Annotated in this window: 58 protein-coding genes and 3 pseudogenes (1 of these 61 running past the window's edge); 32 read left to right on the top strand and 29 right to left on the bottom strand. The window is 70.2% G+C overall.

Going from position 1 to position 54,293, the window contains the following annotated elements:
• The 4 genes in view from ABEA10_RS21055 to ABEA10_RS21040 are tightly spaced (at most 51 nt apart) and all read left to right on the top strand, a layout consistent with a single transcriptional unit that may run on beyond the window.
• On the top strand, positions 1-681 hold the 3' portion of the coding sequence (locus tag ABEA10_RS21055) for a hypothetical protein (protein WP_345466323.1). 324 nt of this gene lie to the left of the window's left edge; 681 of the gene's 1,005 nt are visible here — the last part of the coding sequence; the start codon falls outside the window, past its left edge; the stop codon is at positions 679-681.
• A 32-nt stretch (positions 682-713) separates the two neighbouring features.
• On the top strand, positions 714-1,646 hold the full coding sequence (locus tag ABEA10_RS21050; protein WP_345466321.1) for an ABC transporter ATP-binding protein: 933 nt from the start codon (positions 714-716) through the stop codon (positions 1,644-1,646).
• Positions 1,633-2,430 carry an ABC transporter permease gene (locus ABEA10_RS21045; RefSeq protein WP_345466319.1) on the top strand — a complete coding sequence of 266 codons (798 nt, stop codon included), beginning with the start codon at positions 1,633-1,635 and terminating at the stop codon, positions 2,428-2,430. The genes ABEA10_RS21050 and ABEA10_RS21045 overlap by 14 nt, the downstream gene beginning before the upstream one ends.
• A 51-nt stretch (positions 2,431-2,481) precedes the next feature.
• A complete protein-coding gene (locus ABEA10_RS21040; RefSeq protein WP_345466317.1) occupies positions 2,482-3,348 on the top strand; it encodes an ABC transporter permease in 867 nt (288 codons plus the stop codon).
• A 13-nt stretch (positions 3,349-3,361) separates the two neighbouring features.
• On the opposite strand, the gene ABEA10_RS21035 is transcribed toward ABEA10_RS21040, so the two are convergent.
• Positions 3,362-4,849, bottom strand: coding sequence for a sensor histidine kinase (locus tag ABEA10_RS21035; RefSeq protein WP_345466315.1), 1,488 nt, complete (start codon positions 4,847-4,849; stop codon positions 3,362-3,364).
• 386 nt (positions 4,850-5,235) lie between these two features.
• Between ABEA10_RS21035 and ABEA10_RS21030 the strand changes: the two genes are divergently transcribed.
• Complete coding sequence (locus ABEA10_RS21030) at positions 5,236-5,685, top strand: hemerythrin domain-containing protein (RefSeq protein WP_345466313.1); 450 nt, start codon at positions 5,236-5,238, stop codon at positions 5,683-5,685.
• Positions 5,686-5,706: 21 nt separating this feature from the next.
• On the opposite strand, the gene ABEA10_RS21025 is transcribed toward ABEA10_RS21030, so the two are convergent.
• The 7 genes from ABEA10_RS21025 to ABEA10_RS20995 form a co-directional block, all read right to left on the bottom strand.
• Positions 5,707-6,666: an anti-sigma factor RsbA family regulatory protein gene (locus tag ABEA10_RS21025; protein ID WP_345466310.1), complete on the bottom strand. Its 960-nt coding sequence runs from the start codon at positions 6,664-6,666 to the stop codon at positions 5,707-5,709.
• Between the two features lie 79 nt (positions 6,667-6,745).
• On the bottom strand, positions 6,746-7,441 hold the full coding sequence (locus tag ABEA10_RS21020) for a GNAT family N-acetyltransferase (protein WP_345466308.1): 696 nt from the start codon (positions 7,439-7,441) through the stop codon (positions 6,746-6,748).
• 111 nt (positions 7,442-7,552) lie between these two features.
• Positions 7,553-7,834 carry a hypothetical protein gene (locus ABEA10_RS21015; RefSeq protein WP_345466306.1) on the bottom strand — a complete coding sequence of 94 codons (282 nt, stop codon included), beginning with the start codon at positions 7,832-7,834 and terminating at the stop codon, positions 7,553-7,555.
• A gap of 122 nt (positions 7,835-7,956) precedes the next feature.
• On the bottom strand, positions 7,957-8,502 hold the full coding sequence (locus ABEA10_RS21010) for a hypothetical protein (RefSeq protein ID WP_345466304.1): 546 nt from the start codon (positions 8,500-8,502) through the stop codon (positions 7,957-7,959).
• Between the two features lie 66 nt (positions 8,503-8,568).
• The gene (locus ABEA10_RS21005) at positions 8,569-9,231 is read right to left on the bottom strand and encodes a response regulator (RefSeq protein ID WP_345466302.1); all 663 of its coding nucleotides are present in this window, start codon (positions 9,229-9,231) and stop codon (positions 8,569-8,571) included.
• On the bottom strand, positions 9,228-10,460 hold the full coding sequence (locus ABEA10_RS21000) for a sensor histidine kinase (RefSeq protein WP_345466300.1): 1,233 nt from the start codon (positions 10,458-10,460) through the stop codon (positions 9,228-9,230). The genes ABEA10_RS21005 and ABEA10_RS21000 overlap by 4 nt, the downstream gene beginning before the upstream one ends.
• Positions 10,461-10,667: 207 nt before the next feature.
• Positions 10,668-10,862, bottom strand: coding sequence for a hypothetical protein (locus tag ABEA10_RS20995; RefSeq protein WP_345466298.1), 195 nt, complete (start codon positions 10,860-10,862; stop codon positions 10,668-10,670).
• A gap of 124 nt (positions 10,863-10,986) precedes the next feature.
• Here ABEA10_RS20995 and ABEA10_RS20990 point away from each other — a divergent pair, with 124 nt between their 5' ends.
• On the top strand, positions 10,987-11,331 hold the full coding sequence (locus ABEA10_RS20990) for an RICIN domain-containing protein (protein WP_345466296.1): 345 nt from the start codon (positions 10,987-10,989) through the stop codon (positions 11,329-11,331).
• A 24-nt stretch (positions 11,332-11,355) separates the two neighbouring features.
• On the opposite strand, the gene ABEA10_RS20985 is transcribed toward ABEA10_RS20990, so the two are convergent.
• From ABEA10_RS20985 to ABEA10_RS51215, 3 genes and pseudogenes are all read right to left on the bottom strand, one after another.
• On the bottom strand, positions 11,356-12,669 hold the full coding sequence (locus tag ABEA10_RS20985; RefSeq protein WP_345466294.1) for a LamG domain-containing protein: 1,314 nt from the start codon (positions 12,667-12,669) through the stop codon (positions 11,356-11,358).
• 248 nt (positions 12,670-12,917) lie between these two features.
• Positions 12,918-13,184 (bottom strand): annotated as a pseudogene (gene ccsA / locus ABEA10_RS20980) (cytochrome c biogenesis protein CcsA); the annotation flags it as partial.
• A gap of 169 nt (positions 13,185-13,353) precedes the next feature.
• Positions 13,354-13,407 (bottom strand): annotated as a pseudogene (locus tag ABEA10_RS51215) (hypothetical protein); the annotation flags it as partial.
• A gap of 111 nt (positions 13,408-13,518) precedes the next feature.
• Between ABEA10_RS51215 and ABEA10_RS20975 the strand changes: the two are divergent.
• The 5 genes from ABEA10_RS20975 (at position 13,519) to ABEA10_RS20955 (ending at position 18,617) form a co-directional block, all read left to right on the top strand.
• The gene (locus ABEA10_RS20975) at positions 13,519-14,043 is read left to right on the top strand and encodes a TetR/AcrR family transcriptional regulator (protein WP_425550934.1); all 525 of its coding nucleotides are present in this window, start codon (positions 13,519-13,521) and stop codon (positions 14,041-14,043) included.
• Positions 14,044-14,286: 243 nt separating this feature from the next.
• Positions 14,287-14,949: a TetR/AcrR family transcriptional regulator gene (locus ABEA10_RS20970; RefSeq protein WP_345466290.1), complete on the top strand. Its 663-nt coding sequence runs from the start codon at positions 14,287-14,289 to the stop codon at positions 14,947-14,949.
• Positions 14,950-15,051: 102 nt separating this feature from the next.
• Positions 15,052-17,424 (top strand): MFS transporter, encoded by a 2,373-nt coding sequence (locus tag ABEA10_RS20965; protein WP_345466288.1) that lies wholly within the window; start codon positions 15,052-15,054, stop codon positions 17,422-17,424.
• A gap of 126 nt (positions 17,425-17,550) precedes the next feature.
• The gene (locus ABEA10_RS20960) at positions 17,551-18,168 is read left to right on the top strand and encodes an NAD(P)-dependent oxidoreductase (protein ID WP_345466286.1); all 618 of its coding nucleotides are present in this window, start codon (positions 17,551-17,553) and stop codon (positions 18,166-18,168) included.
• A gap of 11 nt (positions 18,169-18,179) precedes the next feature.
• Positions 18,180-18,617 carry a hypothetical protein gene (locus ABEA10_RS20955; protein WP_345466284.1) on the top strand — a complete coding sequence of 146 codons (438 nt, stop codon included), beginning with the start codon at positions 18,180-18,182 and terminating at the stop codon, positions 18,615-18,617.
• On the opposite strand, the gene ABEA10_RS20950 is transcribed toward ABEA10_RS20955, so the two are convergent.
• Positions 18,614-19,666, bottom strand: a complete 1,053-nt coding sequence (locus ABEA10_RS20950) for a TetR/AcrR family transcriptional regulator C-terminal ligand-binding domain-containing protein (protein WP_345466282.1) — start codon at positions 19,664-19,666, stop codon at positions 18,614-18,616. The genes ABEA10_RS20955 and ABEA10_RS20950 overlap by 4 nt on opposite strands.
• A 101-nt stretch (positions 19,667-19,767) precedes the next feature.
• Here ABEA10_RS20950 and ABEA10_RS20945 point away from each other — a divergent pair, with 101 nt between their 5' ends.
• The gene (locus ABEA10_RS20945; protein ID WP_345466280.1) at positions 19,768-20,538 is read left to right on the top strand and encodes an SDR family NAD(P)-dependent oxidoreductase; all 771 of its coding nucleotides are present in this window, start codon (positions 19,768-19,770) and stop codon (positions 20,536-20,538) included.
• 321 nt (positions 20,539-20,859) lie between these two features.
• Here the strand turns inward: ABEA10_RS20945 and ABEA10_RS20940 are convergent.
• Positions 20,860-21,096, bottom strand: a pseudogene (locus ABEA10_RS20940) (MmyB family transcriptional regulator); the annotation flags it as partial.
• Positions 21,097-21,904: 808 nt separating this feature from the next.
• Between ABEA10_RS20940 and ABEA10_RS20935 the strand changes: the two are divergent.
• Genes ABEA10_RS20935 through ABEA10_RS20925 form a run of 3 tightly spaced genes read left to right on the top strand, consistent with a single transcriptional unit; the run spans position 21,905 to position 23,991 of the window.
• Positions 21,905-22,711 carry an alpha/beta fold hydrolase gene (locus ABEA10_RS20935; protein WP_345466277.1) on the top strand — a complete coding sequence of 269 codons (807 nt, stop codon included), beginning with the start codon at positions 21,905-21,907 and terminating at the stop codon, positions 22,709-22,711.
• Positions 22,712-22,739: 28 nt separating this feature from the next.
• Positions 22,740-23,495 (top strand): MBL fold metallo-hydrolase, encoded by a 756-nt coding sequence (locus tag ABEA10_RS20930; protein ID WP_345466275.1) that lies wholly within the window; start codon positions 22,740-22,742, stop codon positions 23,493-23,495.
• Between the two features lie 43 nt (positions 23,496-23,538).
• Complete coding sequence (locus ABEA10_RS20925; RefSeq protein WP_345466273.1) at positions 23,539-23,991, top strand: LysR family transcriptional regulator; 453 nt, start codon at positions 23,539-23,541, stop codon at positions 23,989-23,991.
• A gap of 93 nt (positions 23,992-24,084) precedes the next feature.
• On the opposite strand, the gene ABEA10_RS20920 is transcribed toward ABEA10_RS20925, so the two are convergent.
• From ABEA10_RS20920 to ABEA10_RS20910, 3 genes are all read right to left on the bottom strand, one after another.
• Positions 24,085-24,378 carry a hypothetical protein gene (locus ABEA10_RS20920; RefSeq protein WP_345466271.1) on the bottom strand — a complete coding sequence of 98 codons (294 nt, stop codon included), beginning with the start codon at positions 24,376-24,378 and terminating at the stop codon, positions 24,085-24,087.
• Between the two features lie 130 nt (positions 24,379-24,508).
• Positions 24,509-25,597, bottom strand: coding sequence for a hypothetical protein (locus tag ABEA10_RS20915; protein ID WP_345466269.1), 1,089 nt, complete (start codon positions 25,595-25,597; stop codon positions 24,509-24,511).
• Positions 25,594-26,208 carry an RNA polymerase sigma factor gene (locus tag ABEA10_RS20910; RefSeq protein ID WP_345466267.1) on the bottom strand — a complete coding sequence of 205 codons (615 nt, stop codon included), beginning with the start codon at positions 26,206-26,208 and terminating at the stop codon, positions 25,594-25,596. The genes ABEA10_RS20915 and ABEA10_RS20910 overlap by 4 nt, the downstream gene beginning before the upstream one ends.
• Positions 26,209-26,427: 219 nt before the next feature.
• On the opposite strand from ABEA10_RS20910, the gene ABEA10_RS20905 reads away from it, so the two are divergent.
• On the top strand, positions 26,428-27,000 hold the full coding sequence (locus tag ABEA10_RS20905) for a hypothetical protein (RefSeq protein WP_345466265.1): 573 nt from the start codon (positions 26,428-26,430) through the stop codon (positions 26,998-27,000).
• Here the strand turns inward: ABEA10_RS20905 and ABEA10_RS20900 are convergent.
• Positions 26,970-30,938 (bottom strand): nSTAND1 domain-containing NTPase, encoded by a 3,969-nt coding sequence (locus ABEA10_RS20900; RefSeq protein ID WP_345466262.1) that lies wholly within the window; start codon positions 30,936-30,938, stop codon positions 26,970-26,972. The two genes, ABEA10_RS20905 and ABEA10_RS20900, sit on opposite strands and share 31 nt — an antisense overlap.
• Before the next feature lie 136 nt (positions 30,939-31,074).
• Here ABEA10_RS20900 and ABEA10_RS20895 point away from each other — a divergent pair, with 136 nt between their 5' ends.
• The 8 genes from ABEA10_RS20895 to ABEA10_RS20860 all read left to right on the top strand — a co-directional run bounded on the left by ABEA10_RS20895 (position 31,075) and on the right by ABEA10_RS20860 (position 39,297).
• On the top strand, positions 31,075-31,770 hold the full coding sequence (locus tag ABEA10_RS20895; protein ID WP_345466260.1) for a response regulator transcription factor: 696 nt from the start codon (positions 31,075-31,077) through the stop codon (positions 31,768-31,770).
• Positions 31,763-32,893, top strand: coding sequence for a sensor histidine kinase (locus ABEA10_RS20890; RefSeq protein WP_345466258.1), 1,131 nt, complete (start codon positions 31,763-31,765; stop codon positions 32,891-32,893). The genes ABEA10_RS20895 and ABEA10_RS20890 overlap by 8 nt, the downstream gene beginning before the upstream one ends.
• Before the next feature lie 185 nt (positions 32,894-33,078).
• Complete coding sequence (locus ABEA10_RS20885) at positions 33,079-34,389, top strand: tetratricopeptide repeat protein (RefSeq protein WP_345466256.1); 1,311 nt, start codon at positions 33,079-33,081, stop codon at positions 34,387-34,389.
• Positions 34,390-34,424: 35 nt separating this feature from the next.
• A complete protein-coding gene (locus tag ABEA10_RS20880) occupies positions 34,425-34,919 on the top strand; it encodes a hypothetical protein (RefSeq protein ID WP_345466254.1) in 495 nt (164 codons plus the stop codon).
• Positions 34,906-36,078 (top strand): efflux RND transporter periplasmic adaptor subunit, encoded by a 1,173-nt coding sequence (locus ABEA10_RS20875; protein ID WP_345466252.1) that lies wholly within the window; start codon positions 34,906-34,908, stop codon positions 36,076-36,078. Before ABEA10_RS20880 ends, ABEA10_RS20875 begins: the two co-directional genes overlap by 14 nt.
• Positions 36,075-36,776, top strand: a complete 702-nt coding sequence (locus tag ABEA10_RS20870; RefSeq protein WP_345466250.1) for an ABC transporter ATP-binding protein — start codon at positions 36,075-36,077, stop codon at positions 36,774-36,776. The genes ABEA10_RS20875 and ABEA10_RS20870 overlap by 4 nt, the downstream gene beginning before the upstream one ends.
• Positions 36,773-37,975, top strand: a complete 1,203-nt coding sequence (locus ABEA10_RS20865) for an ABC transporter permease (RefSeq protein ID WP_345466248.1) — start codon at positions 36,773-36,775, stop codon at positions 37,973-37,975. The genes ABEA10_RS20870 and ABEA10_RS20865 overlap by 4 nt, the downstream gene beginning before the upstream one ends.
• A gap of 197 nt (positions 37,976-38,172) precedes the next feature.
• A complete protein-coding gene (locus tag ABEA10_RS20860; RefSeq protein ID WP_345466246.1) occupies positions 38,173-39,297 on the top strand; it encodes a chitinase in 1,125 nt (374 codons plus the stop codon).
• 118 nt (positions 39,298-39,415) lie between these two features.
• On the opposite strand, the gene ABEA10_RS20855 is transcribed toward ABEA10_RS20860, so the two are convergent.
• A complete protein-coding gene (locus ABEA10_RS20855) occupies positions 39,416-39,946 on the bottom strand; it encodes a hypothetical protein (RefSeq protein WP_345466244.1) in 531 nt (176 codons plus the stop codon).
• 476 nt (positions 39,947-40,422) lie between these two features.
• A complete protein-coding gene (locus tag ABEA10_RS20850; RefSeq protein WP_345466242.1) occupies positions 40,423-41,163 on the bottom strand; it encodes an SDR family oxidoreductase in 741 nt (246 codons plus the stop codon).
• A gap of 26 nt (positions 41,164-41,189) precedes the next feature.
• On the opposite strand from ABEA10_RS20850, the gene ABEA10_RS20845 reads away from it, so the two are divergent.
• The 4 genes from ABEA10_RS20845 (at position 41,190) to ABEA10_RS20830 (ending at position 44,047) form a co-directional block, all read left to right on the top strand.
• The gene (locus ABEA10_RS20845; protein WP_345466240.1) at positions 41,190-41,792 is read left to right on the top strand and encodes a TetR/AcrR family transcriptional regulator; all 603 of its coding nucleotides are present in this window, start codon (positions 41,190-41,192) and stop codon (positions 41,790-41,792) included.
• A gap of 40 nt (positions 41,793-41,832) precedes the next feature.
• Positions 41,833-42,633, top strand: a complete 801-nt coding sequence (locus tag ABEA10_RS20840) for a hypothetical protein (RefSeq protein WP_345466238.1) — start codon at positions 41,833-41,835, stop codon at positions 42,631-42,633.
• Between the two features lie 9 nt (positions 42,634-42,642).
• Positions 42,643-43,353, top strand: a complete 711-nt coding sequence (locus ABEA10_RS20835; RefSeq protein ID WP_345466235.1) for a class I SAM-dependent methyltransferase — start codon at positions 42,643-42,645, stop codon at positions 43,351-43,353.
• Positions 43,354-43,465: 112 nt separating this feature from the next.
• Positions 43,466-44,047: a hypothetical protein gene (locus ABEA10_RS20830; protein WP_345466233.1), complete on the top strand. Its 582-nt coding sequence runs from the start codon at positions 43,466-43,468 to the stop codon at positions 44,045-44,047.
• Positions 44,048-44,105: 58 nt separating this feature from the next.
• Here ABEA10_RS20830 and ABEA10_RS20825 read toward each other — a convergent pair whose 3' ends face one another.
• Positions 44,106-44,354, bottom strand: coding sequence for a hypothetical protein (locus ABEA10_RS20825; RefSeq protein WP_345466230.1), 249 nt, complete (start codon positions 44,352-44,354; stop codon positions 44,106-44,108).
• A gap of 170 nt (positions 44,355-44,524) precedes the next feature.
• On the opposite strand from ABEA10_RS20825, the gene ABEA10_RS20820 reads away from it, so the two are divergent.
• Positions 44,525-45,796 carry an MFS transporter gene (locus ABEA10_RS20820; RefSeq protein WP_345466228.1) on the top strand — a complete coding sequence of 424 codons (1,272 nt, stop codon included), beginning with the start codon at positions 44,525-44,527 and terminating at the stop codon, positions 45,794-45,796.
• A gap of 58 nt (positions 45,797-45,854) precedes the next feature.
• Here ABEA10_RS20820 and ABEA10_RS20815 read toward each other — a convergent pair whose 3' ends face one another.
• The 3 genes from ABEA10_RS20815 to ABEA10_RS20805 form a co-directional block, all read right to left on the bottom strand.
• Positions 45,855-46,277, bottom strand: a complete 423-nt coding sequence (locus ABEA10_RS20815) for a MerR family transcriptional regulator (RefSeq protein WP_345466226.1) — start codon at positions 46,275-46,277, stop codon at positions 45,855-45,857.
• A 107-nt stretch (positions 46,278-46,384) separates the two neighbouring features.
• Positions 46,385-46,852 (bottom strand): hypothetical protein, encoded by a 468-nt coding sequence (locus ABEA10_RS51210; protein ID WP_425550933.1) that lies wholly within the window; start codon positions 46,850-46,852, stop codon positions 46,385-46,387.
• Complete coding sequence (locus tag ABEA10_RS20805) at positions 46,786-47,358, bottom strand: CGNR zinc finger domain-containing protein (protein WP_345466224.1); 573 nt, start codon at positions 47,356-47,358, stop codon at positions 46,786-46,788. Before ABEA10_RS20805 ends, ABEA10_RS51210 begins: the two co-directional genes overlap by 67 nt.
• Before the next feature lie 192 nt (positions 47,359-47,550).
• Here ABEA10_RS20805 and ABEA10_RS20800 point away from each other — a divergent pair, with 192 nt between their 5' ends.
• Entirely contained in the window at positions 47,551-48,720 is a 1,170-nt protein-coding gene (locus ABEA10_RS20800) for an epoxide hydrolase family protein (protein ID WP_345466222.1), read from the top strand.
• 37 nt (positions 48,721-48,757) lie between these two features.
• Here the strand turns inward: ABEA10_RS20800 and ABEA10_RS20795 are convergent, their stop codons facing one another.
• Together ABEA10_RS20795 and ABEA10_RS20790 are read right to left on the bottom strand one after the other, a co-directional pair.
• Complete coding sequence (locus tag ABEA10_RS20795; protein ID WP_345466219.1) at positions 48,758-48,934, bottom strand: hypothetical protein; 177 nt, start codon at positions 48,932-48,934, stop codon at positions 48,758-48,760.
• Positions 48,921-50,276 carry a DHA2 family efflux MFS transporter permease subunit gene (locus ABEA10_RS20790; RefSeq protein ID WP_345466217.1) on the bottom strand — a complete coding sequence of 452 codons (1,356 nt, stop codon included), beginning with the start codon at positions 50,274-50,276 and terminating at the stop codon, positions 48,921-48,923. The genes ABEA10_RS20795 and ABEA10_RS20790 overlap by 14 nt, the downstream gene beginning before the upstream one ends.
• A gap of 3 nt (positions 50,277-50,279) precedes the next feature.
• On the opposite strand from ABEA10_RS20790, the gene ABEA10_RS20785 reads away from it, so the two are divergent.
• Positions 50,280-50,720, top strand: coding sequence for an ArsR/SmtB family transcription factor (locus ABEA10_RS20785; RefSeq protein ID WP_345466215.1), 441 nt, complete (start codon positions 50,280-50,282; stop codon positions 50,718-50,720).
• Positions 50,721-50,883: 163 nt separating this feature from the next.
• Here ABEA10_RS20785 and ABEA10_RS20780 read toward each other — a convergent pair whose 3' ends face one another.
• The gene (locus tag ABEA10_RS20780) at positions 50,884-51,750 is read right to left on the bottom strand and encodes an alpha/beta fold hydrolase (RefSeq protein WP_345466212.1); all 867 of its coding nucleotides are present in this window, start codon (positions 51,748-51,750) and stop codon (positions 50,884-50,886) included.
• A 105-nt stretch (positions 51,751-51,855) separates the two neighbouring features.
• Between ABEA10_RS20780 and ABEA10_RS20775 the strand changes: the two genes are divergently transcribed.
• Positions 51,856-52,476: a TetR family transcriptional regulator gene (locus tag ABEA10_RS20775; RefSeq protein ID WP_345466209.1), complete on the top strand. Its 621-nt coding sequence runs from the start codon at positions 51,856-51,858 to the stop codon at positions 52,474-52,476.
• A gap of 191 nt (positions 52,477-52,667) precedes the next feature.
• Here ABEA10_RS20775 and ABEA10_RS20770 read toward each other — a convergent pair whose 3' ends face one another.
• Genes ABEA10_RS20770 through ABEA10_RS20760 form a run of 3 tightly spaced genes read right to left on the bottom strand, consistent with a single transcriptional unit; the run spans position 52,668 to position 54,149 of the window.
• Positions 52,668-53,195 carry a PaaI family thioesterase gene (locus tag ABEA10_RS20770; protein WP_345466207.1) on the bottom strand — a complete coding sequence of 176 codons (528 nt, stop codon included), beginning with the start codon at positions 53,193-53,195 and terminating at the stop codon, positions 52,668-52,670.
• A gap of 58 nt (positions 53,196-53,253) precedes the next feature.
• On the bottom strand, positions 53,254-53,922 hold the full coding sequence (gene merB / locus ABEA10_RS20765) for an organomercurial lyase (protein ID WP_345466205.1): 669 nt from the start codon (positions 53,920-53,922) through the stop codon (positions 53,254-53,256).
• Positions 53,923-53,969: 47 nt separating this feature from the next.
• Positions 53,970-54,149 carry a LysE family transporter gene (locus ABEA10_RS20760; RefSeq protein ID WP_345466203.1) on the bottom strand — a complete coding sequence of 60 codons (180 nt, stop codon included), beginning with the start codon at positions 54,147-54,149 and terminating at the stop codon, positions 53,970-53,972.
• Positions 54,150-54,293 lie beyond the last annotated feature (144 nt).

Here is a 54,293-nt window from a genome sequence, read left to right as displayed (position 1 = left end):
GTCGCCCGGGCACACGCCCCGTCCTGGGACACGTGGACGTCGGTGCTGATCGGCGGGCTGGTCGCGGCCTCCCTCCTCACCGTCACCGTGACGGCGATGCTGGCGCGGGGCCGCCGGCCGCGCGGCTCGTCCCGCCGATGGCGGCACGACTGGCTCGGCGACGTCGTCCTGCTCTGCGCGCGGGTCCCCGTGCTGCGGCGCTGGGCCGGACCGGACGCCGCGGCCTGGGTGCGGCGGCGCGCGATGACCGTGTTCGTCACGCTGAGCGTGCTGGCCGCAGCGGCGGTCACCGGCTCGCAGGCCATCGGTGAACGATGGACCGATCCGCTGCTCATCGCCTGGATGCTGGTGGTCCAGACGGCCTCCGACCTCGCGTTCTGTGTGATCAGCAACGCGGTCGCCGGATTCGTCGCCCGCCCGCCCCGCACCCGTACCCGCCGCGTCGTCGAGACCGCGGTGGTCGCCGGATGCGTCGCGATCCACCTCGCGACCGCGTTCCGTGACGCGCTGTGGCCAGGGGCGCGTCCGCTGACGTCCGTACCGGATCTGGTCGCCCTCACGCTCGGGACCGGGCTGCTCACGTCCCTGGTCGTCGCCGGGACGCGGCTCGCGCCGGCCCGTCACCCGGACCCGCCGGCGGGCCCGGGTGACGGGCCGGCGCATCCGCTCACCCAGCACTGACGACCCCGGCACGCACCTGTGAAAGGCACCCGATGGAACCCTCCACCGACCCGATGGTCCGCGCCCGTGAGCTGTCCAAACGGTACGGACGCACGCAGGCCGTCAGCGAGCTCGGCTTCGCCGTCGAGTCCGGCCAGATCTGCGGCCTGCTCGGCCCCAACGGGGCGGGCAAGACCTCCACGATGCGGATGCTGGTCGGCCTGTCCGCCCCGGACACCGGAAGCGCGGAGATCCTCGGCTCGCCGGTCGCCCTCGGCGCCGGCGTCCTCCGCCGCGTCGGCGTCCTCATCGACGGTCCCGCGTTCGTCCCCCACCTGTCCGGCCTCGGCAACCTCAGGCTCCTGTGGTCGGCGACACGACGCGCCTGGCCACCGCCCGCGCTGGCCGACGCGCTCGACCTCGCCGGGCTCGGCCCGGCGATCGACCGGAAGGTCAAGGGCTACTCGATGGGCATGAAACAACGGCTGATGCTGGCCCAGGCCCTCATGCGCGCACCCGACGTGCTGATCCTCGACGAGCCGGCCAACGGGCTGGACCCCGCCGAGGTGCGGGCCCTGCGCGAGCACCTCGCGGCGCTCGCCCGGCACGGCGCGGCGGTGCTCGTGTCCAGCCACCAGCTGGCCGAGGTACAGCAGCTCGCGACCCACATCGTCGTGATGAACCACGGCCGCCTGGTCACCGCCGGGCCGCTCGCCGGTCTGCTCGACGACACCAGCACCTACCGCGTCCAGGTGGACGACGGCGAGCGAGCGGCCACCGTGCTGCGCCGTACGGCGGGCGCCGCGACGATCACCGTCCGAGGCGGGGAGGTCACCGTCACCGCCCCCGGCGTTCCCGCACGCGAGCTCGTCCACTCGCTGGTCACGGCCGGCGTCGGCGTCACCGCCGTGCACCAGGCGAGCCGGTCCCTGGAAGAGGTGTTCCTCACCATGACCCGAGGAGACGACGACCATGCTGCGCGTTGAACTGACCACCCAGCTGCTCCGCGTCCGCAGCCTCATCGCGCTCGCCTGCCTGGCCGCCGTGCCGGTGGCGGCCGGGTTCGCGACCGCCTCCCACGCCGGACACCGCAACGGCACCCAGGGCGGCCTGTTCGGCGCGTCCACCTACTCCGCGCTCAACCACACCATGGCGAGCCTGGCGTTCATCGCGCCCCTGCTGCTCCCCATCGCGGTCGCGCTGCCGGCCACGGCGATCGCGTCCGCCGACCGGGACTGGGGGACCCTGCGCTATCTCTACGTCGCCCCGGTCACCCGGTCGCGGCTGCTGGCCGGCAAGCTCGCCGCCGTCGCCGTCACCACCCTCGCCGCCACCGCGTGCGTGCTCGTGGCCGGGCTGCTCAGCGGCCTGGCACTGTTCGGCTGGCATCGTTTCCACGTCATCGGCGCCCCCACGCTGACCACCGGCGCCGCCCTCGGCCGCGTCCTGGCCGCCGGCGGGTACACCTTCCTGTGCATGCTGAGCATCGCGGCGATCGCCTTCGCCCTCGGAGTGCTGCTGCCCCGCGGCACCGAAGCCCTCGGCGCCGCCATCGCCTTCGTCGTCGTGGCCGGCATCCTCAACGGCCAGTCCGCGCTCCACGCCGTGACCGTGGTCCTCCCCGTGCACTACTGGCAGAACTGGACGCACCTGTTCGACCCGGCCGGCGCCGCCCACCTCGGCGCCGGAACCGCGGCGCAGATCGCCACGATCGTCCTGGCCACCGGCCTCGCCGTTCTCGTGCTCAGCCGACGGGACCCGGCGGCATGACACTCGCCTCCCCGATTGCCCGGACGATTCGGCCGGTACCAGGATCGGGGCATGACTGTGCACGATGGGCTCTGGTCGGCCATGGAGGTCGCGGGGTCGTCCACGTTGCTGCCGGTCGGCCCGGCCCTCGGTGTCGTGATGGCGGTGCTGGCCCTCGTCGGGACGGCCGTGGCGGCCGTCGGCCGGCTGGGGTACGGCCCGGCCGTGCTGCGTTCCGGCGTGCGCGCGGCGGTGCAGCTCGCGCTCGTGTCCGTGGTCATCGCCGCGATCACCCGGTCGATCCCGCTGACCGTGGCCTTCGTCGTGCTCATGTACGGGGTGGCCGCCCGGGTCGCCGGACGGCGTATCACGACCGGCCGGGCGGCGTGGTGGGCGGCGGTACCGATCGGCGTCGCCACCGCGCCCGTCATCCTCATGCTGGTCGCGACCGGCCTGGTGCCGCCGCGCGGCCTCACGATGATCCCGATCGCCGGCATCCTCATCGGCGGGGCGCTCACCGCCACGACGCTGGCGGGCCGCCGCGCCGTCGACGAACTGGCACACCGGCGCGGGGAGGTCGAGGCCGCCCTGTCCATCGGCCTGACCGACCGTGACGCCGCACTGGAGATCTGCCGGCCGCACGCGGCCACCGCGCTCATCCCGGCCCTGGACCAGACCCGGACCGTCGGCCTGGTCACCCTGCCCGGCGCGTTCGTGGGCATGCTGCTGGGCGGCGCGTCACCGGTCGCCGCCGGCGCCGTCCAGCTGTTCGTCCTCATCGCGCTGCTGGCGGTCGAGGCCGTCGCCATCGTGCTCACCATCGAACTGGCGGCACGCGGACGATTCGGCCACCCGGTCACGATCGCCGTCGCCGGAACGGCGCGTCCACCCCGAGCGGAGCGCCGGCGATGGCAGAGAAAAGACCAGCCGGCACGGTGACGGGGTCCGATCGTCAGGACGGCCCAGCGGGTCCGCTCTGCGGTGGGTTTACCGGAATGTCCACGAACAGGGAGGTGCCGGCCCCGGGAGGGCTGACGATCCGGAGGTTCCCGCTGAGTGCCTCGATGCGGTCCTTCAGGCCGATGAGGCCGGAGCCCTTCCTGAGGTCGGCTCCGCCTCGTCCGTCGTCTCGGACCGACAGCCGTACGGTCTGGTCGTCCACCGCGAGGTCGACCCGCGCCTCGGAGGCCGTCGCGTGCTTGACGACGTTCGTCAGCGCCTCACAGACCGTGTAGTAGACGCCGACCTCGACGGGCTCGGGCAGGCGTCCCTGGTGACACGCGTGGAGTGTCACCGGTACGGATGAGCGGCGGGCGAGGGAGCGGAGCGCGGGGCCGAGCCCGCTGCGGGTGAGGATCGGAGGCACGATTCCGCGTGAGACGTCCTGCAGGTGGTCCAGGATGCCGGACAGGTCATCGATGACCTTGGCCAGGTCCCCTTTGAGGCGGGCCTGTCCCGGTCCGGCGGTCGACTGGATCGTCCGCAGCCTGAGCGCGAGGGTGACGAGTTGCTGCTGGGCTCCGTCGTGCAGGTCCCGTTCGATGCGTCGGCGGCTCTCGTCGGCCGCCGCGACGACGCGGGCACGCGAGGCGAGGAGGTCGTAACGGCTCTGGGCGTTCGCGATCGCGGTGCCGACCAGCTCGATGAACTGCTGCATGCGCGCCTCGGTGACCCTCGGCAGCGGCTCGGCCTCCAGCGAGTTGATCACCAGCGCTCCCCAGACACGGCCCTCCACCTTGACCGGGCAGCCCACCGCGGACTGGACTCCGGCGGCATGGGCCCAGACGCCGATCGCGCTGGTGGCGTGTTCGTAGTCATCCATCCGCGCCGGCCGTTCGGTGGTGCGCACCGCGGACGTGACACTGTCGTCCTCGATCGGCCAGTGCCCGCCCAGCGGCGGCATGACCTTGGGAGCCTCGGGGTTGTTCCAGTAACCCAGCGTGCGCGCCGTGTTGTCGGACTCGAAACGGATGATCTGCGTGTGGTCCCCGTGCAGGACGTGCCCGACCTCTTCGGCGACCGCGTCGAACACCTCGGCCGGCGACACCCCTCGGGCCACGAGCGTCGCGACGCGCCGGAGCGCGCTCTGCTCGTCGGCCACCTCGCGAAGCATCTCCCGGCTCGTCTCCAGGGACCCGACGATGGTGTTGAACCGGCGCTCGAGCCGGCCGAGCTCGCCGGGCGAGGTCTCCGGCATCCGCACGGTGAGATTCCCCGTGGCGAGCCGGTCGGCCACGTCGACGGCGTTCCGGAGCGGGCGGACGATCACTCTCGTCAGGTGGGCGACGAAAAAGAAGATCACCAAGAGGGCTCCGACGACGGGCACCGCCGCGAAGATCAGGAGCGTACGGGTCGCGTCGTGCAGGCGAACGATCGCCAGGAAGAGCGGTACGAAGGCGCCGGCCACCAGCAGCGCCATCACTCCGCCTGTGATGATCATGTGACGGGTCAGACTCCGGCGGGGCGCGAGCCTCTGCCTCCTGCCCGGTAGGGGGATTCTCACCCGGCATTCCCTGACCAGAACCGTTCCGGGCGTCGACGTACCGTCCTTCGCCACGGTGGCGCGGTGCCGCGTCGTGCATGCTGATTCATGGCAGGGAGCTCGGGCCTTCTCCGGGGGAGGCGATCGTCGTTTTCATGCCGCGTGCGGTTCACCGGCGCACGAGCGGCACTGCACATCGTCCTGGAAGAGCCCGGGGCGCCGTATCAGCCAGCCGGGCAGGTCGTCACTTCACGCGTCGCGGTATCCAGGTCCCCGGTCAAGAGTCTCGTAAGAGGCGTTCGGGACGGGTAGGGGTTCCTTAGTGGACCATCCGGGGGGCTTTCGTGGACTCGGGTGAACGTTCGGTGATCGGAGTGCTCAACCGTGATCACCGACGGATCGCGGGCCTGCTGCAGAAGCTGTGCGCGGTCCGCGACGCGGGTGAGCGCCGCAGGCTCGCCGAGGAGATGACCGGCGAGCTGATCCGGCATGCCGACGCCGAAGATCTGTTCCTGTACCCGGTGGTCCGCGCCATCGTGCTGGACAGAGGCGCCGACGGCAGGCTGGAGACCAACGCTCATGAGCAGATCAACCGGCTCCTGGCCGAACTGGCGCAGATCGAGGCGGGCAGCTGCCGGTTCGACGTCCTGATCACCAAGCTGATCTGCGCCGTGCGCAACGAGGTCCGGCACGAAGAGGTCGAGGTCTTTCCCTGGCTGGCCTGCTGCGCGGGCGAACAGACCCTGATCGCGCTCGGCGACCAGGTCCGGGCGTTCCAGGGCACGCGGTCTTGACCTCGCCGCGGTGTGGTGCGGTCAGCGCAGGAAGTAGGTCCGGACGGTGGTCCCGCCGGGCCGCGTGTGGATTCGTACGAGGTCGGCGAGATGGTTGACCAGCAGCAGACCTCGCCCGCCGGGACGGGTGAGCTCCACGGGACGGCGACCGGCCAGCGGGTCGTGGATGTGGCCGCGGTCGCGCACTTCGCACACCAGATGAAAGGGCTCGACCCAGATCCGCAGCGTTCCGGCGCCGCCTCCGTGCACCAGGCTGTTGGCGGCCAGTTCGCTGATCGCCAGCTCGGCGTCCAGTGCCCGGTCGGCGACGAGGCCGGCGTGGCGGGCGTGCCGGACGACCAGGGCACGGACCGCCTCCAGCCCGGAGTGGTCGAACGGGAGTTCGGCGATCCGCGGTGGGCCGTCAGGTCCGGCCGGTGGGGGCAGCGGCCGGTTGCAGGCCTGGACGACGTGGTCGGCGGCGTAGTGGCCGCTGGGGCGTTCGCCCTCGGCGTCGGCCAGAACGGGGTGGGTGGCGGCGGCGTCGGCCAGCACCTGAGCGCCGAGCCGGTCGGCGTCGTACGGGCACAAGATCGTGGCGTGTCGTCCGGCGAACGCGTGGTTGATCAGCGCTTCGTGTTGCAGGCAGGCGGGGTATTCGGCGTCGCTGCGGCCGGGCCAGATCGGCTCGCCGATGATCCGCACCCGCTTGCCGGGGTGGGCGTCGGCGAACGCTCGCAGCACAGCGGGGATGATCCGGCCGGGGTTACGGCCCGCCTGCCCCATGTCCAGCAGCGTCACCCACGCCGCGTCACCGGTGAGTTCCTTGCGCAGCAGCGTCAGGTTCGGCTCGGGAACCGCCGCGGCGACCGGTTCGCCGGCGGCCAGCCCCGCGTGGACGAACGGCACCGTCGCGGCCAGGTACTGGTCCTGGCCTCGGTAGAACAGCGCCGGGTGATGAAACGGCCCTGCGGCCTCCGGTGCCGGGAGTGGCGTGTTCACCACCCGGTCACCTCGATTCCCGCCGCTTTTGGCCACATTAAGACCAGTATGCGGCATAGTGTCCCGCCGCTCGTGGCCGTCACGGGGTGCGGAACCCGCGGAAGGTCACGCGCTTGCGGGTCTGGAAGCCGAGCCGTTCGTAGAGCGCGATCGCAGCGGTGTTCGCCTCGGCCACGTGCAGGAAGGGGCGTTCGCCGCGAGAGGCGATGCGTGCCACGAGCGCGCGTATCAGGCGGGCGGCGTGGCCGCGCCCGCGTGCGTCGGGGGCGGTACAGACGGTGCTGATCTCGGTCCATCCCGGAGGCCGGAGGCGCTCGCCCGCCATCGCGACCAACGTGCCGTTGTCGCGGACGCCGACGTAGGTGCCGAGTTCGCGGGTGCGCGGCCAGAACGGTCCCGGCCGGGTCCGCGCTACGAGGTCGAGCATCTCTGGGACGCTGTCCGCGCGGAGCTCGACCACGCCGGTGTCGTTCTCGGCGCAAGGGTGAACGCCGCCGTGCCAGACCATCTGGAGGCCTTCGAGGACGAACATCGGCTCCCAGCCCGGCGGCGGGGTCGCCGGGCAGCTGAACATGTCGGCGAGTTCGCCCCGGCCGAGCAGCCGGGCGAGGTCGGCCCAGTCCGCCGGACCGGGGTCGATGGACACCGCGGAGAAGGTCGAGACTCCCGGTGGATAGGTGGCGGCCCGGCCGAGCCGGCGGGCGAGGTGCGTGTGGTGACCGCGGAGTGACTCGCCCACCGGGTCGTCGAGCACGACGGCGTCGCGGTCCTCCATCGTGGCGTACCTCTCCGGTCGTGCGGATGAATCCGACGACCAGGATGCCATCGGGCGTCGTCTTCGACCCGCACGGATCGTACGGCAGGGCGGCACGGCCCGTGCCGGCGGTCACCCGGAAGGACAGCGGGCTCGGCTGTCGGTCCGTCGTCGGCTCAGGTGCTGTTCGAGCTCCGTGACGGTGCCCTTGCGCAGTTCGTTCACGACGGGGATGGAGGTGGAGATGTGGCCGTGGGGCTGGAGGCCGATGAGCGCGCGCAGTGGCTGCTCGCCGGTCAGCACCGCCGCGTACTCCTCGCCGACCTGGAAGGCGCTCCGGACCTCGGCCGGGCTGCCGGCCGGGATCCCGGGGCCCCAGCCGCCCGTCACCTGACGCTGGAAGTACGTCTCCACGAGGAGCAGTAAGCCGGCCGCGACGGGGATCGGTACCTTAAGCGGACGGCGATCGTTTGTTGAAGACGCGTGCTTTCCCGACCGCCGCGGAGTATGGCGCTGCGTACGAGCGTATGGCTCCGCTACGAAACGACCTTCCACATTCCGCCGGAGCGGTGAAGCCGGAATTTCGGCTGCAGCGTATAAACCGTCATATTCCCCTTGGTCCAGCTGAGGCCCGAAAAGGGAATCGTCGCGTCGCCGTGCTCATTGAGGCCGCCGCCCGACACGGTGACGCTTCGTAGTGCGCGTCGCTCGTCGGGCTTGAGCAGATGCGGCATTTTCCGCATCTCTGCGCGGCAGTCGCCGTGCATCGCCTTCCGCGCGAACACGCTGTTCTCCGCGACGTAACGGCAGGCCGCCGCGTCGGCTGCGGCGCTTCCGCGCAGGAACGCCTGGAGCGTCAGCCGCGCTCCTTTGATCCCCGCCTGTCCGGACGGGTCGGACGCGGACGGTGCCGGTGTGGGCGTCGACGGGGTCGGACTCGGCGCCGATGCCTCTGACGTGGTGCTGACCGGTTCGGGGGACGGTGCGAACCTGTGCTCCCCATCCGACCTTCCGGAACAGCCGGCCAAAAGGGCGCCCACGGTCAGCGTGCCGCCCAGGTAAACGGCTGATCGGTACGACATCGCACACGCTCCTCGGTCCATGGTTTCGAGGGGATCTCATGATCAAACAACTACGGGGGCCGCGTACTAACCGCCCTCGGGCTCCGTGCCGAGCCACCGCGCGACCGCGGCGGTGCGGTGCTCCACCCCCAACTTGGCGAAGATGTGGTTGATGTGGTTCTTCACCGTCTTCTCGGTGAGGAAGAGCCGCCCGGCGATCTCGTGGTTGGCGTAGCCCTTGCTGATGAGGTCCATCACCTCGGTCTCGCGGGCGGACAGGTCGTACCGGGCCCGATGGGCGGTCACGCCGCTCGCGGACGTGGTCCGGGCCGACTCGACCAGAGCCGTGGCCGCTGCCGGAGAGAGCGGGTTCGCCCTGCTGCGGACCGTCTCGCGGACGGCGGCGCGTAGCTCCTCGTCGGTGAACATGCCGTGGACGAGGTACCCGGCCGCGCCGTTGCGGATCGCCGACATCACCACGCCGGGGTCGTCGGCGTGGGTCAGCATGACCACCCTGCTGGTCTCGCTCAGCGTCTTCGCGGCCGCGACCCCGTCGACCAGCGGCATGCGAACATCGAGCAGGACCACGTCGGGCCGTACCTGACGCACCACCTCGATCGCGTGCCGGCCGTTCCCGGCCTCGCCGACGACGTCGATGTCGTCCCCGGCCTCGAGCAGCGAGACGAGGGCGGACCGTACGAGGGGGCTGTCGTCCACGACCACGACCCGGAGGCGGCGGGCGTTCGTCATCGGCCTGCTCCGGGGCCGGCGCCACCGTCCGTCAACGGCAGGCTCATCGTGACGGTCGACCCCATGCCGGGGGAGGACGTCACCGTGAGCCGCCCGCCGGCCCGCTCGGCTCGCTCGTGCATGCCCACGATGCCGTAGTGCCCGGCGCGGGTGAGCGCGTCCAGCCAGCCGTCGTCCCCGGGAGGTGTGGGGAAGCCCCGGCCGTCGTCGTGGACGCCGATCTCCAGCCGTTCGCCGTAACGGGACACGCGGACGTCCACGGACGTGGCGACCGCGTGCCTGCCGACGTTCTCCAAGGCCTCCTTGACCATGGCCACGGCCTCGTGCCGTACCGGCAGCGGCAGGTCGGGTTCGGCGGTGATGACGGCGCGCGCCGGCACGCCGCTCGCCCGCGCCCAGTCGTCGACCGCGCGTCGGATCGCCGTGCCCAGCGGCTGCAGGACGGTGTCGTCCCGCAGCTCGGCGATGAGCGTACGGGCCTCGCGTGAGGCGAGCGAGGCGACGGACGCGATCCGGCGCGCCTCCTCGTCGACTCGTTCCGGTGCCTTCCGCGCCCAGGCGGGAAGGGCCATCGCCGACAGGGAGATCGCGGACAGCTTGCTCGCCAGCGAGTCGTGCATCTCGCGGGCGAGCCGGGATCGCTCCGCCGCGGCGGCGGCCATGGTCTCGACCCGCCACCGGGCCTCCTCCACGGCGGCGTGCTCGTCGAACAGACGGCGCAGCATGGCGCCGACGAGGGCGCCGATGGGATAGAAGGCCGGCAGCCCGACCAGCAGCAGGAATCCGCTGACCCGCATCCCCTCGGGCAGCCCGTTCTCGCTGACGACGACGTAGTACAGGACGATCTGCTGGACGCACAGCAGCGCCACGGCCTGCCACCGGTACAGCAGCCCGGCGATGGCCGCGGTGACGACCGTGAGCAGGAAGTACGGGCCGAGGATCTTGCCCACCGCGAGGACCGTGTACCCGATGAGCACGTCGAACCCGAGCAACGTCGGATGGTCCAGCAACCACGGCACGACGCGCTTCCATGCGACGGCCGCGGCCCCGGAGGCGACTCCCATGAAGGCGAGGACGGCCAGCGCCCGGAAGTCCCCACGGACGTTCGCGTCGAACAGGACCGTGACCCCGATCATCAGGATCCGTATCTGAACGAGAAGGACGAAGGTGGTGCCGACCGTGGGAAAGGAGGTCGCAAGCCCCGTGCTCCGGTCAGCCGCAGGAGACATCGCGGCGTCCTCGGTCGAACGGGAGTCGCGGGAAAGGGCGTTGTAAGGCGCTCCGGCGACGGACACTGACCATATCCCCTGACCCCCGTTACGATGGCCACCAAGTCAGGAAATCAGGCGGGCTGCTAGGAATGATAATGACCGGTACCCCTTATCGCCGCAACCCGATGACGTGAGCCCCTCCGCCCCCGGCGCGGGCCCTTCCCGTCACCGCAGGCCACGGCGTTCGCGCTTCGTCTCCGTGCTCGTCGCCGCGCCCGTGGTGGTCACCGCCGTGATCGTCGGCGTTTCCGTGCTGTCCGCGATGCGCCCCGGCCACCTCGCGAAGCCCGCCGCGTCCGAGCCCGCCGCCTCACGCTCGCGGAGCCCGGCGACACCGCTTCCCGCCGACGGCTGGTACATGGTGCATCCCGTGTACGCCGCATCCTCCGGGCCCGTCGGCCGATGCCTTTCCATCCTGCCCGACAACGGTTTTGTGCCGACGGTCGCACATGACCGGTGCGATCCCGAGGACCAATTACAGCGGATGCATTTTGAATCAGCCGGGAAAGGCGCCTACACCATCAGGGCGGAGGATCTGGACAACAAAATCAAATGCGCGGCCGTGGACTCTCCGGCCGACCAGGCGCGCATCCACCTGCGGCCGTGCGCCAAGGCCGAGCGGAGGCAGCTTTTCCTCCTGACGGTGGCCGGCGCGTCATCACCGGCCGTCTACCGCCTGGCCTCGGCGACCGCCGCCGGCTCGTGCGTGGGGATCGACGCCGCGGCGGCCGATGAGAACCCGCAGGCGATCCAGACGAACTGCGCGCACACCGGCGTCCAGGGATACTCCCTCACTCCCGCGTCCGCACCGGAGACCTCCGCCGGATGACGGGCTCGACGGCCCGCCCGCCTCTCAGCCCTGGTCGCGGCTCGTCCGTACGGCCTTCTGGATCTCCTCGCCGGACAGGGCACGGTCGAAGACGCTGACCTCGTCGACGGCTCCGTGCAGGGCATCGGTGGCCTGTCCTTCGTACGACGCCTGGCCGACGTCCATCGGACCGGACGCACGGCGGACTCGCGGGCCACCGGCCGTGCCCTCGAGCCGTCCGTCGACGTAGAGACGGAGTTGCCCGCCACCGTCGGAGACCGCGGCCAGATGGGTCCAGGAGCCGACTCGGGGAGGGGCGATCGACCGTACGGCGGTCACCGGCCGCCCGGTGGTGCCGTCGGGGGTCATGAACGCCCAGCGTCCGGCGTCCTCGTCGAAGTCCAGCAAGAAGGCGTCGTACCGTCCGTCGTGCTGGCTGATGACCGTTCCCCACTTCGCGGCCGAGTCCAGGCGCACCCAGGCGGTCACCGTGAACGCCCGATCGGTGCGGATGACGGGCCCGGCGGTCGTGGCGTGGCCGGCCCCGTCCACCGTCAGGGCGCTGCCCCCGGGCGCCTTCGTCAGAGTCGTACGGCCATGGAGCGTGACCGCGAAACGATGCCCGGAGGAGTCGGCCACGGTCTGACCGGTCGCCTCGTCGAAGTCCCACCGGGCGGCCGGATCGGATGAAGGCGCCCCGTCGGCCGGCGGCGCCTCGAAAGACGACACCGCGGGTTCGGACTCCTGGACGGTGGGGCCGGGCGCCGGCGTCTCGGTGCGCGGGGTTCCGCGGTGCGGGGGAGCGGTCGTCGGCGCCTTGGCAGCGTGTTCGCGCGACGCCGGACGGCCGTGCGAGGACCACAGCGGCGAGGCGACGACCACGGTGATCACGCTCGTCACCAGGAGAGCGGCGACCACCGGCGCCGGCCGTCGTGGCTTACGGTGCCGGGGCTTGTACCCGGCGGGACGCGACGCGACGGCCGGCGCCGGTTCGGGCGGCGTCGCGGAATCGGCGGCGGACCGGTGGCCCGGCGACCCGCCGGACACGGCCGATCCGCCGGGCACGGCCGATGCCCCTGACGCGATCCGGTCGCGAGCCCGCAGCCACTCCGACCGAACCTCCGGCACATACCCGCACGCCTCAAGGAAGGTCCCGAGCGTTTTCGCCGAGGGCAGCACGTTGAGGACGGAAGGGTCGATGAGAGCTTCGCCGGGAGACAAGGTCCCGCGAACTCTGGCGCGTTCCTCCAGATCGTCGAGCGTGAGCCCGGACCACTCCAGGAGCCGGCGCAGGAGCCGGAGGAACTCAGCAGGCGTGTTGACGTCATCGGGTCTCGGAGCCGACCTGGTCACGGGCATCGTCGGCCTCTCAACCTCGTACGAGGGCGGGCGGCCTGAACGCCATCCGGGGCGTGCTCACCGTTGCGGCCGGTCGACCTCCGTCGATATGCATGGCCTCCCCTTTCGCCTGCACGGATGGAGAACGTGCTCAGTAGCGAACGGTAGGAAAGGCGATCGACCGGCGGATGGGCCCCGGGACCCTGGACGAGCCCGTCGTGACGCGTTCGTCTCCGGACGAGCGAGTTCCCGTGGTCCACCTCACGTGGTCACACGCCTGCGTACGATTGCAGGCCGGAGAAGAAGATGTTGACGCCGATGAGGTTGAAGAGCAGGCAGCCGTAGCCGAGGACGGCGATGGCCGCGGCTTTGCGGCCCCGCCAGCCGAGGGCGGAGCGGGCGTGCAGGTGGGCGGCGTAGACGATCCAGGTGATGACGGCCCAGCTTTCCTTGGGGTCCCAGCCCCAGTAGCGGCCCCACGCCTGGTCGGCCCAGATGGCGCCGGCGATGATGGCGAAGGTCCAGATCGGGAACGCCGCGCAGCCGCGCGGTCGTCTCCACCGCCACTCGTACGCTCATGTCGGTCAGCACGTCTCGGTCTGCGGCAGGTACGCCACTCGCGTCGCGGCGCCTGCCAGATCGGTGCCGACATCGGCGCCCAGCAGGCGTACCGTGCCGTGCTTGCGGACGCAGCAGCCCGACCAGATGGCGGACCAGCGTCGACTTCCCGGCTCCGTTCCGGCCGAGCACCCCGAACATCTCCGCGGGCGCCGCCGTGAAGCCCACCTCGCACAGGGCGGGCCGGGCGCCGGGGGCGTACCGCCGGCTCAGAACGCTGACCTCGTACGCGGGCGCGGTGGCCTGGCCGGTATGCGGTCCGGCCGGGCCCGACCGCCGCTCACGATCGCCGAGGTCGCCACCCGTGCGGAGCTGGCCCGTAGCGTCGTCTACAACTACTTCGCCGACGTCCGGTCCCTGCTCGTCGCCCACGCGGAACACGAGACCCGGCGGTTCCTGGCCGAGCTTCAGGGCGCCCTGGGTTCGGCGGGTACCGCCACCGAGCGCGTCACCATCTACGTCCGCCGCCAGCTCGCCGACTTCGCCGCCAACCCGCAGCCGGCCGGACCCGAGCTCGCCCCGCTCCTCGGCCCGGACGGGTACCGGGAGATGCACGCCCACGTCCAGCCGCTGGCGCAGCTCCTCGTCGACATGATCGGCGACGGCATCGCCACCGGCGAGTTCGCCCCGAGTGATCCCGCCACCACCGCGACCCTCGTCCACGGCTGCCTCGGTGCCGAGCGCCATCTCCTCGGCCGCCACCCCGACCGTCTCGCCACGACCACCGACCGGGTCACCACCTTCATCCTGCGCAGCCTCGGCGCCAGAACCTCCTAGCCGGTCCCTCGGAGACGGCGAGCGCTCGGGCGGAGGCTCCGCAGGCCGTGCGTACGTGAACGGCCGATGATCCGGCGGGGGGGAACGCGCGAGCAGCGTTAGGCCTGGTCACCGAGGTCTCGAATGAGACGCGCATCACATTCTTCTCGGGATTCACACCGGCCTCTTCGCTGTTCAAGCGATGTATCCGCAGAAACGGGGACAAGCTCCCCGGTTCTGCGACACGGGGCTGAGGGGGCAGGCATGAGCAGCACAGATGCGGCGCGGTCGCAGGGTGCGCGCGGGTGTCTGGCTCCGTGCCGCAGAGCCGACGCGTCCCGTAACCATGAGCGGATTCTGACCGCCGCTCGTGCCGTCTTCGTCGAGGACGGGCTCGAGGCGTCGCTCGACGAAGTCGCCCGGCGCGCGGGTGTCGGCAACGCCACTCTCTACCGCCATTTCGGCGACCGTGAAGATCTCATTCGCCAGGTCGCCACGCATGTCATCGCGCAGGTCGCCGATGATGCCGAGAGCGCGCTGGCCGAGGAGGACGATCCCTTCCAGGCGCTTCGCCGCTGCGTCGAGGCCGCCGCCTCCCACGGCGTCGGCGCGGTGCTGCAGGTGGTGCGGGGACAGTTCGTCAAGGACGAGGCGTTCTTCGCGGTACGCGCCCGCGGTACGGCCGCATTCGAAGAGATCATGCGGCGGGCCCGGGAGAGCGGGCAGCTCCGTCCCGACGTGACGTTCGACGACGTGTGGGGCATGCTCGCCCAGCTCACGCGGCCACTGCCGTGCTGCGACCGGGCGGATTTCGACGTCCGTGCCGGCCGGTACATCGAGCTGTTCCTGGCCGGTCTGCGCGCCCCCGCGCCCAGCGAACTGCCCGGCTCGTCCCCCGCGTCAACCGATTCCATCTCTCAACGCTGACCGAAGCGGCGAAGCCGCCGCTGACCTCCATATCTCGCCTGAACGCTGGAGATACCTTCCGTAATGTCGACAACCGCACCGACCGTTCAGCGGAACGGCACCATGGCCGCACAGCCGGCCGTCTCCCGGCGATGGACGGCCCTGCTCTTCATCGCCCTCGCCCAGTTGATGGTCGTGCTCGACGCGACCATCGTGAACATCGCCCTACCGTCCGCGCAGCGGGCATTGCACATCTCCGACGGTGACCGCCAGTGGGTGATCACCGCCTACACCCTCGTCTTCGGCGGTCTGCTCCTGTTCGGCGGCCGGATCGCCGATCTCGTGGGCCGCAAGCGTACGTTTCTGATCGGCCTGGTCGGCTTCGCCGGTGCCTCGGCCATCGGCGGCGCGGCCGTCAACACCGGCATGCTGCTCGGCGCCCGTGCCCTCCAGGGCGCGTTCGGTGCCCTGCTCGCGCCGGCGGCGCTCTCGTTGCTCGCCACCATGTTCACCGAGCCGCGCGAGCGGGCCAAGGCGTTCGGCATCTACGGCGCGATCGCGGGTGGTGGCAGCGCCGTCGGCCTGATCCTCGGCGGTGTGCTGACCGAGTACCTGAACTGGCGCTGGGCGCTCTACGTGAACGTGCCCATCGCGGCCGTCGCGTTCGTCGGCGCGGTGGCGTTCGTCCACGTCGCGGCGTCCACGGGCGGGCAGCAGCGCGCCCGCCTGGACATTCCCGGCGTCATCCTGGTGACCGCGGGTCTGGTGTCGCTCGTGTACGGCTTCACCCGCGCCGAGTCGCAGGGGTGGAGCGAGGGCGGCGTGATCGGCCTGTTCGTCGCCGCGGGCGTACTGCTGGTCGCGTTCGTCGTCGTCGAGGCCCTGACTCGGGCGCCGTTGCTGCCCCTGCGCGTGGTCCTGGACCGGAACCGCGGCGGCGCCTACCTCGCGGTCGGCCTGGCCGTGATCGCCATGTTCGGGCTCTTCCTCTTCCTGACGTACTACCTGCAGATCGTCAAGGGCTACTCGCCGGTCCGCAGCGGCCTGGCCTTCCTGCCGTTCACGGCGGGCATGATCACCGGCTCGACGCAGATCGCGGCGCGGCTGATGCACCGTGTGCCGGCGCGGGCCCTGATGGTGCCCGGACTGCTCGTCGCCGCGGCCGGGATGGTCCTGCTCACCCAGCTCAAGGTGGACAGCTCGTACGTCGGCGTGGTCCTGCCCGCCGAACTCCTCATCAGCCTGGGGCTGGGCTCGACCATGATGCCCGCCATGAACCTGGCGACCAGCGGCGTCGCCCCGCAGGACGCGGGCGTGGCGTCGGCGATGGTCAACACCGCCCAGCAGGTCGGCGGCTCGATCGGCACGGCCCTGCTCAACACGATCGCCGCGACGGCCACGACCACCTACATCGCCTCGCACGCGCACGGCCGGCCGTCGGGCCTGCTCGTGGCGGTCGGCCAGGTGCACGGCTTCACGGTCGCCATCTGGTGGGGGGCGGGCATCATCCTGCTGGCCGCCCTGTTCGTGGCCGTACTGATCAACGGCAAGAGGGGCGGCCGGCGGCTCTCCGCATCGCCGGCCGACCGGTCGGAAAGCGTAGTGGAGGCGTCGGCACGGGCTCGCGTCTCGGCGGGCGCGCACGCGGGAACGAGGCCGGTCCGGGCCGCTCAGCCGAAGCCCGCACTGAGCGCCGAATCGCCGTCCGCCGGCGACGCCTCCGTACTCGGCGGCACGGCGGTCGGAGGCCGGATCCGCGGGGCGGGGGGCGCCCCACTGCCCGGCGCCACGATCACCCTGGTCGAACTCGGCGGGCGCCAACTCGGCCGGGCCACGACCGGAGACGACGGATCGTACGCGCTGGCTGTCCCGGCCGCCGGCTCGTACGTGCTCATCGTGGCGGCCGACGGGCACCAGCCGCAGGCGGCCACGGTCACGGTCGGCGACGAACCGCTCTTCTACGAGCTGGCGCTGTCCGGCACGTCCGGCCTGGCCGGCGTCGTCCGCAGTGCCACGACCGGAGGCGCGATCGCCGGGGCGACGGTCGTCGTGACCGACCTCCGCGGTGACATCGTCGCCTCTGCCGAGACGGACCAGAGCGGCAGGTTCTCCGTCAATGACCTGGTCTCCGGCACCGTCACCCTGGTCGCCGACGCGAACGGCTACCGGCCGAGCGCGGTACGGGTCGAGGTGGGTGACCAGGACACGACCCAGTGCGACGTGGAGCTCCGGGCCGGTGGCCGGCTCAAGGGCACCGTGCGCGCCGGGGCGGGGAACACGCCGCTGGGCGATGCCCGGGTCGCTCTGGTCAACAGCGCGGGCGACACGGTCGCCGTCACCACGACCAGCCCCGATGGCGAGTACGCCTTCACGGACCTGGACCACGGGGAGTACACCGTGACCGCCAGCGCCTACCGGCCGGCCACGGCCACGATGACCGTCGACGGCACGGACCCGGCCACGGCCGATCTCCGGCTCGGCCATCCCGACGAATGACGAGGTGAACGAGAGCGGCGGTCGGCGGCTCTGTGAGACAGATTGACTCACAGACGCCTTCGTGAGAGCGTGACCTCCTGTGAGACATTTCGTCTCGCAGGAGGTTTCGTCTTTCCAGGGAGAGTCGTGCGTATCGTCGTTCTGGGCGCCACCGGAGCCACTGGCCGCCACGTACTGACCGTCGCGCTCGACCGGGGGCACCAGGTCGTCGCGCTGGCTCGGCGGCCCGAGGCGCTGTCCGGCATGGCCCACGGCCGTCTGGAGGTCAGGCGGGCGGACGTGCGTGTTCGCGACACGGTCACCTCGGCCTGCCGCGACGCCGACGCGCTCATCAGCGCATTGGGAAACAGGAGAGAACCGGCCGACACCCTGTCGGCCGGTGCCCGCGCCGTCGCCGAGGCCACGCTGTCCCGGGTCGCCTGGATGGGCACGTTCGGCGCAGGGGATTCCCGCCACCGCGCGGGGCCGCTGTACGACTTCATCCTGCGCCGCGTGCTCGGCGACGGCTTCGCCGACAAGGCGGCCGCGGACGCCGTGGTCGCCGGTCCGCGAACCACGCTGTTCCATCCCGTCATGCTCACCGACCGGCCGGCGACGGGTGAGGCCACGGTCGTCCCGCTCGACGTCCTTGACCGGTCCTGGCGGCTCATGCCGCCGAAGGTCACCCGTGCCGATGTCGCCGTGGCGATGGTCACCGAGATCGAGAGTCCGGCGTACGCCGGCCGTACCGTCGCGGTGTACTGAGGAGATCCCCGATGTCCACTGCGACGTGGCTGCTGGTGTACGGCATGCTTTCCGCGTACTGCCTGGCCGGCTGCCTCATGGAGCACTTCGCCGTGTTCTCGGGCTGGACGGCCGTCGGCTCTGAGGAGTTCGAGGCCGTCCAGACCGCCCAGGGCCGTGGCAGCGGGGTGGTCTACGTGCTCCCGAAGCTGGCGCTCACCGCCCTGGTGATCGTGCTGCTCGTCGTCGCGCCGGACGGCATACCGTCATGGGCGCTCTGGGCCGGCCTGGCCGCGCTGACCGTGGCGTGGGCGGTGAGTGCCTTCGTGGACGTCCCGCTCCAGCGCCGCCTTCGGCGGACCGCCGACCGGCGTGGCATCGAACGGCTGGTGCGCACCGACTGGTTCCGCGTCGCGGCGATGGCCGTTCACTTCGGCTTCGCCATCGTCGTCGTCGGCACGTCAATCTAGCGGCGCCAGGTCCCCACGCTGTCGATGAGGCGGTCGATGAGGTCGTCGGAGACCGCGTCCTTCTGCATGGTCGTGAGGTAGACGATCGGCCCGACGAGCATCGCCGACAGATCCGCCGGGCCGACGTCGGTCTCGACCTCTCCGCCTGCGGCGGCCGCCCGGACGGCGGCGTGGATCCGTTCGGCGATCGTCTTGACGGACTCGTCGCGCTGGTGGGCGATCCGCGGGTCCCAGATCGCGGACTGGTGCAGCGTCAGCGCGACGGCGGCGACGGCCGGTACGGAAAGCTCGTCGGCCATCTGCCGCAGCTGCCGATGCAGCCACGGGCGGACCGGTGTCTCGGGATCCTTGAAGAGCGGCTGGTCGGCTCCGCCCATGACCTCGAGCAGCAGTTGCTCGGCCCGTGGCCAGTGCCGGTAGACGGTGGCCCGCCCCACGCCTGCCTGCTGAGCGACTCGCTGATGAGTGATCGCGCCGGGCCCCTCGTTCACCAGCAGTTCCCGGGCGGCGACGAGCATCGCCTCCCGGCTGCGCGCGGCCCGCGGATCCGTCGAGTAACTCACCGTCAGATCGTATGAGACGCCTTGGCTCACTGCCATGGACGGCGCCTGTGGATCACGGCGCCGTGCCGGCGGTCCCCTCGTGGCGCTGCAGGAGACGACGTCGAAGTACGGGTCGAGGATGTAGGCGATCTCGTCGCCGAAACGGCTCAGCGCACGCGCCAGCGCGGGGACCGGCCGGCCGGCGTCGGTCACGCCGGGTGGTTCGCCCACCGGCCAGACCAGCGAGTGCAGGTAGCGCACGGCCTCGCCGTCAAGGCGCAGGACCGCGGCCAGGGCGTCGAGGACCTGGCGCGACGGCGAGCGGTCCTTGCCCCGCTCCAGCCGCGTCAGGTATTCGACGCTGATGCCGGCGAGGGTGGCGACCTCTTCGCGGCGCAGCCCGGGAACGCGACGTCCCGGCACGCGGGCGACGAGGCCCGCCTCCTCCGGAGTCACCAGTTCACGGCGGGCCCGCAGGAACTCGCCGAGCCGGTTGTCATCACGCACGGCTCGAGGCTAGTGCGGTTCCGGCCACGCTGAGGGGCCCTGTCAGGTCCCCTCCAGGCAGGGCCTTCACGAGGCGGCGCGGTGGGCGCGAGGCTGCCGCCATGACCACCGACACCTCCCGCGCCCCCGACCGGTCGCTGCGGGGCAAGGTCGCGCTCGTCACCGGGGCCTCCTCCGGGATCGGGGCGGCCATCGCCCGCGCCCTCGCCTCCCGGGGCGCCGCCGTCGCCGTCGCCGCGCGCCGGCGCCCGCTGCTCGACCGGCTCGTCGCCGAGATCGAAGCCGGCGGCGAGACCGCGGTCGCGATCGAGCTGGACGTCACCGACGAGACGGCATGCCGGAACGCCGTCGAGCAGTGCGCGCAGCGGCTCGGAGCCCTGGACATCCTGGTCAACAACGCCGGAGTGATGTTGCTCGGGCCCATCGAGGACGCGAACACCGAAGACTGGCGCCGGATGATCGACACCGATGTCCTCGGCGTCATGTACATGACCCACACGGCCCTGCCCCACCTGCTCCGTGCCCGTGGCACCGTCGTCCAGCTGTCCTCGGTCGACGGACGGGCCGCGGGCGCGTTGACCGGCGTCTACAACGCCGCCAAGTGGGCCGTCAACGCCTTCTCCGAGTCGCTGCGCCAGGAGGTGACCACTCGGGGAGTCCGCGTCGTGGTGATCGAACCGGGAGCGACCGCCACGGACCTGGCCTCTCACATCACCCACGCCCCGACCCGCGAAGCCGTGGCCGAGTTCGCCGCCGCGCTGCGGCCCCTGACGCCGGATGACGTCGCCGCCGCGACGCTCTACGCGGTGACACAGCCTCCGCACGTGGCGGTCAACGAGGTTCTCCTGCGCTCGGTCGACCAGCAGCGCTGAGGTTCACATCGGCACGACCGGCCGTTCGAGCGCAGGTGAGCAGGTCGAGCGGCGGCGTCTGGACCGCAACCTTTCCGCCTGATGATCTGTTGCCTGCGGTCGTGCTGTGCTGAAACCAGTTCGTCGGGAGGTGTGCGACGGGCGGGGCGGAGCGATGGTCGTCTGCGGTGAGCCATCGTCGCGGCGGCCGAGGAGGAGCGTTTCAGCAGGCGCAAGCACGGTAAGCGGCCCGTGCCCTTCTCCGCCTGGGAACAGCCCGTCCTGTCGGCCCGCTGCCAGGCCGTCGAACATTCCGCTCTCGCTCCGCAGCTCGTCCACGAGAGCGGCGAGCGAGGTGTCGGCCGGGTAGCGCAGGGACGCGGTCCGAAGCCGGGCGGCGAGCATGGTCTCGAAGCCGGCCACGCGCTCGGCGGTCCGCCTGACCCGGCTGGGCGCACCGCCGAAGGTGCGCCACGCGATGTTCCCGTCCCAGCGGTGCGCGGTCGGTTCCCCGCACCGCAGCGCCGCCCACGCGCCGTTCCAGGCGACCACGTTCCACGCCGCGTCGCACAGGCACACCGGAGTGCCGTCGAGCCGTTCGAGCAGGCGTATCGCGCCCGCCCCGACCTCGCGTGGCACCTGCCCGTCGGCCGCGGCGTGCCCGGACAGCGCGCACAGCCGCTCGTACTCTGCCCGCCCCAGCCGCAACGCGCGCGCGAGGGCGGCCACCACGCCGGCGGACGGGTGGCGGCCCCTGATTAACGGCGTAGCGCGCCCACAAGAGCGGCCCCTACGCAATCACCCCGTGCCGATGTAGGCGATAAATACCTATTCGCGTCGGTGCGGGGTTATGTCCGTTGCGGACGCCGCCATGGTCGAGTCGCTCGAGTGCTCCGGCCATCACCAAGCTGAGGACCAGCGGTGTCCGGCGCCCGCTGGTCACCATTGCTGACCGACCAACACGGATATGCGATAGCGCACCATGATCCACCTAAGAATGTACAGTCTTCATCCCGACAGAATCGACCGGCTCAAAGTCGACTCTGCCGATCGATGCCGAACACAAGGCCGTCATGGCCGAGGTGATCGCGAAATACGAAGAGCCGCAACGTCTCCTTGACATTCGCGCGTAGCGGGCACTGTCCCTCGCATCCCTGGGTCGCCCTTGGATGGCGGCTCCACGCCGTGGCGGCACCGACCTTCCGGTCCGGGCCTGCCGGCTCCGCTGATCGAAAACCCCAGGTCACCGTCGGTAGTCGACTTCTGGGCATCACGCCGTACCTCGTGGGAGAAGTCCCACCACGGCAAGCCAGGTTGTTTACCTAAGGAACCTGATATAAGGTTCCTGATACACACCACGCCACGGACTCCATGAAGAGAAGGAACGATGGTTACTCCCACTGCGGCCGGCACTCTCCGGCCCACCCGCACCGAGACCCGTACGCTCCAGGTCGGCTCCGTCGGCCCCGTCGAGGTCACGGTTCAGGACCGCGATCGCACCCGGCCGTTCTTGCTCCTGCACGGCGGAGGCGGCGCGCGGACGATGGCCGGCTTCGCCGACCTGCTCGCCGAACGCACCCACTCCCGGGTGCTGCTGCCCACTCACCCCGGCTTCGGTGGCACGCCGAAGGCCGAGGGGCTGACCGGCGTCACCGAGCTGGCCCGGGCGTACGTCGCCCTGCTGGAGCAACTCGACCTCACCGACGTGACCGTGATCGGCAACTCCTTCGGGGGGTGGCTGGCCGCCGAGATCGCCCTACAGGAGAGTCCGCGGGTCAGCGGCGCGGTGATCGTCAACGGAATCGGCATCGAGGTCGAGGGCCACCCGATGACCGACGTCAGCGGCCTGTCGCCGGCCGAGCTCCTGTCGTACTCCTTCCACGACGCGAGGAAGGCGCCCGCCCCGCCGAGCGGCACGGGCACCGGGCCCAGCCCCGACGTACGGGCGCTGGTCGGTTACACGGGCCCGACCATGTCCGACCCGACGCTGGCGGAGCGGCTCGGCGGACTCGACCTCCCGGTCCACGTGCTGTGGGGCGAGAGCGACCGCATCGTCGATCCGGAGTACGGCAAGGTCTACGCCGCCGCGATCCCGTCGTCGACCTTCACACTGCTGCCCCGCACCGGTCACATGCCGCAGGTCGAGACGCCCGAGGAACTGCTGGGCGCGCTGCTCGACCTCGGTGACCGGTGACATCCCGACCTGGCAAGGAGAGAACATCATGAGCACCCCACTGAACGTGACCCGGATCGGGCACGCCTGCCAGCTGATCGAGATCGGCGGGACCCGCGTCCTCACCGACCCCTGGTTCACTCAGACCGCGACCTACTACCAGGGCGAGCCGGTCGCCTCGGGCGTCAAAGAGCTGGGGCGCGTCGACGCGGTCGTGGTCAGCCACGAGCACTACGACCACTGCGACCTCGACGCTCTCGTCGCCGCGAGCTTCGACCTCGACGTACCCCTGATCGGGCCCGGCACCGTCGCGACCATCGCGCGGGACAAAGGATTCCGCGACATCCGCGCCATCGAGGCGTGGGAGGCCACCGCCGTCGGCGACCTCACCGTGACCGCGACGCCCGGCCGGCACGGCGTCCACGAGGTCACGTTCATGATCGAGGCAGGGGGGCGCGCCGTCTTCTTCGGCGGCGACTCGCTGCGCGTGCCGGAGCTGGACACCATCCCGGACAGGTTCGGCCACGTCGACCTGGCCATCCTGCCGACCAACGGCCTGTGCATCCGGCCGATGAACCTGCGCCAGGTGGTCATGGACGCCGAGGAGGCGGCCGGGCTGACGGCCGTGCTCAAGCCGACGCTGGCCGTGCCCCACCACTACGCCTTCCACAGCGGCCGGCTGGGCGACCGGATGATCACCAAGGGCGACCGGGATCCGCGGCACTACGCCGACGCGGTCGCGAGAATCGCCCCGGAGATCGAGGTCCGGCTCGTCCTGCCCGGAACTCCGGTGACGGTCCCGTGAGCGCCACACCGGCCCACCTGACTGCCAGTCACGGATGGAAATCATGGACCTCAGGTCACTTCGATATGCGATCACGCTAGCGGAGGAGCTGCACTTCGGCCGTGCCGCGCAGCGGCACTACATCAGCGCGCAGCCGTTCGGCCGCCACATCCGGAATCTGGAGCGCGAACTGGGGGTCCGGCTGTTCGAGCGCACCAGCCGGCGGGTCACCGTGACCCCGGCGGGTGCGCGGTTCCTGGCCCAGGCCCGGGCGATCGTGAATGCGGTGGACGCGCTCACCGACCCGCGCCGCTGGGCCGAGCCCGACGAGGAAGACCCGGCCATCAGGGATGCCATCGACCGCCCGTCCCTGTTCGCCGCGGCCACCTCCCGCCGCGTCCCGCGCTTCGTGCCGCTGGACCGGGCGTGCGGCGGACGGCGGACGTCGCGTGCCGGCCGCCCTTTCGTCATGCCTTTCGTTATGTCCCCAGACCATCACCGGTGGAGACTCTCCTGACCGGCGGCCGTGCCCCGGACGCGCGCGAAAGCCGGCCCTTCGGTGATCGCGATCAGGCACCGAGCCGGCCGGCGGCCGACCCGGTGGCGGCGATCAGGCGGTGACCGTCCCTCCGGCTTCGGTCGTCTGGAGGCCGGCGAGGGTGGCTCGGGCCTGCTCGGACATGGCCGGGACGTGCGCGAGGGCGGCCTCCGGCAGGTACGCCATGACGACCTCCAGTTCGGCCGGGGTGCCCACCTGCTCGAAGAAACCGATGTTGAGGTGGAGGCCTACGGGCGGGGCCGAGGCGATCACCGCGCGGGAGAACTCCGCCCAGGCCTCATCGGTCATGTGCACCGCCAGCGCGGGGAACAGGACCGGTTCCTCGTGCTCAAGGTGCGTGTGCACCAGGTCGCGTACGGTGGCCGCGGCTTATCGCGAACCAGGCATCAAGGGCTGCGAAAGCTCTGTCGGCGATCACAACCTTTTCGGCCGTTGATCCCCGCCACGCGTTGTGCCGCAAGCGTGGCCTGACAGGTCACTCCGGCCGGTCGAAGGTCAGCTTGAGTTTGAACACGCCCGGTGGCCGGACCCACGGCCCGCCTTTGTCGTCGGCGTCGACCACCCGGGCGTTCCTGAGGTCGAATGCGACCGTTCCGCCGGTGGTCTTGTCCGGCACCGAGAAGACGACCGTCGCGGTGGTGGAGGTCGGCACCGAGGCGAAACCCACGTCTCGCTTCTCCCCTTCCGCTCGTACGGTCTCTCCGCCGCCATCCGGAGTGAAGGAGAACGCCGTGGAGTCGTTGAACTTCACCGAGTAGGTCATTCCCAGCATCGCGTCACACGAGATGCTCGGCAGCGGCAGCGTGAGGAAGGCACGGCCCGCCGGCGCCCACTTTCCGCCCTGGTAGTTGGTCAGCGTGGCGTGGTCGGCGAACGGCGCCTGTGTCGTGACATGGTTCGACAGGGAGAGCCTGCCGCTGCCGAGTGAGGGGACGCCGCTGTTCGGCAGCATGACCCGTGAGTCACCCCGCCACTTCACGTCACTGTCCCGCTGCGTGAACGCTCCCTGCCCGCTGACCGCTCCGGTGCGCAGGTCCAGGTCCAGCCGCCGGCCGGAGTCGGTGACCTCCAGCCTCACCGACGACCGCGGCTTGGCGCCGACCATGATCAGCACGGTGTCGGAGGCCGTCGTCTCGCTGTCGGCGAGCGGAAGACCCTGCACCGGCGTCGCGGCCCCGTCGACGAGCACGGAGGCCGTCGCCGGCTTCTTGGGCTTGAACGCCGCGCTGGTGGCCCTGGGGGAGATGACGGCGAGAACGAGTTCCTGGCCGGCGGCCGCCCGTACCGGCCGGACGCCCAGGTTCTGGGCGGACCTCGGGTTGAGCTCCCGGCCGGTGGCGATCCAGGACAAGCCCAGGCTGTAGTGCGGCCCGACCAGCAACGGGGTGTCACGCATCGTCTTGACGTGCATGTCGTACGGCACCTCGACCGTGCTGGTCGCCGACTCCACGTCGGCGGCGCGGACGCCGGTCAACACCTGTGCGGACGAGTGGGACGACGAGCAGGCCGTCGGCGCCGTCAGCGCCGCGGCCAGGGTGAGGGCCGTCGGGAGTGCCGCCCTCATGCCGTCCGCAACCAGTCGCTCAGCCGGTGCAGTCCGTCGGCGCAGTAGCGCTTCACCGCTCCGTCGCTCACTCCCATGCTCTCCGCGGCCTCCCGCACGCTGAGATCCCACACCATGCGCAACACCACCGCCTCGCGTTCTCGCCGGGGCAACCTGTCGAGGAACCGGCGCAGCGTGACCCGGTCCAGTACCTGGTCCGCCGCGCCGCCGTCGGGGCGGTCGCCGACGTCCGCGGGATCGCCGCCGTAGCGTTCACGGTCGGTACGCGCCCGTGCGAGCTCGCGCCAGGTCTCGTGGCGCACCGCCGTCTGTACGTACGCGTCGATGTTGTCGATCTCCGCCGGGCGCAGGCGCCGCTGCCACACCTTCTCGAATGCCTGCTGGACGACGTCCTCCGCGCTCGCCGCGCCGTGGCGGCGCGCGTAGGAGACGAACGACGGGTAGTGCCGCTCGTACGAGGCGGTGAGCCGCGCCTCGAAGTCGGCGTCCTGGACGCGGGACACCCGGAGGATTCCCGATCGCGGCCCTCGCGGCACGAGGCCCAGGATGAGCTCACGTCCGGTGGCGGCCAGGCCGGCGAGCGAGCCCGTCAGCACATCCTCAGTGACCAACCCGGTCTCCATGGTGATCGTCATATCTGGGGCGAGTGGGGACGGGTCCCCGCGGTTGTGTCCGTCGCGATGTGACGCTCATCACAGCGTGCCGGCCCAACCGTGTCCGGGCCCGCCGTGCTCGAGCCCGGTATGAACGCACCACTGGCCGGCTTCACGTCGGCGGAGAGATTCGCCTGCAGGTTCACGTTCGGTAAGTTCATCCGCCGCTTCCTTCCCATGATCATCGGGACCGGGCTGGCCACGCTGATACTCCTCGGGGCACTGCTCCCCGGTCTGGGCGCCGGGGTTCTCGCTCTACCGCTCGCTCTGCTCCTGAGCGCGGGCGCGGTGGTCGCGCTGACCGCGGTGAAGAAGTACCAGTTCGACCAGACGTGGGGGACGACCGAGCTGGTGCTCTCCCCGGACGGCGCCACCATGGCCGGACGCCATTCGCAGCTGCACATCAGGTGGGACCACATTCGCTTCCTCGGTAAGGCCGACCTGGTCCGTGCGGGGCGCTTCACCTTCGGCCCGGTCATGGCGCGACTGTTGGCCGAGCTCGCGAGCGCCGCGGCCCGGCGGCGCGGGCGCCCCGCTCTGATCGGCATCGCCACCATGAAGGTCGCGGCGGAAACGCCGTCCGTGGTCAAGTCACAGATCGGACAGAACATTGCCTTCCGCCGGATCGACCCGCAGACCGGCCACACGCTCACCGCGATCCCGCTGACGATCTTCGACGAGCACTGGGACAGGGGACGGATCGGCGAATGGATCATGGCCTACCGCCCCGACCTGGCGCCCGGCCGGTGACAGGGCCGGCGTGCGCTGCTCCCCGGGGGCAGCAGCGCGCGTTCGGCCGCGGTGAACGGCCGGTCGGCCGCCGCGCAGAGCCCGTCGAACCACCGCTCGGCGTCGACCGGAACCGCGACGGGAACGATCGAGTTGACGGTGCCGAGTTGCAGGCTCCCTCTCTTGACCGTCTGACCGCTGTCGAACGAGGGCAGGACCAGCGGGTCTCCCGCCTGACCGCTGTGGATGTCCACGAAGGTCGCGACCCCGTTCTCCGGCGACACGACCAGGTAGCCGTCGGAGGTGAAGCCGATGATTCCCGAGACCGGAACCGCCGGGCCCTCGGGCCGGCCGCTCTCCACCCGCCACACCCGGACGCCGTGCTGCGGGGTGAGCGCCGCGAACCGGTCGCCGGTGGCGTCGAACACCGGCCCGGACGCCGCGTCGGCGTGCACCGTGGTGACCACGCGCCGGCTCGACACGTCCCACAGACGCACCGAACCGCTGCCGTCGGCGACGGCGACCTGTTCTTCGTGGCCCGGCCGGAACTCCGACCTGGCCACCGGCGGGCCGAGGCGCGTCGGATCGCCGATCATCCGGTGCGTACGGGTGTCCCAGACGGCGAGGAGGCCGTCGGCGACGACCACGAACCGGCCGTTTCGCACGGCCGCGAGGACGTCCGGCTCCGCTGTCGTGTCACCGGGCAGCGGCAGGTCGTACGCCGCCTCCTGCCTGAGCGTCGGCAGCGAGTACAGCGTCAGCCGTACGCCCGCCTTCACCCGGACGACCAGCAGCAGCGAATGCTCCAGCTCCAGCCCGCGTTCACCGGGCACCGTCACCCGGCCCAGGCGTGCCCCTGACGTACGGTCGTGCACCTCGACCACGCCGGACTCGTCGACCGGGCGGACGATGACATACCTGCCGTCGACCGACGGCTCACTGGTCCAGTTGCCGGGCAGCGACGCGAACCAGTCCGGGTTCATCCGGCCGATCCGCAGCAACGAACCGTGCTGCGCGACCAGGAGCACCGGCCCGGTCGCGCCGTGGAACACCACCGTGGTGCCCTGCCGTGGCGGAGTGCTCGCGGTGTACGCGCGGCCGGTGCGCAGGTCGGTGACCTTGACCAGGACGGCGCCGCCTCCCGGCTGGTCGACGTCCTCGACCAGGAAGCCGTTGTTCAGGGTGGTCTGGTCGGCGTCGGTCGGGCAGGCGCTGGAGATCAGGCTGAACCCCGTGACCCGCCGCCCGGTGCCGGCCGCCGTGACGGTCAGCCGGGCACGGCCCAGCACGCCGTGGCCCTTGACGCAGCTGACGACCTCAGCCCCGTGCGCGGCCAGGAACGACCCGGAGGGCAACCGGCGACCGCCGGACACGGTCAGCGTGTGGCCGTGGCCGAGCACGACCCGGCCGGGGTCGCCGGTCAGCGCGAGGATGGTCGCCGGCGTGACCGTGTCTTCGGAGTCGGTGCCGCGATCGAGGTCCCGGACGGTCAGGTGCCGTCCGTCGAGCCACGCCAGCCGCCGGCCGTCGGGGGAGAAGGCGGCGAGTGCTCCGGGCGTGGGCATCGTCTCCGGGCCGGTGCGCCGCGCGATGTCCCACAGGAGGACGGACCGGCCCGGGGCGGTGGCGGCGAGCCTGCGGCCGTCGGGACTGAGGTGCACCTTGGCACCCTGCGGAATGCCGGGCGGCTCCCATCGCCGTACCGGCGCGCCCCCGGCCAGGCCGATGAGCACGATGATCCTGTCGCCGCCGGCGGTCACCGCGGTCCGCCCGTCGTCACTGACCGCCATGCCGTCGACCGTCGTCGGGGCGAGCCCGGGATAGACCGCGTCGACGGACCGCATGGCCAGGTACTCGCGGGCGAGCGCGGTGCGCGCGGTGAGGTTCCCGGGGACGGTGCCGTAGGCGGCCAGCGCGAGCTGGGCGGCGGTGACGGGGTCGGTCGAGGCTCGTTGCGCGGCCCGCTGCCCGAGCGCCTCGGCGCCCGCCGCGTCGCGCTGGTGGCGGATGTGCTCGCCCCGGTCGACGGCCACGGCGGCCAGCGTTCCCGCCGCGACGACCAGCACCGCGAGCATCGCGGTGACCAGGCGCCACCGGCGGACGTCGCGCCGCTGGCGCCGGTGACTGAGCCGTACGTACCCGTGCGCCTCGGGTGGGACGTCGCCGGCGCGCGTGCGCGTCCATTCCAGCGAGGCGGCGAGCGCCGTTCCCCGGAGTAACGCGCCCGGGTCCTGCGCGGCGGCCTTCCACTGCTGGTAGTGGGTCTCGAGCCGGTGCAGCCAGGACAGGAAGTCGCGGTCCTCGATGAGCCATTCGCGCAACCTCGGCCAGTGCTCGATCAGGGCCTGGTGCGCCAGTTCGACGGTGGCGGTGCCGTCCGGCGCGCTCCCGATCACGACCAGCCGGTCGGCGGCGAGCCGCTGCGCGGTCTGGAAGAGCTCCGGATCGAGCCGGCCGAGGGCGACGGGCCGCCGGACGAAGTCGTCGCCGGCCGGCCGCGCGAGCAACGTGAGCAGCCGGCGGACCGCCCCGTGGTCGACCACCGCCCTCTCCGCCAGTTGGATGAGCGCGCCGTTGACCCCGCCGAGCGCCTCGTAGTCACGCAGCGTCAGCGAACCGCCGCGGCGCCCCCTCCACAGCTCGGTCAGCAGCGACTCCACGAGCGGCAGCCGTCCCGGTTCGGAGCCCGCGTCGTCGAGGATGCGCTCCACGAGCCCGTCCTCGAAGTGCAGCCCCGGCGCGTACTCGGCCGGCCGGACGATCGCCTCGCGCAGCCCGCGACGGCTCATCGCCGTGACGAACACCGTGCTGTCCTCGAACATCGCCGCCAGCTCCGGCGTGAGCAGGCTGCCCAGCGACTCCCATCGCAGCGTCAGCACCACCCGCAGACCGGTGTCGCCGGCGAGCGACACGGCCAGCGACAGCAGCTCGCGCGCGCCCTCGGGGTCGGTGGTGATCGCCTCTTCGAACTGGTCCATGAAGAGGACGACCGGCCGCGGGGCGACCGGCGGCTCGTGGCCGGCGCGCAGCCGCTCCGCCAGGGACGCCGCGTCGAGGTTCAGCGGCCCGGCCAACGCCGCCGCGAGCGACGTGGCCGCATCGGGGCCCAGCCTGCACTCGGCGATCGCCGCGCCCTCCCGCCGCAGGACCGGCAGCAGACCCGCGCGTACGAGAGAGGACTTGCCCACCCCCGACCGGCCCGCGACGGCGACGACGGAGTGCCGGCGCGCGGCGGTGACCAGCCGGCCGACGTCCTCATCGCGGCCGTGGAAGAAGGCGGCGTACTCCTCGTCGAACGGGGCGAGTCCCTGGTACGGGCACGGCAGCAGGTCCGGATCGAGGCCGAGCACCTGGGCCATGGGTACGACGTACGCGGTGGTGGTCGCGCGATCCCGGTCCCTGGCCACGGTCATGCCGACGACCGCCCCGACCGTGGCGTCCCAGACCGGCGACCCGCTGTAGCCCTCGTCGATGCCCTGGTCGGTCGCCGCCCCCTGGAGCTGGAGCCAGCCGGTGCCCTGGACGTCGCGGATCCGGCCGGTGGCCCACACCCCGTCGGCCATGTCCGCGGGGAAGCCGAACACGTGGAACTCGTGATCCCACAGATCGCCGCCGCCGCGCATCGGGGGCACCCGCGCCCCGGGCGGCGCCGCCGTCTCCAGCCGTAGCAGCGCCACGTCCCCGCTGCCGTCCTCCTCGGTGGGCGCCCACCGTGTGACCCGGGCGAGGCCACGCGGCGGCGGGCCGCCGGCCGCACGCGCCATCGGAAAGTCGACGACCACCGGCTCCGCGGGCGGACCGCCGTCGGCCGCGACGGTCACGACGTGGGCGCAGGTGGCCACGACGTCGGGGGCGACCAGGAACCCGGCGCCGGCCACCATTCCGGCATGGTCGAGCACGCGTACGACCGAGAGCGCGTAGGAGCCATGACTCTCCACCGCGTTCCCGTAGTCACTCACCGAACATGAATGATAACCTCGGATGTCGCGACCGACCGGTGTCATCAGGGCCGATCGGGGCATCGCGGTCACCGTGCCGGGGGCCGTGTCGGGTTTGCATATGCCGGCGATATGTCGTGCTGTCTAGCCTTCGGGCATGCGCGTGCTGATCGTGGAGGACGAGCCCTACCTGGCCGAAGCCGTACGTGATGGCCTGCGGCTGGAGGCGATCGCCGCCGACATCGCCGGCGACGGCGACTCCGCCCTGGCACTGCTCGGCGTCAACTCCTATGACCTGGCGGTCCTCGACCGCGACATCCCCGGCCCCTCCGGCGACGAGATCGCCCGGCGGATCGTCGCCTCCGGCAGCGGCATCCCGATCCTCATGCTCACCGCCGCCGACCGGATCGATGACAAGGCTTCGGGGTTCGAGCTCGGCGCCGATGACTACCTCACCAAACCGTTCGAGCTTCGCGAGCTCGTCATGCGGCTGCGGGCGCTGGACCGCAGGCGCGCGCACGCCCGGCCCCCGGTCCGCGAGATCGCGGGCCTGCGGCTGGACCCCTTTCGCCGGGAGGTGTTCCGCGACGGACGCTATGTCGCGCTCACCCGCAAGCAGTTCGCCGTGCTCGACGTCCTCGTCGCCGCCCAAGGCGGTGTCGTCAGCGCCGAGGAGCTCCTGGAGCGGGCCTGGGACCAGAACGCCGACCCCTTCACCAACGCCGTCCGCATCACCGTCTCGGCACTGCGCAAACGACTCGGCGAACCATGGCTCATCGCCACGGTGCCCGGCGTCGGCTACCGGATCGACACCGGCATGGACACCACCCGCCCCGGCGGCACTCATGAATAGGCGACCAGGGCTCAGCGCCCGGGTGAAGCTCACCATCAGCTACGCCGGATTCCTCCTCCTCGCCGGCGCTCTCCTGCTGGCCGTGGTGTGGGTGTTCGTGCTGCGCCACGTACCCGACGACGACCCCAAAACCATCCGGAGGACGTTCGGCGGCGTGATCATCGTGGCGGCCAACCGCTCCGACCTCCTGCGCGGCTTCGTCCCCGCCGCGGCCGCGACACTGGCCTTCCTCCTGGTGTTCGGCCTCCTGGGAGGATGGATCCTCGCCGGCCGGATGCTCGCTCCGCTCACACAGGTCGCGGACGCGGCACGGATGGCCGCGAACGGATCACTGTCGCACCGGATCCGTATGGCGGGCCCCGAAGACGAGTTCCGCGAACTCGCCGACGTGTTCGACACCATGCTCGAACAGCTCGAATCCCACGTCGCCGAGCAGCAGCGATTCGCCGCGAACGCCTCCCATGAGCTGCGCACCCCGCTGGCGATCTCCCAGACGCTCTTGGACGTCGCCCGCAAGGACCCGGGGCGGGATCAGGGCGAGCTCATCGAACGCCTCCACACCGTCAACACGCGGGCGATCGACCTCACCGAGGCCCTCCTGCTGCTCAGCCGCAGCGACCGCGGGGTCTTCACCCGTGAGCCCGTCGACCTCTCCCTCATCGCCGAAGAAGCCACCGAAACGCTGCTTCCCCTCGCCGAACAGCGCCAGATCACGCTGGAGGTCACCGGCGGGACGGCGAAGACCGCCGGCTCCGGGGCGCTCCTCCTGCGGATGGTGACGAACCTCGTCCAGAACGCCGTCGTCCACAACCTCCCCACCGGCGGCACCGTGACGATCCACACCGAATCCCGGCACGACGCGAGCGTGCTGCGGGTCGAGAACACCGGCCATCCGCTGCCACCGGAACTGGTACCGACCCTCACCGAACCCTTCCAACGCGGAACCGAACGCAGACGCACCGACGAGCACGCCGGCGTCGGCCTCGGGCTGGCCATCGTGCACAGCATCGTCCGAGCGCACGACGGGACCCTCGACCTCACACCCCGTCCCACCGGCGGTCTCCTCGTCACCATTCGCCTTCCCGGCACGCCGCAGGCATCGTCCCCGAACCGGGCCCACTGAGTCCGGTTTTTTCAGGGACTCCTTGACGCCCGGGATTCGAGGAATCGCGTGTATCGCGGGCATATCGAAAATCGCATACGCCACCGCAACACTCTTCGGTCTTGAGTGGAGGCATGGACGACAGCAGTCCATGCCGCGGGCATGGTGCCCCGGCTTCGGAATGTGATCGGAAAAAGGGGAAGGCCGTGGCCGATGACCGAGAATGGGACCGGCGTTCGCTGCTCCGGGGCGCCGCCGTGGTGGCCGGTGCCGCCGCGACCGTGCCGCTGCTGGGAAAGGCGGCCACGGCGCAGGCCGGCAGCAGTGACGCGGACGCGCTGTTCAAGGCCGGGAAGTTCGAGCAGGCCGGCCGCGCGTATGAGGAGATCCTGAAACAGGACCCCACGAACCTGAACGCGGCCCGTCGGCGCGGCTATGTAGGGCTACTGGCCAACAAGTTTCCCGAGGCCGAGAAGTATTTCACGATGGCCCTTGAAATCGCGCCCGGCGACAAGGAAACCAACCAGCTTCTGGGCGACTTCTACATGCGGCAGGATGAATTCTCCCTCTCCGTACCCCGCTGGAAGGCGGCCGGCAAGGAGACCTACGCCAAATGGTTCGCGGCGGTCAGCGGCGAGGCGTATCGGATTCACGGCGACATCGCGCACGTGCCATGGCAGCAGATGGACCCGGAACCGCTGGTGGAGGCCTCGGTCAACGGCGGACCGGCCAAGCGCTTCACGTTCTACACCGGCGAGCCGTGGCTGGGCATGTCCACGGAAGTAGCCGAGGAGGCCGGGTTGAGCGCCGTGGCCGAGCAACGGATCGACTACCTCGACGGCACCAAGGTGCAGTACTTCGGGGTGCTGGAGTCCTTCAAGCTGGGCGACATCGAACTGCGCAACATCCCCGTGTCGTGGTCGGACTCCGACCCGGCCACGCCCGGAGGGCCCAGCGACGGCATGATCGGCACGTGGGTCTTCTACCACTTCCTGACCACCTTCGACTACGCGGGCCGGTCGCTGATCCTGCGTCGCCGGACTCCGGAAACGGCCAAGAAGGCACGCGCTGACGCCGAACGGGCGGGCGCCAAGCCCCTGCCGCTGTGGCTGGCTCGTGAGCACATGCTGCACAGCAGGGGCAGCATCGCCGGCTCCGGCCCACGGGTGGTGGGCGTGAACTTCGGCGGACCCGGCGAGACGGTCGCGGGCATGCACGGGGAAACGGCCGAGCAGCTGCGGATCCGCACCGACTACGACCGCCCGATCGAGACCTTCGCCCACAGCCACCCGACCGTCGCCTACCCCTGCTACCCGAAGGAGGTCCGCCTCGGCGACGCCGTCGCCGAGGAGGCCTACTGCGAAACGGACCCGAACATGCCCGTGACGCAGGCCTACGGGTTCGACGTTCCGGCCCACTTCTCCCACTGCTTCTACAAGCCCTACAACGTCACCCTCGACTTCACCGAAATGAACGTCTACATCGTCCGCGGCAAGGCCGGCCGACCGCAGAAATGACCCTTGTGCGCGATACCCCTCGGAAAGGGAAAACGGTGAACAAGTTGCTGGCCGCCTCGGCCGCCGCCCTCGCCCTGACCGTCGCGGGATGCGGCGGCTCCGGTGACGCGAAATCCAGCTCCTCCGGCTCGAACACCCTGGAGCAGGCGGTGAAGTACGCGCAGTGCATGCGCGAGAACGGCGTGACCGACTTCCCCGACCCCGACAAGAACGGCAGGTTCGTGATCGCGGCGGGAGGGCCGAACCGAAACTCGCCGCAGTTCAAGAAGGCGCAGCAGGCGTGCAAATCGCAGGAGCCGCCCGGGACCAAGGACGACCCCGCGCAGATCGCCAAGGCCCAGAAAGAATGGCTGAAGTTCGCCCAGTGTATGCGCAAGAACGGCATAGCGAACTTCCCCGACCCGCAGGACGGGCGCCTCAGGGTGGACAGGAGCCGGATCAACACCAAATCGCCGCAGTTCAAGAAGGCGCTGAGCGCATGCCGTGACGTGGCCGACGTGGGAGGGGGCTCCGGGAATGGCAACGGCTGAGATCGGGACTCCGGCCAGCGCCGGCGTCTCCCCTGAGACGCCGGCCCCGCGGCGGCGAAGGCGCGGGCTCCTCGGCGCCGGCGTCGCCCTCGCGCTCGTGGCCGCGGGCGGTGGCGTGGCTCTCGCCGTGACGGGCCTGTACGGCGACGACGGCAAGCCCGCCACGAGGGCCGGCGACGGCACGTCGCTGGTGGCGGTCCAAGAGGGCCCGCTGTCCTCGCAGGTCAGCCAGAGCGGGACCCTCGCGTACTCGACCCGCGCCGACGGGACCCCGTACTCGGTGGTCAACCGGGCGAGCGGGACCTACACCTGGGTACCGGCGGTGGGGACCCAGATCGACTGCGGCGAGACGCTGTACAAGGTCGGGGAGAAACCGGTGATCCTGATCTGCGGAAGCACACCCGCGTACCGGAGCCTGGCCGAGGGCGACCACGGCAAGGACGTCCAGGCGCTGAACACGACGCTGGTGAACGAGGGCTACGCCGACAAGACCGAGCTCGACCCCGATTCGCACTATTTCGGCGCGGCGACCGCGGAGGCCCTGGAAAAGCTCCAGGACAAGCGCGGCGCGGACGTGACGGGCAGGCTGAACCTCGGCCAGGCGGTGTTCCTGCCCGGCCCACTGCGGATCAGCAAGGTGACGGCCAAGAACGGCACCAGCGCGGGCTCGGGCCGTCCGATCATGGAGGCGTCGTCGAACCGGCGCGAGGTGACCGTGAAGCTCGACGCCTCCCAGCAGTCCGAGGTCAAGAAGGGCGATCGGGCGCAGATCACGCTGCCGGACAACCGGATCACGTCCGGCGTGGTCCGCCGGATCGGCACGGTCGCCACATCCTCCGGCAAGGACGACTCCGACTCCGGGGCCGCCACGCTCCCGGTCTACATCACGCTCGAGCACCCGAAGGACGCCGGCACCCTTGACCAGGCGCCGGTCCAGGTCCAGATCACCACGGACGGCGTCGAGCACGCGCTGATCGTGCCGGTGACCGCGCTCATCGGCCAGGCCGGCGGGGGATACGCGGTCGAGGTCGCGGCGGGGGACCCCGGCCAGACCCGGATCGTTCCGGTCACGCTGGGACTGTTCGACGACGCCAACGGGCAGGTGCAGGTCTCCGGGGCCCTGTCGGCCGGTGACCGAGTGGTGGTGCCGTCGACATGAGCGAGAACGTCATCGAGCTGGAGCAGGTCACCAAGACGTACGGCACGCAGCCTCCCGTCCACGCGCTGCGCGGAGTGAGCTTCACCGTACGGAGCGGGGAGCTGGTCGCGATCGTCGGCCCGTCGGGATCGGGCAAGTCCACGTTGCTGCACATCCTCGGCACGCTCGACCGGCCCAGCGGCGGCACCGTACGGATCGACGGACAGGACGTCGCGACGCTCACCGACCGCCGGCTCGCCGCCCTGCGGGCGCGCAGCATCGGCTTCGTCTTCCAGCAGTTCCACCTGTCCGAGCACGCCACCGTCCTGGAGAACGTCGCCGACGGCCTGCTGTACGGCGGCGCGAGACCCGCCGAGCGGCGCGAGCGCGCCGCCGAGGCGCTCGTCCGGGTCGGGCTGGAGGACCGGGCGGGCTTCCGTCCGGGCCAGCTCTCGGGCGGACAGCGCCAGCGCGTGGCGATCGCCCGCGCTCTGGTCGGCCGCCCGGCCATCGTGCTCGCCGACGAGCCGACCGGCAACCTCGACAGCAGGACGGGCGCGGCCATCATCGAGCTGCTGCACGAGCTCAACGCCGACGGGGCGACGATCCTCATGATCACGCACGACGGCGGGCTGGCCGCGCGGCTTCCCCGCCGGTTGCAGGTCCTCGACGGGCAGATCGTCGCCGACAGCGCGGCGCGTACAACGGAGGACGTATGAGGCTGTCCGACCAGCTGCGCGTGGCCGGTATCGGAATCCGGGCCCGCCGCCTGCGGGCCGCCCTGTCCGCGCTCGGGATAGCGATCGGCACCGCGGCGATCGTGGCCGTGCTCGGCCTGTCCGCGTCCTCCCAGGCCGGGCTGCTGAAAGAGATCGACCAGCTCGGCACGAACCTGCTGACCGCGAACACCGGCCAGTCGTTCACCGGCGGGCCGGCGCAGCTCCCGGTCGCCGCGCCGCAACGGATCTCCCACCTGCCCGACGTCGAGCACGTGGCGCACGCCGGGGCCATCGACAACACGAACGTGTACCGCAGCCCGCTGATCCCGGTGGTCGACACCAACGCGCTGAAGGTCCGGGCCGCCAGCCTCAACCTCCCCGACGTGGTCGGAACCGGCGTGGCACAGGGCCGCTGGCTGAACCCGGCGACCGAACGCCAGCCGGTCACCGTGCTCGGTGCGCTCGCGGCGCAGCGTCTCGGGATCGATCGCGTCTATCCGGGACAGCGGATCTGGCTGAAGAACCAGTGGTTCTACGTCACCGGCATCCTGAAGCCCGCGACGCTGTCGGCCGACATCGACACCAGCGCCCTGATCGGCTACCCGGCCGCCGAGCGTTACCTCAGCTACACGACCGTCGACAAGGGCAAGGCGGTGGCCGGACCGCCGACGACGGTCTACGTACGGGCCCGTACGGACAAGGTGGAGTCGGTGCAGGGAGTGCTCGCGCGGACCGCGAACCCCGAGGCGCCCGGCGACGTCGACGTCAGCCAGCCCTCCGACGCGCTCACCGCGCGGGCCGCCGCGAAGGGCGCGTTCAACAGCCTGTTCCTCGGGCTCGGGCTGGTGGCGCTGATCGTGGGCGCGGTAGGTGTCGCGAACATCATGATCATCTCGGTGCTGGAACGCCGATCGGAGATCGGCCTGCGCCGGGCGCTCGGTGCGACCCGGGGACAGATCCGCACCCAGTTCCTGTCCGAAGCGGTCATGCTCGCGTTGCTCGGCGGGGTGGCCGGAGTCGCGGCCGGAGCGCTGACCACCGCGATCTACGCGAACACGAAAGGCTGGGCGGTGGTCATCCCGGCCGAGGCGTGGGCCGGCGGGATCGGCGCCGCGATCGTGATCGGTGCGATCGCCGGCCTGCTACCGGCCTTGCGAGCCGCCCGTCTTTCCCCCACGGAGGCGCTGCGCACGCTCTGACCGCCCAAGCGCCCGGCCACCTGAGACGCGCGTGACGACCATCGGCCATGGCGGGGAGCCGGCGGGTTTAGCGCGCGTTCAGGTCGTCCTTAAGTGCGCCTTAGGACCGGCCTCCGGCGGGTCCGGGCGCCGTACGGTCGTACCGCCCTGCAGGCGCAACTCCGCGAAACCCCCGCCTTTTCAAGGAGGAATCCGTCATGAGAGCGCACCGAGCACGGCGCCGTCGTCATCGGCCGGCCCTGTGGGCCACGAGCGGTCTGGCCGCCGTCGTCGGCGCCGGTGGAGTCGCCCTCCTCGCCACCGGCGCCGGACCGGCCGAGACGGCGTACAGCGCGTCCTACCAGCAGCCCGCCGCGCGGCACGGCGGCCATCCCGCCCGGCACAAGCGGGCCGTGACCACCACCACGGCCACGCTCTCCCGTGACGCGGCGTCGAGCGGCTTCGCCCCGTACGTCGACGTCGGCCTGTACCCGCCGTACGACCTGGTGGACGCGGCGAAGCGGACCGGCGTCAAGACGTTCAACCTGGCGTTCGTCGTCTCCGGCGGTGGTTGCGTGCCCAAGTGGGGCGGCTCGCAGGAACTGGGCGACAACGAGGTGGCCAAGAAGATCAACGACCTGCGTGCGGCAGGCGGCGACGTGCGGGTCTCCTTCGGCGGCGCGAACGGCGTGGAACTCGCCCAGGCGTGTTCGAGCGCCGCGGACCTTGCCGCCGCGTACAAGAAGGTGGTCGACACCTTCGATCTGACGAAGGTCGACTTCGACGTCGAAGGCGCCGCGATCGCCGACAAGGCCGCGAACGACCGGCGAGCCGAGGCCATCGCGACGCTGCAGAAGCAGGTCAGTGGACTCGAGGTCTCACTCACCCTGCCGGTGCTGCCCAGCGGGCTCACCCAGGACGGGGTGAACGTGGTCTCGGGTGCCAAGGCCAAGGGCGTCGAGGTCTCGGCGGTGAACATCATGGCCATGGACTACGGCGACGGTCAGGCGCCGAACCCGGACGGCAGGATGGGCGACTACGCCGTTCAGGCGGCCACCTCCACGGAGAAGCAGGTCGAGCAGGCCCTCGGTGTCGGCGATGCCTGGAGCAGGATCGCCATCACTCCGATGATCGGCGTCAACGACACCAGCACCGAGGTCTTCCGGCCGGCCGACGCGACCAAGGTGGCCGCGTTCGCCAAGGAGAAGAACCTGGCCTGGACGTCGATGTGGTCCGCGACGCGCGACAAGCCCTGCCCCGGCGGCCCGCAGAGCACCGCCAGCCCGACGTGCAGCAGCATCGACCAGCAGGCGGACGCCTTCGCCAAGGCGTTCACCGGCTGAGAACCGCCACGGCGGTACCCCTCCTTCCCCGGGGCGCCGACCTAGGCCGACGAACCCCCTGGAGGATCCGGGCTCGCCGACGAGGCTCCTTCAGGGGGACCGGCCTGCTTCCGGAGCTTCACGGGGCGGGTGCCAGGCGCCGCCTGGCCGCGGCGCCGACGTGGTGGCGGGTCACCGTCGCGATCTCGTGCCAGAACGGCCGGGCGGTCAGGTACGTGCCGAGCACGGACAGAATGCCCAGGCAGACGTCCACGCTGAGCCGCCCCTGCTTCGCCCAGTAGACGTCCCGCAGGTCCAGCAGCAGGGCGAACTCATCGGTGATCAACGCGGTGCCGGCGCCGTACGCGGCGGCGATCGCGGGGTGCCCCACGGCCCGTTCGTCACCGCGCACCGCGATCAGGCCGACGCCGGCGAGCGTGGCGATGCCGAGGTTGTAGTGGTGCAGATGCCGGCCGCCCGTCGAGATGTTCCCCCAGGGCAGCCACCCGCCCCGGATGCCGTGTGTGATCAACCGGACGGTGCCCCAGGTGGTACCGAAGGAGATCCACATCGCCAGGAGAGACCGCTTCGTGGGGTCGAGGTGCCGGTCCGCCGACTCGCGCCACCGATCGACGAGGGCCGGCCGGCCATGTTCCGGTTCCGTACCCATGCCCGGGCCGCGTTGCGATGACAGGGCCTTTGATCCCATGGTCACCTCACCTACTGGTCCGCACGCCTCCCGCGCCTGCTCACCACTCCTGCTATTTCGATGGTAGGCAAGCCCGGGTCAATCGGTGATGGTCGTCCTCTTCGGCCGGCGGCGATCAGGCGTCGGGGTCGGTCGGCCCGTTGAGGACCCGGCTGACGGTGCCGGCCGGCCGCCGCAGCAGGGACTGGGCGAGTCCGACGACCGTTCGCTCCCGCCCGCACAGATAGGAGATGAAGGCCGGGCCCCTTGTTGGCCGGCAGCAGTACGAGCTGTTCGTACACGAGGCGGAACGTCCGTACGGCAACCCCGCGATCGGCGGGATCGGGCGCGCTCAGGAGATCGCCGCGCAGCCGCCACAGCAGATCGAAGGCTTCCTGGTGGTCGGCCGGCACCGGACTCCGCGCCAGTATCTGCCTCGCCGAAGGTGTGTCGGGAGATCATCCCTGGCGAGTCGGTCGGATGGTCAGGTCCCCGATCTCGACGTCGTCGGGTTGGTCGATCACGAAGGCGATCGCCCGGGCCACCGCCAGGGGATCGATTCCGAGTTCGGCCATGTTCCGCCGGGCCTGTTCGCGTACGGCCGGATCGTCGACGGCGTTGTCGATGAGCTCGGTGCGGACGTAGCCCGGGGAGATCGACGTCGTCCGCAGCACCCCGTCGGTGCTCTCCTGCCGCAGGCCCTCCAGGAGGGTCCGTACCGCGTTCTTCGTCCCGGCGTACACCGCCTGGGTGGGGACGATCTTCAGGCCGGAGGTCGAGACCACGGTGACGAGGTGACCACCGCCCTGACGGCGGAACACCGGCAGGGCCGCGGCGATCCCGTGCAGGATCCCCTTGACGTTCACGTCGACCATCGCCGACCAGCCCTCGACGTCCAGGTCGGCGATGGAGCTGATCCGGCTGACCCCGGCGTTGCCCACCAGGACGTCCAGCCGGCCGAAGCGCTCGACGGCGACGGTGACGAGCTTGTGGAGGTCGTCGGGGTCGGTGACGTCCACGCGTGTGGCGACCGCCTCGCCGCCGGCGGCTTCGATCTCGGCGACCAGCCGGTCCAGCCGGTCGGTGCGGCGGGCGCCGAGGACGACGGCCGCACCGAGTGAGGAGAGGTGGCGAGCCGTCGCCTCACCGATTCCGCTGCTGGCGCCGGTGATGGCGACGACCTTGCTGTCTATGGTCATGAAGATCCTCTGGCTAAAATGGACACATGTCCGGTTACTCCGACCACCTTAGCGGACATGTGTCCGGTTCTGCCCAGGGCGGCGGAACACGGCGCGCGGACGCACAGCGCAACCGCGAACGGATCCTTCAAGCGGCGCGCGATCTCGTGCACGAGCCGGGAGAGCTGAAGCTCAACGCGGTCGCGAAGGCCTGCGGCATCGGGCAGGGCACGCTCTACCGGCACTTCCCGACACGTGAGGACCTCCTCGCCGAGGTGTACCGCCGTGACGTGGAAGAGCTGGTCGCCGCGGCTCCGCGGCTGCTGGCGAGTCATCGGCCGCTGGACGCGTTGGCGGCGTGGTTCGACCGGGTGGCCGCCTACGCCCGGGTCAAGCGCGATGTGTTCGCCGCCGTCGAGGCGGCGACGTGGCGTGACCTCGCCGCCCACAGCCTCGGCCCGATCGGTGAGGCGGTGGAACTGCTGCTGGCCGCCGGTCGCTCGGACGGCAGCGTCCGCGCCGACGCCGAAGCCCGAGACGTCATCGTGCTCATCAGCTGGTTGTCGCGACTGGACGACGCCGAACTCGACGCGCGAGGACCGCGGTTGCTGTCGATCCTCGTCGACGGCCTCCGCGCACATCGCCCCTGATCGCGGTGTCTCGATGCCGTCCCGGGGATACGTTTCTCAGATGGGTACGGATGAGGTCGAACCGCAGTTGTTGCCCAACCGGTTCGCGGACGCCGTCGGGTCAATGTCAGGCGGGCCTGACCGGGATCGGTGCCGCTGCGTTGGCCATTCGATCGCGACCCGGCCGGCGACCGTTTCCTTTCACGGGGACCGGCAGGACACCGAGGCGCCGGGTTGGCGGCATCTGCTGGCGCTGATCGATGAGGCGGCCGCAGACGGGCGGACGGTGTTCAAACCGTTCGTGGAAATGAGCGCCCTGGAGCGACGGCAGATCGTCACGCTGCCGCCCACGATCGCGAAGCTGACCGCCGTTACACATCTCGTGCTCTACGGTACGAACCTGGTGCGCATTCCGCCCGAGATCGGAGCCATGACGAGCCTTGAGATCTTCGAGCCCTACACCTCGCACCGGTTGCATTGGTACCCGTACGAACTGACCCGGTGCGTAAGGCTCGCCGACAGCACGGTGAGCACGCGGGTCCTGTACGGCAACTTCAAGTTCCGGCCACCGTTTCCGGCACTGCGGCCCGTGACCGACGCGGGGGATGCGGATTTCGCCGCGCTCGACCCAGCCGTGTGGGGTGCCGACGCGGTACGGAACTGCAGTGTCTGCGGCGGGCCGGTCGACCATGAGCTGCGTCAGGTGTGGATTTCTTGCCTGGTCGGCACCGACGTGCTCCCGCTCCTGGTGAACGCGTGCTCCGCGGCGTGTGTGGCGGCGCTTCCGGAGCCGCATCGCGATTACCCGCCGACGCCGCACACCGGCGGCCCGGACATCGCGCAGCCCGGCAGCAGATACTGAGGCAGCGGCATGGAAATTCCGCGCGGCATGCCGATGAGATTGTTGGACGACGCCGCCCTGGAGAGTTCTTCGGTGGTGGCGAACTGCGTGATGAATCGTGAGCGGTCGCTCAGCGGTTCGAACGGTTATGGCCGTGAGCTCGGCGTGGACATCATCGCGGAACTCACCGGCCGTGCGAGGGCGGGCGTACGGTGGCTGGACGTGTGCTGTGGAAGCGGGCGCGCGCCGGCAGAGGCCGCCCGGCTCCTGGCCGGCCGGGACACGGCGGGGCGGGTGGAGATCGTCGGGCTGGACCTGGTGGACCACTTCGCGGCGGGTTTCTTCCCGCCGGCATTGCAGCTGGTCACCGGTTCGGTGACCGAGTGGGTGCCCGACGGCCGGTTCGACCTGATCACGTGCGTGCATGGGTTGCACTACGTTGGCGACAAACTCGGCGCGCTGACGCGTATAGCCTCCTGGCTCGCCGACAACGGGCTGTTCGTCGCCAATTTCGACGTCCGTTCGGTCCGCTCCGCGGATGGAAGACCGGCCGGCCGTCGGCTCACGGCCGAACTGCGCCGGCAAGGGTTCGTCTACGATTCTGCTCGCCGCCGGATCTCCCGTCATGGCGGTGCGAAGATCCGGCTCCCCTACCGTTATCTCGGGGCCGATGACCAAGCCGGCCCGAATTACACCGGCCAGCCCGCCGTCGATTCTTTCTACGAACCATTCAGCCATTGACCGGTCATGCCGAACGACCACCATGGCCCTCGACGACCCTGCACACCGACGTGCCGCACTTCTGTCCCGAAGTCCTGCCGTATCGGCGTCCGAGCTCGGCTAGGTTGGCCGCGTGGACATCCAGGTTCTGGAAGGTCGGCTCGTCGAGGTGCCGACTTCGGAGGCCACCGGCATGGACCGCCGGGCCTTCGGGGAATTCGTCGGCCCTCGGGGCGAACTGGCCTCGTACGCGTTCGGCTGGACCACGGGGTCGGAGCCGCACGTCGCTCGGCTGTCGATTGGAATCGGCGTCGGCAATCCCGGCGGCGGCACGTTCCACGCTGTGGTGTTCGAGCACGAGGACGGCCACGCGTTCTCGCTCATCGACGAGCCGTACGAGCAGGTGCCACAGGGCGGACCGGACCTGACGGCGGACCAGGCACGCGCCCACGAGGATCTGCCGTTCGTATGGTGGGTCGCGGACCACGTCATGGAGCGCGATCGACGCGCGCGGTGGATGCGGCACTGGCTCCTGGGCACCCGCTGCATCCAGACCGTCGAGGTCTTCGAGCTTCGTGAGCCCGTCCTGCTCATAGGTAACGACGCCGACGACGGCCTTTGGCAGCTCATCGGCACCACGGACGCCGGCGACGGTGCGGTCGGGCACCTCCACCACTCCGTGGACGAAGATCCGACGTTGGTCGATGCGGATTGACCGGCTCGACCTCAGAGACGGCGTTCATAGGCGATCGCGAACGTTGCCTAATGCGACACTAGATTCCACTCCTGTCGTACAGCGCGGCGCAGACGATGAGCCCGACCGAAGCCGTGACGAGCACGTAGTGCGCCGTCGCCCACCACCATCCGACCCACTTTTTGACCGTGGCGACGAGGAGAGGTGCGACAGAAATCGCGGAAATGAAAAGCGACAGAATGCCTATTGGCATTCCGCAAGGATTGCGGTTACTTCCATCGCTCGGGTGCAATGAACGCCAGTAACCGACATAAAGCATATAGATCATAAACGCGGACAGTATTGCATGGACATGTAGCTCGACGTCAAGAGTCTTGACGTCGAGCTTGTGGCGAGTGCAGGATACCTCCGATCTCTTGACGTCAAGATTTTTGATGCGGATCGGGGGCGGCCATGGGGCGCAGGGGAAAGGGACCTCGGCGGCGCGGAGACGGTCTCGTGGCTCAGCTGCGTCATCCGCCCGGTGGCCGTGACGCGCGGATCATGCTGGGTGCGCAGTTCGTCGATCGGGCGGGGACCGGGGTGTGGGCCGCGTCCTCGGTTCTGTACTTCGCGTTCGTGGCTCGGCTGAACGCCGGGCAGATCGGTCTGATGCTGGGTATCGCCGGGATGGCGGGCATCGTTGGATCGCCCCTGGCGGGTCGACTCGCCGGGCGGTTCCCGTTGCGGCCCCTGCTCGTCGGCTGCCACCTGATGCGTCTCGGAGTCCTCTGCCTGTTGCCGTTCTCCGGCGCCTTCGCCGTACTGCTGCCCGCGGTCGCCGTCATGTACGTGGGGGACGGCGCGGCGAAGATGCTGGAGATGCTGTTCGCGACCGAGGTGGCAGGGGAGCGGCGCTCGACGTTCCGTGCCCTGTCGAGGAGTGCCGTGAACGCCGCGTACGCACTGGGCGCGGGCATCGCCGCGCTGGGGCTCGCCGTGGGAACCACCGGCGCCTACCGCGCCTTGATCGGAGTGAACGCGCTGTCGTTCCTCGTCGCGGCGGCCATGGTGTGGCGCACCCGGGAGCCCCTCGGTGCGGCGCGTTCGGCCTCGCGACCCGCCCGTACGACGGCGATGGTCCCGCGGAGCCCCTGGCGGGACAGGGGCTACCTGCTGTTCGTGCTGCTCGACACCCCGATGAACCTGGACGACTCGATCCTCAAGGTGGGGCTGCCGCTGTGGCTCGTGAACCGTACGGCCGCGCCGCACGCGCTTGTCCCGGCCTTCCTTGTGATCAACACGGTGCTGGTCGTGGCCCTGCAGATGCGGGTGTCGGCGAGGACCGAGGGCCCGCGCCGCGCGGCGCGGGTTCTGACGCTGTACGGACTGACGCTGCTGACGAGCTGTGCGGTCATGGCGGCGGTCGTCGGGGCGGGGCCGTGGGCCGCCTCGGCCGGGCTGCTCGCCGCGGCGGCACTGATCACGCTGGCCGAGCTGGCCCGTTCGGTGAGCTCCTGGGAGCTGGCGGTCTCGCTCGCACCCCGGGAGGCGCGGGCGGCGTACCTCGGCGTGGCCGGAATGGCCCAGTCCGTCCAGCGGTCCGCCGGGCCTCCGCTGCTGACCGGGGCGGTACTGCCCCTCGGGCCGGTCGGCTGGCTGTCCCTCGGCGCCGTGGTCACCGGGCTGTCGCTGGTGCAGCGGCGTGCCTGCGAGCGGCGACTTAACGCCCTGCGACTCTGTGGTCCCGGCGAGCCGTCACGGAAGCCGGCGGTGGGCACATCCGCGTGAGGACCGGAGACGGCGGGTCGGCCTGTTGTCTTTGGGCAGGCGCTGGAGACGGCGGCGATCAACCGGACGCCCTGCGCCGGGCGGGTAGATGCTGTTCGATGTCGCGGAGGAAGTCCGGGCAGTTCCAGATGGGTGTCGCCGGACAGCCCGCGGCGTGGCGGAGCCGGTCCCGGGCCGCGGTGAGCCGGGCGATGCTGACGTCGAGTTCGTCGGCCTTGGCGCGGAGACTGTCGCGCAGTTGCCGATCCTGGTCGCTGGCACCGTCCAGGAGTTTGGCCAGTTCATCGAGGCGGAAGCCGGCCTGCGTGGCCGCGGCGATCGTGGCGAGCCGGTCGATGATCTGAGGGTCATAGAGGCGCCGTTGCCCATGGCGGCCGGCGGAAGTGATCAGGCCGAGCTTCTCGTAGTAGCGCAGGGTCGAGGCCGCGAAGCCGGTGCGCTTCACGACGTCGCCGATGTCGATCAGGGGTGATTCCGCCATTTGACTTGACCTAAAGTCGACTTCAATTGCGAGCCTGCATCGTATGACGAACCCTCGTTACCGACCCCGACGGCTACCTTGCGTCGAGCGGTTTGCCGTCAGGCGGTTCACAGCAGCCGTCTTTGCACGACATCGGCGATGACCGTGGTCACGACCTTGTTCACAGCGTCGGCACCCGACGGGGTGCCCTCTCGCGACGGTGCCGGTCCCAGGAGGCCCGGCAGTTCCAGGCCGCCGGCTGCACGGTGCTCGGCGTCTATCCCGACGCGCGGACGGGGGGCGAGGTTGAGGTGGCGACCTTCGAGGCGTGGGACCCTGCCGGCCGGGTGTTCGGCGCGGTCGTCGCAGACCACGGCTTTTAAGGTGTCGCGTACGCGCGGCGGCCGGTGGCCGGTGGGGCCCGGCTGGGCGGGCTCGGCGTCGATATCGACCGGCAGAATGGATGGCCCGGCCGGTGCGGTGGTGAACAGGACGTTGGCGGTAGCGGGCTCCGTGCCGAGGGCAACGATTACATTGCTGGTGGGCTTTTGCGCTGGTTGGCATTGAAGCGCGCTTTCTTCTGACGATTCCCGCACGTGTTCATGTCACACCATTTGCGGGTGCGACTTTGGCTCGTGTCGAAGAAGGCGGCTTGGCAGGTCGGCGATGCGCACAAGGCCAATTTTCCGTCTCGTTCGCCTGCGATGATGCTGATCGCGTCGGCGGCGATCACGCCTAGGGCATCTTCTACGCAGGAAGCCGAGCTGAGTTGCCATCGCCGGTCGCCCTCGGGCGTCAGGATGGCCGCGGCCCGGCCCTGAGTGCTGCAGTCATTGATGACCTGGACGGCAGACGCAGGGAGAGCGTCTTGGGTCGCGGCCGCTGTCGCGGCGGCGTGAATTGCTTCCCTCAGTTCCCAAGCGCGTTCGAGCTGGGCGGTGGTGCAGGACTCCACGGCGAGGCCGTTCACCGTCAGCCAGTCGACGAGTCGGTGCGGCGTGGGAATGCGCTCCACGGCGTTGCCGCGACGCTCCGTCAGAGTCCCCGTGAAGCTGGTCGCCAGCACGCTACCGAGGCGGAAGTCGGGGAACCGAGCACGCATGGAACCACCTTAGCCGGTTGTACACCGGCATCGAGACATGTTAGAACCGTCTTAGCCGGTTCTAGACAGGCCTAAGCCGGTTCCACGATGAGCAGGAGGTCTCATGACCACGCATCGGTGCGTCGCCGACGCTGCGCCCGGCACCGACCGTGGCGTTGTCACCACGACAGCCCACTCCGGCGGCAACGCCTCATGAACCGTCTGACCAGCGACGTGCAAGCATTCGAAGCCCACGCAACCGACGCTGACCTCGACGACCTGCGCGCGCGACTTGTCGCGGCGCGGCTGCCGGAAGCCGAGACGGTCCATCGCGCAGCGCCCGGTCCTCGCCGATGGGAACAGGGCGTACCCCGCGCCGACCTCGTCGATGTCGTGAACTACTGGCGCACCGGATACAACTGGCGGTCGTTCGAAGCGCGCCTCAACCGGATCGGCCAGTTCCGTACGACCATTGATGATCTGGGAATCCACTTCCTGCACCGCCGATCAGCGCGCGCGGACGCCACTCCTCTGATCTTGACGCACGGCTGGCCGGGCAGCATCGCTGAGTTCATCGATGTAGTAGACGAACTGGCAGATCCGAAAGACGCAGACACGCCGGCGTTCCACGTCGTGGTCCCGTCGTTGCCAGGCTTCGGCTACAGCGACAAGCCGACCACCACCGGGTGGGGAACCGAAAAGATCGCGGCCGCATGGGTGGAACTGATGGAAAGGCTCGGCTACAGCAAGTTCGTGGCCCACGGCGGCGACTGGGGAGGCGTGATCACCACGATCCTCGCCGGCAGGTTCCCGGCGCACGTTCTCGGCATCCACACAACGCTCGCGCAGGCACCGCCCGGGCTGACAACGGACGGGCTGACGGCGACCGAGCGCAAATGGACCGAGGACACCCGCGATTTCTGGCGCCACCGCGCGGCGTACGCGAAGCAGCAGGCGACCCGACCGCAGACCATCGGCTACTCGCTCGTCGACTCACCGGTCGGGCTTCTCGCCTGGATCCTTGACAAGTTCGCTGAGTGGACGGATACCGAAGATAGCCCGTTCGAGACGATTTCCAGAGACCGCATTCTTGACGACGTCACCCTGTATTGGCTGACGCGGACCGGCGCATCGTCAGCCCGCATTTACTACGAAAGCCACAACTCGCTCGACCCCGAACTTCGGGTCGACGTCCCGTCGGCAATCAGCATGTATCCCCGCGACATCGAGAAGTGTCCGCGTCCCTGGGCACAGGAGCGGTACCGACAGATCGTCCGATGGAGGTCGCCCGAAACCGGGGGACATTTCCCGTCGCTGGAGGTTCCCGAGTACTTCATCAAGGATCTGCAAGAAGGCCTCGCGGCAGTGCTGGCCGCCAACTGACCTCGACCTCGTGATCTGCGCAGATCCAAAAGGGGACCTACAGCCCGATGGCTCCGTCGATCCGTTCGCGGAGCAGGTCGGCCGGGGCGAGCCTTCCGGCCCGGGCCCGGTCGAACTGGGCGTCGATGTACGCGCTCACGTCGCCGGCTCGGGGAACCCAGGTGAACGTACGCGCTGCGGTCCTCCTCGGCTGCCGCGCCCTATGTCGTCGCATCTGGTTTTCCGCGGTGTCGTGGGAGGGCCAGGGCGGGGATGACGGCGATGGCGGTGAGGGCGAGCGTCCACCAGAAGGCGTTGTCGAACGCGGTGGCTCTACCCGCGAGCCCTCCGGTGCGGTGGGCGGTGAGTTCGGCTTGGATGATCATGGCCGTGATCGCTGCGCCGAAGGAGCCGCCGACTTGTTGGGCGATGCGAGTAGCGGCGCTGGCGTGGGGTATCTGCTCGCGTCGGAGCCCGATATAGGCGGTCGCCATGAGGAGGATGGTCACCGCACCGAATCCGGCGCCTCTGACGAGGAGGCTGAGGCCGAGCAGGATGTCGTTGGTGTGAGTGCCGGCCTGGGTGTAGGCGGCGGTGCCGATGACCATGAGCAGGAGCCCGCCGAGCACGACGGGCCGGGAGCCGACGCGGTCGGTGAGCTTGCCCGCTTTGGTCCTGGTGAGCAGCATCCCGAGTCCTTGCGGGGCGAGGAGGAGCCCGGCGTCGAGCGCGGTCTTGCCGCGCAGGGCCTGGTAGTAGAGCGGCAGAAGCAACAGGGCGCCATAGAGGGCGACGCCGGAGACGAACAGCAGCACCGTCGATGCCGCGAAGGTGCGAACCTTGAACAACCGCATGTCGACGAGCGCCGGCCGTGAGGTGCGCAACGCGTGAAAGACGAAGACGGCAAGGAGCGCGACGCCGGCGGTAAGGGGGACGACGACAACGAGGTGGTCGAAGCCGGCGTGGATGCCGACTTCGGTGAACCCGAAAATGATGGCGGCCAGCGCCGGTGAGAGTAGGAAGAGGCCGGTGAGGTCCAAGTAGGCGTTCTTGCGTCCGGTGCCTGGCTCCAGGCCGCGCCAGGCGAGGACGAGGCCGACGACCGCGATGGGCACGTTGATCCAGAACACCCATCGCCACGACAGATCCGCGACGATCACGCCTCCGATGACCGGCCCGAGGATCGGTCCGAGCACGCCGGGAAGGCTGAGCGCGGCCGCGACCCGACCGAGGTTGCGGCCCCCGGACGCCCGGACCAGCACGTTGGCCAGGATCGGATAGAGCAGTCCACCGGCCAGGCCTTGGAGCGCCCGGAAGATGATGAGGGCGTCCATGTTCCACGCCAGGCTCGCAAGGATCGAGCCGGCCATGAACAAGGCCAGGGCGCTTTGCCACGCCGCTTTTGCCCCGAAGCGTTCCATCGCCCATCCGGCGATGGGCACCGCCATGCCAAGCGCGAGCAAATAGCCGTTGATCGTCCACTGAGCAGCTGATACCGACGAGTGCAGGCCGTGGGCCAGAGCGTCGATGGCGACGTTGACGATGCCGCCACCAGCCAATTCAAGGCGCTGGGCCACCCGATGCGGCACCGGCTACTGGCCGCCCTCGCCGGAGGGGAGGCGACCATCAGTCAACTCGCCGTGGCGCTGGACAGTAACAAGGGCAACGTCGCGCACCACCTGAAGGTGCTCGCCGACGCCGGGCTGGTCGAGCTTGCGGGGACACAGCGGGTCCGCGGCGGCACCGAGCAGTACTACCGGCGCACCATGTCCGGCCCGGATGTCAGCCAAGCCGTGCCCGCCGAGGAAGAGTCCAGCGCCTTCGCCGCGGCGGAGCCCGGCGTTTTTCTAGCGCTGCGGACGCTCAGACTGACCCCTCGGCACGCCGAGCGGCTCACGACGATCCTCCGCGACCTGGCCGGCCAGCCGGACGATGCGGACGGCCGGCCCTACAGCGTGATCCTCGGTCTGTACCAGCTCGACCAGACCCTCCCGCCCGGCACAGGTGCGACCAGCGCCTGATCCAGGGGCAGCCGCCTTGTGATCCTCCAACTGCGCACCAGTAGGTGCCAAGTCGTGGAGGTCCACTTCTCCTCGGGAGCCTCGCTCCGACGACCCCAAGTCGCCGCAGTGCCTTAGTGGCGATATCCGTGCGTGTACTCGAGGTAAGGCGGTTTGGCCTCGGTCAGCTTCGGTCGGCGGTGGCCCAATGGCGACGGATGTGCGAGGAGAGTTCGTCGGCGCGCTCATGAGGGAAGAAGAGCTTTCCGTCGGCGATCTCTACCAGGTCACGTGCGCCGGGGATGGTGTCGTACAACCAGTGCGCCCACTTCAAGTCGAAGAACTCATCGTCGGTCGCCCAGGCGATCAGTGTCGGTACGCGCAGAGCACGCAGAGCCGGCTCGGCGGCGAGCAGGTCATCCGGCCCCAGCCCGGCGATCAGTGCCTGGAAGCGTGCCGCGGCCTCCGGAGTGCCGATGACCGGTTTGAGGAACGCGTCAATCAACTCCGCGCTCAAGAACTGCGGGTCCTGGTAGCCGGTGGCGAAGAACGCCCGGGCGGCGGCGGGGTCAGTGAGGATCGCCGGAGCCGCCGCCGCGAGTTGGCCGGCGCGAGCCGCCTCCACGGTGGCAGCCATCGCGGCCGGTGGGATGTTGTCACGCGTCTCGCAGTTGGTCAGGGTCAGCGTGCGTACCAGTTCGGGATGGCGGGCAGCGAAGATCTGGGCGACCGCACCACCGGTGTCGTGGCCGACCAGGTCGACCTGGCCGAGACGCGCGCCCGCGCAGACCTCGGCGAGCGTGTCGGCGAACGCGCCGACCGTGAGTTGGTGTTCGGGTGCGGCCAGGCTCTGCCCATGGAGCGGGAGGTCGATGGCGACGCAGCGTCGCGTGTCGGCAAGCAGCGGAATCAGGTTGTGCCAGACGTAGGCGTTGGTCGCGATCCCGTGCACGAACAGCGCCGCCGGACCGGTGCCGATCTCGACATAACTCACCTCGCCGGACTGGGTGCGTACGGTGTGGCGGTAGTCGTCGAACCCGGTCAGGAACATCGGTTGCCCTCCGTGATCGTAGAGTGAACGGCGATAACACCAAGAAACCGACCGTTGGTCTGGAGGTTATTAAACCGACTGTCGGTTTGGCAACTGGAGGAGAGTGTGGATCGACGCGTTGACCGGGGGCAGGCGACCCGGCAACACCTGGTCGAGGTGGCGACGGAGTTGTTCGCCGACCGAGGCTATGAGGGCACTTCGATCGAGGCCGTCCTGGAGCATGCTGGAGTAAGTCGCGGATCGCTATATCACCACTTCGCGAGCAAAGACCGCCTGTTCGAGGCGGTTGTGGAGGCAGTCCATGCGCAGGTCGGTGAAGCCACCCTCGCCGCTGCCACAGCCAGCGGGGAGACCGAGGCTTGCAGCCTGCTCAAGGCGGCGGAGATGGCCTGGATCCGCCTCGCCGGCGACGCGGTCGTACGCCGAATATTGCTGATCGACGCGCCGACCGTGCTGGGCTGGCGTCGCTGGCGCGGCATCGAAGAGCAGTACGGCCTGGGCATGCTCAAGACCGTTCTGCAGCAGGCCGCGGATGCCGGTCGTGTGCCAGCGCCGCTTGTCGAACCGTTCGCGCACATCCTGCTGGCCGCCGGCAACGAGATGGCACTGGTCATCGCCCTGGCCGACGACGTGCCCGCCGCCCAGACCACTGCCGAGGCCGCCGTCGAGGAGTTTCTCAATCGCATGTTGCAGCCGACCGAACCCCAGAAGAACACCGACACCTAGACCAGGACGCGGACGGCGACAGCCCATTGGCCACCGTCGCATGCCGGCCCGGTGGCCAGGACCGTTCGCAAAGGTTCACTCGTGTCGTGCTTGATCTGCTCGTCCAGGGCCTGTCGGCGGGCAACTTCAGAGCCGTCAGGCCACCGGCCGTGAGGGCGAGAGCCATGGCCAGTGTGTAACAAGCTGAACAATTAATCGGACAGCGTGGTGACGGCCATCATGGTCGCCTGCATGAGAGCGACAACCTTTCTCGACCCATCTGCGGCGACGCCGAACACCTCGCCGCGACACGTTGTAAGTGTGCGGCCATTGCGCAGCACGGAACCGACGGCGATGAACTTTTCTTGGGTCGCCGGCGCGACCAGGGAGACTGAGAAGTCGACGGTCAGCACGTCGCGGTCCAGTGGGAACACGGTTAGGGCGGCGAACCCGCACGCCGAGTCGACGAGGGTCGTGATGGCGCCGGCGTGGATGAAGCCGTGCTGCTGGCACAGGTCGGCGCGTCGGGCAAGCTCCAACTCGGCGCGTCCGGGCGCCAGGCCCAACAGCTTGATCTCCAAGGTGGACAGCATGGACTGGCTGGCGATGGTCGCGCGGACGCGTCGATCGATCACCGGGTCCAGCTTCCCGTTTGGTGATTCGAACTCAACGCCAGAACCCAGCCGTTCTGGAGGCGGGTTCTGATCGGCAGCGTCGACGTATTCTGGGTCGAGAGTCAACGTGATTCTCCTGCTCGGACCTCATTCGGTCTTATTGAGCCTTGAACGTGGTGCGTGGTCAGCCGGGTAGGCCCCAGAACGGGCCGGTCAATCCTGCCTGAGCGAAGTAGGCTGCCGCCGTCTTCGGTTCGCGGCGAACGTAGCCTTGGTCGAGGCGACCGTCGTACCAACCGGAGGCCAACCGCCAGAGCGTCGTCAGGTCCATCACGTAGCCCAGCGGCTCGGCGGTCCGGCTCCGCCAGGTGTCAACGCACTGCTCATTGCAGAAGATCCGCTGATGACTGCAGGTACGGACGACGTCGTCCCACATGCGTGCGACCGGGGTGAGGAAGTGTGCGACCTGATCGCCGGGCGGGGGTGCCTGGTTCGTGACGGTCCACGCCAGCGCTGCCCCGCAGCCTGGGCAATTGGTCGCCACCAGCACCTGCGGGTCGTCGGGTAGCAGGTGCGGCAGCGCGAACGAGTCCCATGCGCAACCACCCCACCACAGCGTTCGCTGTCCCATCACAGAGAAACCCAGAGGGATCGACGCGAACGGATGCGCCATCAAAATCCGCTCGCCGGACGAGTCGAGGGCGAGGTGGTGTTCCTCGTGCAGTGCCTGCAACCCCGCGTCGACCGCAGCAATCGGCAGCCCTGTCGTTCTTGCCAACTCGCTGCGTGACGGCGGGCGCCCGGTTGTGGCGAACGATCGGTAGACCGCAAGTCGCAGCTGCTCCGTATCCATGGATACCCAATCTGAACAGGTGTCGAGATCAACCGGATGGTCCTTGTTCAGCGCTGCTCTGTCGCCAGCCTGACACCGAGTGCGAGGAGTACGGCGCCGGTCACCGCGTCGAGGGCACGGCGTACCGCCGAGCGGCGCAGCAGGTCACCCATCTTGGCGATGGCCACCGCGCAGCCGGCAAGCCACAGGAACGTCATCGAGCAGAACACCAGCCCGAGCAGTGTCAACGCTGACCGTCACGGCCGTGTCCGGCCCGGGAGTCACAATGACCAAGGCTGACACGCCGAGGAATGTAAGGAACGAAGCGATCATGGCTGATCATCGCAACGGCGCCGGCGGACCGCCCGGGGCACCCATCCGCCCCTGCACGA

Origin of the sequence: Actinoallomurus oryzae (assembly GCF_039541955.1) — a bacterium.
Lineage (GTDB): Bacteria > Actinomycetota > Actinomycetes > Streptosporangiales > Streptosporangiaceae > Actinoallomurus > Actinoallomurus oryzae.
This window is presented reverse-complemented; position numbering and strand designations above follow the sequence as displayed.

Bases quoted from the DNA above. Each gene is read 5' to 3' on its own strand.
- ABEA10_RS20945 (WP_345466280.1), top strand. From the start codon at position 19,768: ATGACCACCGACACCTCCCGCGCCCCCGACCGGTCGCTGCGGGGCAAG.
- ABEA10_RS20840 (WP_345466238.1), top strand. From the start codon at position 41,833: ATGGGTACGGATGAGGTCGAACCGCAGTTGTTGCCCAACCGGTTCGCG.
- ABEA10_RS20995 (WP_345466298.1), bottom strand. From the start codon at position 10,862: ATGTACCAGCCGTCGGCGGGAAGCGGTGTCGCCGGGCTCCGCGAGCGT.
- ABEA10_RS20805 (WP_345466224.1), bottom strand. From the start codon at position 47,358: ATGCGTGCTCGGTTCCCCGACTTCCGCCTCGGTAGCGTGCTGGCGACC.
- ABEA10_RS20935 (WP_345466277.1), top strand. From the start codon at position 21,905: ATGGTTACTCCCACTGCGGCCGGCACTCTCCGGCCCACCCGCACCGAG.
- ABEA10_RS20870 (WP_345466250.1), top strand. From the start codon at position 36,075: ATGAGCGAGAACGTCATCGAGCTGGAGCAGGTCACCAAGACGTACGGC.
- ABEA10_RS20985 (WP_345466294.1), bottom strand. From the start codon at position 12,669: ATGCCCGTGACCAGGTCGGCTCCGAGACCCGATGACGTCAACACGCCT.
- ABEA10_RS20905 (WP_345466265.1), top strand. From the start codon at position 26,428: ATGATCATCGGGACCGGGCTGGCCACGCTGATACTCCTCGGGGCACTG.
- ABEA10_RS21000 (WP_345466300.1), bottom strand. From the start codon at position 10,460: ATGTCTCCTGCGGCTGACCGGAGCACGGGGCTTGCGACCTCCTTTCCC.
- ABEA10_RS21010 (WP_345466304.1), bottom strand. From the start codon at position 8,502: ATGTCGTACCGATCAGCCGTTTACCTGGGCGGCACGCTGACCGTGGGC.
- ABEA10_RS20955 (WP_345466284.1), top strand. From the start codon at position 18,180: ATGTCCACTGCGACGTGGCTGCTGGTGTACGGCATGCTTTCCGCGTAC.
- ABEA10_RS20965 (WP_345466288.1), top strand. From the start codon at position 15,052: ATGGCCGCACAGCCGGCCGTCTCCCGGCGATGGACGGCCCTGCTCTTC.
- ABEA10_RS20860 (WP_345466246.1), top strand. From the start codon at position 38,173: ATGAGAGCGCACCGAGCACGGCGCCGTCGTCATCGGCCGGCCCTGTGG.
- ABEA10_RS21040 (WP_345466317.1), top strand. From the start codon at position 2,482: ATGACTGTGCACGATGGGCTCTGGTCGGCCATGGAGGTCGCGGGGTCG.
- ABEA10_RS20930 (WP_345466275.1), top strand. From the start codon at position 22,740: ATGAGCACCCCACTGAACGTGACCCGGATCGGGCACGCCTGCCAGCTG.
- ABEA10_RS20850 (WP_345466242.1), bottom strand. From the start codon at position 41,163: ATGACCATAGACAGCAAGGTCGTCGCCATCACCGGCGCCAGCAGCGGA.
- ABEA10_RS21050 (WP_345466321.1), top strand. From the start codon at position 714: ATGGAACCCTCCACCGACCCGATGGTCCGCGCCCGTGAGCTGTCCAAA.
- ABEA10_RS20855 (WP_345466244.1), bottom strand. From the start codon at position 39,946: ATGGGTACGGAACCGGAACATGGCCGGCCGGCCCTCGTCGATCGGTGG.
- ABEA10_RS21045 (WP_345466319.1), top strand. From the start codon at position 1,633: ATGCTGCGCGTTGAACTGACCACCCAGCTGCTCCGCGTCCGCAGCCTC.
- merB (WP_345466205.1), bottom strand. From the start codon at position 53,922: ATGGATACGGAGCAGCTGCGACTTGCGGTCTACCGATCGTTCGCCACA.
- ABEA10_RS20815 (WP_345466226.1), bottom strand. From the start codon at position 46,277: ATGGCGGAATCACCCCTGATCGACATCGGCGACGTCGTGAAGCGCACC.
- ABEA10_RS20875 (WP_345466252.1), top strand. From the start codon at position 34,906: ATGGCAACGGCTGAGATCGGGACTCCGGCCAGCGCCGGCGTCTCCCCT.
- ABEA10_RS20895 (WP_345466260.1), top strand. From the start codon at position 31,075: ATGCGCGTGCTGATCGTGGAGGACGAGCCCTACCTGGCCGAAGCCGTA.
- ABEA10_RS20835 (WP_345466235.1), top strand. From the start codon at position 42,643: ATGGAAATTCCGCGCGGCATGCCGATGAGATTGTTGGACGACGCCGCC.
- ABEA10_RS20785 (WP_345466215.1), top strand. From the start codon at position 50,280: ATGCGGCACCGGCTACTGGCCGCCCTCGCCGGAGGGGAGGCGACCATC.
- ABEA10_RS20970 (WP_345466290.1), top strand. From the start codon at position 14,287: ATGAGCAGCACAGATGCGGCGCGGTCGCAGGGTGCGCGCGGGTGTCTG.
- ABEA10_RS20825 (WP_345466230.1), bottom strand. From the start codon at position 44,354: ATGATCTATATGCTTTATGTCGGTTACTGGCGTTCATTGCACCCGAGC.
- ABEA10_RS21035 (WP_345466315.1), bottom strand. From the start codon at position 4,849: ATGATCATCACAGGCGGAGTGATGGCGCTGCTGGTGGCCGGCGCCTTC.
- ABEA10_RS21005 (WP_345466302.1), bottom strand. From the start codon at position 9,231: ATGACGAACGCCCGCCGCCTCCGGGTCGTGGTCGTGGACGACAGCCCC.
- ABEA10_RS20865 (WP_345466248.1), top strand. From the start codon at position 36,773: ATGAGGCTGTCCGACCAGCTGCGCGTGGCCGGTATCGGAATCCGGGCC.
- ABEA10_RS21020 (WP_345466308.1), bottom strand. From the start codon at position 7,441: ATGGAGGACCGCGACGCCGTCGTGCTCGACGACCCGGTGGGCGAGTCA.
- ABEA10_RS20990 (WP_345466296.1), top strand. From the start codon at position 10,987: ATGCATTTTGAATCAGCCGGGAAAGGCGCCTACACCATCAGGGCGGAG.
- ABEA10_RS20915 (WP_345466269.1), bottom strand. From the start codon at position 25,597: ATGAGGGCGGCACTCCCGACGGCCCTCACCCTGGCCGCGGCGCTGACG.
- ABEA10_RS20975 (WP_425550934.1), top strand. From the start codon at position 13,519: ATGCGGTCCGGCCGGGCCCGACCGCCGCTCACGATCGCCGAGGTCGCC.
- ABEA10_RS20845 (WP_345466240.1), top strand. From the start codon at position 41,190: ATGTCCGGTTACTCCGACCACCTTAGCGGACATGTGTCCGGTTCTGCC.
- ABEA10_RS20925 (WP_345466273.1), top strand. From the start codon at position 23,539: ATGGACCTCAGGTCACTTCGATATGCGATCACGCTAGCGGAGGAGCTG.
- ABEA10_RS20890 (WP_345466258.1), top strand. From the start codon at position 31,763: ATGAATAGGCGACCAGGGCTCAGCGCCCGGGTGAAGCTCACCATCAGC.
- ABEA10_RS20800 (WP_345466222.1), top strand. From the start codon at position 47,551: ATGAACCGTCTGACCAGCGACGTGCAAGCATTCGAAGCCCACGCAACC.
- ABEA10_RS20780 (WP_345466212.1), bottom strand. From the start codon at position 51,750: ATGTTCCTGACCGGGTTCGACGACTACCGCCACACCGTACGCACCCAG.
- ABEA10_RS20795 (WP_345466219.1), bottom strand. From the start codon at position 48,934: ATGCGACGACATAGGGCGCGGCAGCCGAGGAGGACCGCAGCGCGTACG.